The organism is Streptomyces sp. NPDC048415 (assembly GCF_040651675.1).
GTDB lineage: Bacteria > Actinomycetota > Actinomycetes > Streptomycetales > Streptomycetaceae > Streptomyces.
The window spans coordinates 1-56,618 of the sequence record NZ_JBEZKJ010000050.1; the positions used below are offsets into that span (position 1 = coordinate 1).

Annotated in this window: 48 protein-coding genes and 6 pseudogenes (1 of these 54 running past the window's edge); 26 read left to right on the forward strand and 28 right to left on the reverse strand. The window is 70.5% G+C overall.

What is annotated here, in order from left to right:
- Nucleotides 1-60 precede the first annotated feature (60 nt).
- The 5 genes from AB0D27_RS27835 to AB0D27_RS27855 form a co-directional block, all read right to left on the reverse strand.
- Nucleotides 61-1,356: an RNA polymerase sigma factor gene (locus AB0D27_RS27835; protein ID WP_362514203.1), complete on the reverse strand. Its 1,296-nt coding sequence runs from the start codon at nt 1,354-1,356 to the stop codon at nt 61-63.
- A 237-nt stretch (nt 1,357-1,593) separates the two neighbouring features.
- Nucleotides 1,594-3,495, reverse strand: a complete 1,902-nt coding sequence (gene dnaG, locus AB0D27_RS27840; RefSeq protein WP_362514205.1) for a DNA primase — start codon at nt 3,493-3,495, stop codon at nt 1,594-1,596.
- 46 nt (nt 3,496-3,541) lie between these two features.
- Complete coding sequence (locus AB0D27_RS27845) at nt 3,542-4,807, reverse strand: FAD-dependent oxidoreductase (protein WP_362514208.1); 1,266 nt, start codon at nt 4,805-4,807, stop codon at nt 3,542-3,544.
- Between the two features lie 93 nt (nt 4,808-4,900).
- On the reverse strand, nt 4,901-6,265 hold the full coding sequence (locus tag AB0D27_RS27850; protein ID WP_362514210.1) for a deoxyguanosinetriphosphate triphosphohydrolase: 1,365 nt from the start codon (nt 6,263-6,265) through the stop codon (nt 4,901-4,903).
- 82 nt (nt 6,266-6,347) lie between these two features.
- Complete coding sequence (locus tag AB0D27_RS27855) at nt 6,348-7,253, reverse strand: sirohydrochlorin chelatase (protein WP_362514213.1); 906 nt, start codon at nt 7,251-7,253, stop codon at nt 6,348-6,350.
- 211 nt (nt 7,254-7,464) lie between these two features.
- Here AB0D27_RS27855 and AB0D27_RS27860 point away from each other — a divergent pair, with 211 nt between their 5' ends.
- Entirely contained in the window at nt 7,465-8,178 is a 714-nt protein-coding gene (locus AB0D27_RS27860) for an ElyC/SanA/YdcF family protein (RefSeq protein WP_362514216.1), read from the forward strand.
- Between the two features lie 174 nt (nt 8,179-8,352).
- Complete coding sequence (locus tag AB0D27_RS27865) at nt 8,353-10,770, forward strand: molybdopterin-dependent oxidoreductase (protein WP_362514219.1); 2,418 nt, start codon at nt 8,353-8,355, stop codon at nt 10,768-10,770.
- Between the two features lie 303 nt (nt 10,771-11,073).
- Here the strand turns inward: AB0D27_RS27865 and AB0D27_RS27870 are convergent, their stop codons facing one another.
- The gene (locus tag AB0D27_RS27870; protein ID WP_362514222.1) at nt 11,074-11,487 is read right to left on the reverse strand and encodes a gamma-glutamylcyclotransferase family protein; all 414 of its coding nucleotides are present in this window, start codon (nt 11,485-11,487) and stop codon (nt 11,074-11,076) included.
- Nucleotides 11,488-11,678: 191 nt separating this feature from the next.
- Between AB0D27_RS27870 and AB0D27_RS27875 the strand changes: the two genes are divergently transcribed.
- Nucleotides 11,679-13,322 carry a M4 family metallopeptidase gene (locus AB0D27_RS27875; RefSeq protein ID WP_362514224.1) on the forward strand — a complete coding sequence of 548 codons (1,644 nt, stop codon included), beginning with the start codon at nt 11,679-11,681 and terminating at the stop codon, nt 13,320-13,322.
- Between the two features lie 196 nt (nt 13,323-13,518).
- On the opposite strand, the gene AB0D27_RS27880 is transcribed toward AB0D27_RS27875, so the two are convergent.
- A complete protein-coding gene (locus tag AB0D27_RS27880) occupies nt 13,519-14,115 on the reverse strand; it encodes a dihydrofolate reductase family protein (RefSeq protein ID WP_362514226.1) in 597 nt (198 codons plus the stop codon).
- 428 nt (nt 14,116-14,543) lie between these two features.
- On the opposite strand from AB0D27_RS27880, the gene AB0D27_RS27885 reads away from it, so the two are divergent.
- The 3 genes from AB0D27_RS27885 to AB0D27_RS27895 all read left to right on the forward strand — a co-directional run bounded on the left by AB0D27_RS27885 (nt 14,544) and on the right by AB0D27_RS27895 (nt 17,013).
- A complete protein-coding gene (locus tag AB0D27_RS27885) occupies nt 14,544-15,062 on the forward strand; it encodes a hypothetical protein (protein ID WP_362514228.1) in 519 nt (172 codons plus the stop codon).
- Nucleotides 15,063-15,204: 142 nt separating this feature from the next.
- Nucleotides 15,205-15,831: a class F sortase gene (locus AB0D27_RS27890; RefSeq protein WP_362514231.1), complete on the forward strand. Its 627-nt coding sequence runs from the start codon at nt 15,205-15,207 to the stop codon at nt 15,829-15,831.
- Nucleotides 15,832-15,960: 129 nt separating this feature from the next.
- A complete protein-coding gene (locus AB0D27_RS27895) occupies nt 15,961-17,013 on the forward strand; it encodes a S1C family serine protease (protein WP_362514234.1) in 1,053 nt (350 codons plus the stop codon).
- Nucleotides 17,014-17,031: 18 nt separating this feature from the next.
- On the opposite strand, the gene AB0D27_RS27900 is transcribed toward AB0D27_RS27895, so the two are convergent.
- From AB0D27_RS27900 to AB0D27_RS27910, 3 genes and pseudogenes are all read right to left on the reverse strand, one after another.
- Entirely contained in the window at nt 17,032-17,814 is a 783-nt protein-coding gene (locus AB0D27_RS27900) for a TSUP family transporter (RefSeq protein ID WP_362514237.1), read from the reverse strand.
- Between the two features lie 71 nt (nt 17,815-17,885).
- Nucleotides 17,886-18,140: pseudogene (locus tag AB0D27_RS27905) on the reverse strand (helix-turn-helix transcriptional regulator); the annotation flags it as partial.
- Nucleotides 18,053-18,466: a hypothetical protein gene (locus AB0D27_RS27910; RefSeq protein ID WP_362514343.1), complete on the reverse strand. Its 414-nt coding sequence runs from the start codon at nt 18,464-18,466 to the stop codon at nt 18,053-18,055. The gene AB0D27_RS27910 and the pseudogene AB0D27_RS27905, both read right to left, overlap by 88 nt.
- A 246-nt stretch (nt 18,467-18,712) precedes the next feature.
- Here AB0D27_RS27910 and AB0D27_RS27915 point away from each other — a divergent pair, with 246 nt between their 5' ends.
- From AB0D27_RS27915 to AB0D27_RS27930, 4 genes and pseudogenes are all read left to right on the forward strand, one after another.
- Nucleotides 18,713-19,957: an FAD-dependent oxidoreductase gene (locus AB0D27_RS27915; RefSeq protein ID WP_362514240.1), complete on the forward strand. Its 1,245-nt coding sequence runs from the start codon at nt 18,713-18,715 to the stop codon at nt 19,955-19,957.
- Complete coding sequence (nirB, locus tag AB0D27_RS27920; RefSeq protein ID WP_362514243.1) at nt 19,957-22,551, forward strand: nitrite reductase large subunit NirB; 2,595 nt, start codon at nt 19,957-19,959, stop codon at nt 22,549-22,551. The genes AB0D27_RS27915 and nirB overlap by 1 nt, the downstream gene beginning before the upstream one ends.
- Nucleotides 22,548-22,898 (forward strand): nitrite reductase small subunit NirD, encoded by a 351-nt coding sequence (gene nirD, locus AB0D27_RS27925; protein ID WP_362514246.1) that lies wholly within the window; start codon nt 22,548-22,550, stop codon nt 22,896-22,898. The genes nirB and nirD overlap by 4 nt, the downstream gene beginning before the upstream one ends.
- Nucleotides 22,895-23,165 (forward strand): annotated as a pseudogene (locus AB0D27_RS27930) (SDR family oxidoreductase); the annotation flags it as partial. The gene nirD and the pseudogene AB0D27_RS27930, both read left to right, overlap by 4 nt.
- A 22-nt stretch (nt 23,166-23,187) precedes the next feature.
- Here AB0D27_RS27930 and AB0D27_RS27935 read toward each other — a convergent pair.
- The 3 genes and pseudogenes from AB0D27_RS27935 to AB0D27_RS27945 all read right to left on the reverse strand — a co-directional run.
- Nucleotides 23,188-23,791, reverse strand: a pseudogene (locus AB0D27_RS27935) (carbohydrate ABC transporter permease); the annotation flags it as partial.
- Nucleotide 23,792: 1 nt separating this feature from the next.
- Nucleotides 23,793-24,281, reverse strand: a pseudogene (locus tag AB0D27_RS27940) (extracellular solute-binding protein); the annotation flags it as partial.
- Between the two features lie 113 nt (nt 24,282-24,394).
- Complete coding sequence (locus tag AB0D27_RS27945; RefSeq protein WP_362514249.1) at nt 24,395-25,324, reverse strand: oxidoreductase; 930 nt, start codon at nt 25,322-25,324, stop codon at nt 24,395-24,397.
- A gap of 127 nt (nt 25,325-25,451) precedes the next feature.
- Here AB0D27_RS27945 and AB0D27_RS27950 point away from each other — a divergent pair, with 127 nt between their 5' ends.
- On the forward strand, nt 25,452-25,577 hold the full coding sequence (locus tag AB0D27_RS27950; protein WP_362514252.1) for a hypothetical protein: 126 nt from the start codon (nt 25,452-25,454) through the stop codon (nt 25,575-25,577).
- Nucleotides 25,578-25,734: 157 nt separating this feature from the next.
- Here AB0D27_RS27950 and ppdK read toward each other — a convergent pair whose 3' ends face one another.
- Together ppdK and AB0D27_RS27960 are read right to left on the reverse strand one after the other, a co-directional pair.
- A complete protein-coding gene (gene ppdK / locus AB0D27_RS27955) occupies nt 25,735-28,428 on the reverse strand; it encodes a pyruvate, phosphate dikinase (RefSeq protein WP_362514329.1) in 2,694 nt (897 codons plus the stop codon).
- 570 nt (nt 28,429-28,998) lie between these two features.
- A complete protein-coding gene (locus AB0D27_RS27960) occupies nt 28,999-30,222 on the reverse strand; it encodes an ROK family protein (protein ID WP_362514255.1) in 1,224 nt (407 codons plus the stop codon).
- 284 nt (nt 30,223-30,506) lie between these two features.
- Between AB0D27_RS27960 and AB0D27_RS27965 the strand changes: the two genes are divergently transcribed.
- Nucleotides 30,507-32,114 (forward strand): hypothetical protein, encoded by a 1,608-nt coding sequence (locus tag AB0D27_RS27965; protein WP_362514332.1) that lies wholly within the window; start codon nt 30,507-30,509, stop codon nt 32,112-32,114.
- Nucleotides 32,111-34,048: a glycogen debranching N-terminal domain-containing protein gene (locus AB0D27_RS27970; RefSeq protein ID WP_362514258.1), complete on the forward strand. Its 1,938-nt coding sequence runs from the start codon at nt 32,111-32,113 to the stop codon at nt 34,046-34,048. The genes AB0D27_RS27965 and AB0D27_RS27970 overlap by 4 nt, the downstream gene beginning before the upstream one ends.
- A gap of 63 nt (nt 34,049-34,111) precedes the next feature.
- Here AB0D27_RS27970 and dusB read toward each other — a convergent pair whose 3' ends face one another.
- Nucleotides 34,112-35,266, reverse strand: a complete 1,155-nt coding sequence (gene dusB, locus AB0D27_RS27975; RefSeq protein ID WP_362514261.1) for a tRNA dihydrouridine synthase DusB — start codon at nt 35,264-35,266, stop codon at nt 34,112-34,114.
- 165 nt (nt 35,267-35,431) lie between these two features.
- On the opposite strand from dusB, the gene AB0D27_RS27980 reads away from it, so the two are divergent.
- Nucleotides 35,432-36,877 carry an MFS transporter gene (locus AB0D27_RS27980; protein WP_362514263.1) on the forward strand — a complete coding sequence of 482 codons (1,446 nt, stop codon included), beginning with the start codon at nt 35,432-35,434 and terminating at the stop codon, nt 36,875-36,877.
- A 67-nt stretch (nt 36,878-36,944) separates the two neighbouring features.
- Here the strand turns inward: AB0D27_RS27980 and AB0D27_RS27985 are convergent, their stop codons facing one another.
- The gene (locus AB0D27_RS27985; RefSeq protein ID WP_362514334.1) at nt 36,945-37,385 is read right to left on the reverse strand and encodes an aldo/keto reductase; all 441 of its coding nucleotides are present in this window, start codon (nt 37,383-37,385) and stop codon (nt 36,945-36,947) included.
- Here AB0D27_RS27985 and AB0D27_RS27990 point away from each other — a divergent pair.
- Entirely contained in the window at nt 37,348-37,611 is a 264-nt protein-coding gene (locus tag AB0D27_RS27990; RefSeq protein ID WP_362514346.1) for a hypothetical protein, read from the forward strand. The genes AB0D27_RS27985 and AB0D27_RS27990 overlap by 38 nt on opposite strands.
- 11 nt (nt 37,612-37,622) lie before the next feature.
- Here the strand turns inward: AB0D27_RS27990 and AB0D27_RS27995 are convergent.
- Nucleotides 37,623-37,760, reverse strand: a pseudogene (locus AB0D27_RS27995) (aldo/keto reductase); the annotation flags it as partial.
- Between the two features lie 21 nt (nt 37,761-37,781).
- Complete coding sequence (locus tag AB0D27_RS28000; protein ID WP_362514337.1) at nt 37,782-38,696, reverse strand: helix-turn-helix transcriptional regulator; 915 nt, start codon at nt 38,694-38,696, stop codon at nt 37,782-37,784.
- Nucleotides 38,697-38,806: 110 nt separating this feature from the next.
- Between AB0D27_RS28000 and AB0D27_RS28005 the strand changes: the two genes are divergently transcribed.
- Nucleotides 38,807-40,237: an MFS transporter gene (locus AB0D27_RS28005; protein ID WP_362514266.1), complete on the forward strand. Its 1,431-nt coding sequence runs from the start codon at nt 38,807-38,809 to the stop codon at nt 40,235-40,237.
- A gap of 28 nt (nt 40,238-40,265) precedes the next feature.
- Here AB0D27_RS28005 and AB0D27_RS28010 read toward each other — a convergent pair whose 3' ends face one another.
- Entirely contained in the window at nt 40,266-40,724 is a 459-nt protein-coding gene (locus AB0D27_RS28010) for a hypothetical protein (RefSeq protein WP_362514269.1), read from the reverse strand.
- Nucleotides 40,725-40,789: 65 nt separating this feature from the next.
- On the opposite strand from AB0D27_RS28010, the gene AB0D27_RS28015 reads away from it, so the two are divergent.
- A complete protein-coding gene (locus AB0D27_RS28015) occupies nt 40,790-40,996 on the forward strand; it encodes a hypothetical protein (protein WP_362514272.1) in 207 nt (68 codons plus the stop codon).
- A gap of 154 nt (nt 40,997-41,150) precedes the next feature.
- Nucleotides 41,151-42,203: pseudogene (locus AB0D27_RS28020) on the forward strand (chitinase).
- 214 nt (nt 42,204-42,417) lie between these two features.
- Here the strand turns inward: AB0D27_RS28020 and AB0D27_RS28025 are convergent.
- A complete protein-coding gene (locus AB0D27_RS28025; RefSeq protein ID WP_362514275.1) occupies nt 42,418-43,800 on the reverse strand; it encodes a glycine--tRNA ligase in 1,383 nt (460 codons plus the stop codon).
- A gap of 132 nt (nt 43,801-43,932) precedes the next feature.
- On the opposite strand from AB0D27_RS28025, the gene AB0D27_RS28030 reads away from it, so the two are divergent.
- From AB0D27_RS28030 to AB0D27_RS28050, 5 genes are all read left to right on the forward strand, one after another.
- Nucleotides 43,933-44,895, forward strand: coding sequence for a metal ABC transporter substrate-binding protein (locus AB0D27_RS28030; RefSeq protein WP_362514278.1), 963 nt, complete (start codon nt 43,933-43,935; stop codon nt 44,893-44,895).
- Nucleotides 44,896-44,912: 17 nt separating this feature from the next.
- Nucleotides 44,913-45,680 (forward strand): metal ABC transporter ATP-binding protein, encoded by a 768-nt coding sequence (locus AB0D27_RS28035; RefSeq protein ID WP_362514281.1) that lies wholly within the window; start codon nt 44,913-44,915, stop codon nt 45,678-45,680.
- Nucleotides 45,680-46,576 (forward strand): metal ABC transporter permease, encoded by an 897-nt coding sequence (locus tag AB0D27_RS28040; protein WP_362514284.1) that lies wholly within the window; start codon nt 45,680-45,682, stop codon nt 46,574-46,576. The genes AB0D27_RS28035 and AB0D27_RS28040 overlap by 1 nt, the downstream gene beginning before the upstream one ends.
- 58 nt (nt 46,577-46,634) lie before the next feature.
- Nucleotides 46,635-47,051, forward strand: coding sequence for a transcriptional repressor (locus AB0D27_RS28045; RefSeq protein WP_362514287.1), 417 nt, complete (start codon nt 46,635-46,637; stop codon nt 47,049-47,051).
- A gap of 174 nt (nt 47,052-47,225) precedes the next feature.
- Nucleotides 47,226-49,244: an FAD-dependent oxidoreductase gene (locus tag AB0D27_RS28050; protein ID WP_362514290.1), complete on the forward strand. Its 2,019-nt coding sequence runs from the start codon at nt 47,226-47,228 to the stop codon at nt 49,242-49,244.
- A 198-nt stretch (nt 49,245-49,442) separates the two neighbouring features.
- Here the strand turns inward: AB0D27_RS28050 and AB0D27_RS28055 are convergent, their stop codons facing one another.
- From AB0D27_RS28055 to AB0D27_RS28075, 5 genes are all read right to left on the reverse strand, one after another.
- On the reverse strand, nt 49,443-49,991 hold the full coding sequence (locus tag AB0D27_RS28055; RefSeq protein ID WP_362514293.1) for a YcxB family protein: 549 nt from the start codon (nt 49,989-49,991) through the stop codon (nt 49,443-49,445).
- A 70-nt stretch (nt 49,992-50,061) separates the two neighbouring features.
- Complete coding sequence (locus AB0D27_RS28060; protein ID WP_362514296.1) at nt 50,062-50,907, reverse strand: isoprenyl transferase; 846 nt, start codon at nt 50,905-50,907, stop codon at nt 50,062-50,064.
- A gap of 26 nt (nt 50,908-50,933) precedes the next feature.
- Entirely contained in the window at nt 50,934-51,680 is a 747-nt protein-coding gene (recO, locus tag AB0D27_RS28065) for a DNA repair protein RecO (protein WP_362514299.1), read from the reverse strand.
- Nucleotides 51,681-51,746: 66 nt separating this feature from the next.
- A complete protein-coding gene (locus AB0D27_RS28070) occupies nt 51,747-51,962 on the reverse strand; it encodes a hypothetical protein (RefSeq protein ID WP_362514302.1) in 216 nt (71 codons plus the stop codon).
- Nucleotides 51,959-52,186 carry a hypothetical protein gene (locus AB0D27_RS28075; protein WP_362514305.1) on the reverse strand — a complete coding sequence of 76 codons (228 nt, stop codon included), beginning with the start codon at nt 52,184-52,186 and terminating at the stop codon, nt 51,959-51,961. The genes AB0D27_RS28070 and AB0D27_RS28075 overlap by 4 nt, the downstream gene beginning before the upstream one ends.
- Before the next feature lie 116 nt (nt 52,187-52,302).
- On the opposite strand from AB0D27_RS28075, the gene AB0D27_RS28080 reads away from it, so the two are divergent.
- Nucleotides 52,303-53,136 (forward strand): helix-turn-helix transcriptional regulator, encoded by an 834-nt coding sequence (locus tag AB0D27_RS28080; protein WP_362514307.1) that lies wholly within the window; start codon nt 52,303-52,305, stop codon nt 53,134-53,136.
- On the forward strand, nt 53,118-53,390 hold the full coding sequence (locus AB0D27_RS28085) for a DUF397 domain-containing protein (protein WP_362514310.1): 273 nt from the start codon (nt 53,118-53,120) through the stop codon (nt 53,388-53,390). The genes AB0D27_RS28080 and AB0D27_RS28085 overlap by 19 nt, the downstream gene beginning before the upstream one ends.
- A 175-nt stretch (nt 53,391-53,565) precedes the next feature.
- Here the strand turns inward: AB0D27_RS28085 and AB0D27_RS28090 are convergent, their stop codons facing one another.
- Complete coding sequence (locus AB0D27_RS28090) at nt 53,566-54,009, reverse strand: protein phosphatase (protein WP_362514312.1); 444 nt, start codon at nt 54,007-54,009, stop codon at nt 53,566-53,568.
- A 231-nt stretch (nt 54,010-54,240) separates the two neighbouring features.
- Nucleotides 54,241-54,981, reverse strand: coding sequence for a FadR/GntR family transcriptional regulator (locus tag AB0D27_RS28095; RefSeq protein ID WP_362514340.1), 741 nt, complete (start codon nt 54,979-54,981; stop codon nt 54,241-54,243).
- A gap of 201 nt (nt 54,982-55,182) precedes the next feature.
- On the opposite strand from AB0D27_RS28095, the gene AB0D27_RS28100 reads away from it, so the two are divergent.
- Nucleotides 55,183-56,618, forward strand: the 5' portion of a protein-coding gene (locus AB0D27_RS28100) for an ABC transporter substrate-binding protein (protein WP_362514315.1). Its footprint extends 193 nt past the window's final position; the window shows 1,436 of its 1,629 coding nt (coding positions 1-1,436); it begins with the start codon at nt 55,183-55,185; its stop codon lies off the right edge, out of view.

The window sequence follows — 56,618 nt, forward strand, 5'->3', positions numbered from 1 at the left end:
GGCTGGATCCCGGCGTTTGAGGAACGGGGTCTGGGGGGCGGAGCCCCCAAGGGACGGGGCTCAGTCCAGATAGCCCCGCAGCTGGTCCGCGAAGGCGTGGTCCCTGAGCTTGTTCAGGGTCTTGGACTCGATCTGGCGGATGCGTTCGCGGGTCACGCCGAAGATGCGGCCTATCTCCTCCAGCGTGCGGGGGCGGCCGTCCGCGAGGCCGTAGCGGAGTTGGACGACCTTGCGCTCGCGCTCGCCGAGCGTGGACAGGACCGCCTCCAGGTGCTCGCGGAGGAGAAGGAACGCGGCGGATTCGACAGGACTCGTCGCGTCGCCGTCCTCGATCAGGTCCCCCAGGGCCACGTCGTCCTCCTCCCCCACCGGGGCATGGAGCGACACCGGCTCCTGGGCCAGCCGCAGCACCTCGCTGACCCGCTCACTGGGCAGCTCCAGATGCGCGGCGACCTCCTCGGGCGTCGGCTCGTAGCCCCGCTCCTGGAGCATCCGCCGCTGAACACGGACGACCCGGTTGATCAACTCGACGACGTGCACCGGGACTCGAATGGTGCGGGCCTGGTCGGCGAGGGCGCGGGACATGGCCTGCCGGATCCACCAGGTGGCGTACGTCGAGAACTTGTAGCCCCGGGCGTAGTCGAACTTCTCCACGGCCCTGATGAGGCCGAGGTTTCCCTCCTGGACGAGGTCGAGCATGGTCAGCCCGCGGCCGACGTACCGCTTGGCGACGGAGACGACCAGGCGGAGGTTCGCCTCGATGAGGCGGCGCTTGGCCATGCGGCCCATGACGACCAGCTTGTCGAGGTCGAGGGCGAGCTGACTGTCCAGATCGGGGGCGAGCCGGAGCTTCTCCTCGGCGAAGAGACCGGCCTCCACCCGGCGGGCGAGCTCGACTTCCTCCGCCGCGGTGAGCAGCGGGATCCGACCGATCTCGCGCAGGTACTGGCGGAACAGGTCGGAGGAGGGTCCACCGGTGTCCGCGGTGCGGCCCCGGGGCTCGGGGGCCTCGGTCTCGGGTTCGGCTTCCGCCTCGACCTCGACGGCGCCGGCCTGCGGCGCGTCCGGTTCCGGCGGGCCCTCCGGCTCGGCCTCGGGGTGGTGCGTGGCACGGCTCTGCGGGGGGACCGCCGCGACGACGTCGGTTTCCGTGTCCGTGGCGTTGTCGGTCTGGGCGAGGGTCTGGGTCTGCACGGGGGCGACCTCCAGGAATGTCGCTGCTGAGGTGTGCGGCAGCGGTACGTCGGGGATGGAGTCGACGGCCTCGCCGCTGTCCATCCCGTAGTCGTTTAGCGGAACCGCGGGGATCGGGAACCCGTCGCGTGCGGGTCGGCCGCGCTCCGAGGACTCAGGCACCGGAACCAGTGTGGAGTACGACACATCGCCGCCACGAGGGGCGTGCGGTGACTTTTTGCGTCCGGTCCGTGACCGCGTGGTTATCCTCGTGGACGAGTGCGCGTCCCTGAACGGCCGAAACAGGTTGAAAGGCGCACGTGAGCGGTGCGGGCGCCCGGGCATGAAAACCTCGAGGCCGCCTCGGGGGCCTTGCAGTCCTCGAGGGCCCGGGTCCTGCAGAGTTGCCGGACCCCGCTCTTACAGCGCTCCCGGCCCCTGCTCCTGCAGGGCTCTGTCGTAGCGCTGAAGGGTCATCAGCTCGTTCTGCACGGCGGCCGCCTGGGCCGGGTCGCCGTTCATGCCCAGGCGGGAGAAGGCGCCCTGGAGGTCGGTGATGCGGCGGGCGACGGCGCGGCGGCGGACGGTGACCAGCTGTTCGCCCGCGTAGTTCTCGTCGACCGTCTTGCGCAGGATCGCCTCGACGGCCAGCTCCGTGACCATCGCGCGGACGGCGTTGTCCGGGGCGGCCTCGCGGACCTTGACCAGATACTCCTGGGGGTCCTGGACGCCGTACTCGGCGCCGCCCGCTTCCATGATCGCCTGGCGTACGGCGGCGTACGGCGCGGCGGTGAACTCGTCCATTCCGTACGCGTCGAACGCCGGGGAGACCAACTCGGGCCGCTGGAGGGCGAGTTTGAGCAGCTCACGCTCCGTGGCAAAGACGGGGTTGCGCAGGGTGAGCGCCGGGCCGCCAGTGGCCGTGTGTGCGGCGGCGTACGTCTGCTGGGGACGGGGGCCGACCGGCGCCGGGCCCCTGCCGCCGCGGTCGCGGGCCCAACGGGCCAGCTGGGCCACCCGCTTGACGACGAACTGGGTGTCGAGGATGCCGAGCATGCCCGCGAGCTGCACGGCGACCTCGTGCTGCGCGCCGCTGTTCTTGATGCGGGCGACGATGGGTGCCGCCTCGTCCAGGGCGGCGGCGCGCCCCGCCGGGGTCTCCAGGTCGTAGCGCAGGACGATCTGGCGCAGGGCAAACTCGAAGAGCGGGGTGCGCGGTTCGACCAGGTCGGCGACCGCCTCGTCGCCCTTGGCCAGGCGCAGCTCGCAGGGGTCCATGCCGTCGGGGGCGATGGCGATGTACGTCTCGGCGGCGAACTTCTGGTCGTCCTCGAAGGCGCGGAGGGCCGCCTTCTGGCCGGCCGCGTCGCCGTCGAAGGTGAAGATCACGCGCGCCGAGCCGTTGTCCATCAGCAGCCGGCGGAGGATCTTGATGTGGTCGCCGCCGAAGGCCGTACCGCAGGTGGCGATGGCGGTTGTGATTCCGGCCAGGTGGCAGGCCATGACGTCGGTGTAGCCCTCGACGACGACCGCGCGACTGGCCTTGGCGATGTCCTTCTTGGCGAGGTCGATGCCGTACAGGACCTGGGACTTCTTGTAGATCGCGGTGTCGGGCGTGTTCAGGTATTTGGGGCCGTTGTCCGACTCGTACAGCTTGCGGGCGCCGAAGCCGACGACCTCGCCGCCGACGTCGCGGATCGGCCACATCAGGCGGCCGCGGAAGCGGTCGATGGGGCCGCGGCGGCCCTCCTGGGAGAGGCCGGAGAGGAGCAGTTCCTTGTCGGTGAAGCCCTTGCCGCGCAGGTAGCGGGTGAGGTGGTCCCAGCCCTGGGGGCTGTAGCCGACGCCGAAGTGCGCGGCGGCCGACTGATCGAAGCCGCGCTCGGCGAGGAACTTGCGGCCCGTGTCGGCCTCGGAGCTGGTGTCGAGCTGCTCGATGTAGAACTGCGCGGCCGCCTTGTGCGCCTCGACCAGGCGGATGCGCTCGCCGCGCTGGTGGGAGGGGTTGTACCCGCCCTCCTCGTAGCGCAGGGTGATGCCTGCCTGGGCGGCGAGGCGCTCGACCGACTCGGAGAAGGTGAGGTGGTCGACCTTCATCACGAACGTGATGGTGTCGCCGCCCTCCTGGCAGCCGAAGCAGTGGAAGAGTCCCTTGCTCGGGCTGACCTGGAAGGACGGGGACTTCTCGTCATGGAAGGGGCACAGGCCCTTGAGGTTGCCGCCGCCCGCGCCTCGCAGCTGGAGGTACTCGGACACCACGGCGTCGATCGGGACCGCGTCCCGAACAGCCTTCACGTCCTCGTCGTTGATCCTTCCAGCCACGCATGGATTCTACGGTGAGGGTGTGACAGTCGAGTGCCGCCGTCGGTCATGGGACCAGGCTGTCCAGCGGAACGTGCGGGTCCGCGAGTGCCTCGGTGTCCACCTGGGCCCGGGATCGGATCAGCTGCTGGATGGGCTCCGTGACGTCCCACACATTCACGTTCATCCCGGCCAGCACCCGCCCCTCCTTCATCCAGAACGCGATGAACTGCCGCTTGCCCGCGTCTCCGCGGATCACCACTTCGTCGTACGTCCCCGGAGGCGCCCAGCCCGAGTACTCGAGCCCGATGTCGTACTGGTCGGAGAAGAAATAGGGCACGCGGTCGTACGTCAGCTCGCGGCCCAGCATCGAGCGGGCGGCGGCCGGTCCGCCGTTGAGGGCGTTGGCCCAGTGCTCGACGCGTAGCCGAGTGTCGAAGAGGGGGTGGTGGAAGGCGGCGACGTCACCGGCGGCGTAGATGTCGGGGTCGGAGGTGCGCAGCCGCTCGTCGACCGCGATGCCGCCGCCGTGCGCGCGGTCGGAGAGGGTCAGGCCCGCGGCCTCGGCGAGACCGGTGCGCGGGGCGGCGCCGATCGCGGCGAGCACGTCGTGCGCGGGGTGTTCCTCACCGTCGTCGGTGCGGGCGGCGAGGACCATGCCGTCCTGGCCGATGATCTCGGTGAGCCGGACGCCGAAGTGGAAGCGGACGCCGTGCTCGCGGTGCAGCTCGGCGAAGACATTGCCCAGTTCCGGGCCGAGGACGGCGTGCAGCGGGGTCGGCTCCGGCTCCACGACGGTGACCTCGGCGCCGTACTCGCGGGCTGCCGCCGCGACCTCCAGGCCGATCCAGCCGGCGCCCGCGATGACGATGTGTCCGTTGTCGCGGCCGAGGGCGGCGAGGACGCCCTTGAGGCGCTCGGCGTGGGCGAGCCGGCGCAGGTGGTGGACGCCGGCGAGGTCGGTGCCCGGGATGTCGAGCCGACGCGGCTCCGCACCCGTGGCGATGAGCAGCTTGTCGTAGTGGACGAGGGTGCCGTCGTCACCGAAGCGGACGGTCTTGGCCGTGCGGTCGATGGCGTCGACGGTCTGGCCGAGGTGCAGCTCGATGTCGTTGCGCGCGTACCAGGCGGGTTCGTGGACGAAGACGCTGTCGCGCTCCTCCTTCCCGAGGAGATAGCCCTTGGACAGCGGCGGGCGCTCGTAGGGGTGGTCGCGTTCGTCGCAGATCAGTATCACGCGGCCGGTGAATCCCTCCGTTCGGAGCGTCTCGGCCGCCTTCGCGCCGGCGAGCCCTCCTCCGACGATGACGAATGTCTGATCCGCGTCGACCACTTGATGCCTCCTCGTAAGGATGTCGCCACATGCGAGCGTCCCGCACGGAGCGTGATGCGGGAAGAGGGTGTGGCCCGATCAGGCCACGCAGGGTCACCCTCTTCCGCTTCCATGGGAACGTGTGGTGAGCCTGAGGTGCAGGGAACGCGCCGAGGCGTCGGTGAGGGATGCGATCTGGTCGACGATCACCCGCTTTCGGGCGCGGTCGTCGGGCGCGTGGTCGAACAGCGCACGGAACTGCGGATCCAGACCGTCGGGCGCGCGGGTCGTGAGCGCCTCGGCCAGCTCGGCGACGACGATCCGCTGGTCGGCGCGGAGCCGCTCCTGTTCGGCGCGCTGCATGACGTACCGGTCGGCGACCGCCTTGAGGACCGCGCACTCGTGGCGGGCGGCACGCGGCACGACCAGTTCCGCCGCGTACCGGGTGAGGCGTCCGCTGCCGTAGGTCGCGCGCGTGGCACCCTCCGCGGCCAGGCAGAAACGGCCGATGAGCTGGCTGGTGGCGTCCTTGAGGCGGGCCTGCGCGACGGCCGATCCGTCGTACCCGTGCGGCCACCAGTCCTGGTCGAGGAGCCGGTCGAGGGCCTCGGACAGCTCGGCGGGATCGGTGTCCGCGGGCACATACCGCCCGATGGCCACCGCGAAGATCTCCCGCCGTTCCGGTTCGGCGTGCAGGCAGTTGGGGTCGATGTGGCCCGCGTGCAGACCGTCCTCGACGTCGTGCACCGAGTACGCCACGTCGTCGGCCCAGTCCATGACCTGGGCCTCGAAGCAGGTCCGGGTGCCGGGGGCGCCCTTGCGCACCCAGTCGAAGACGGGCCGGTCGTCCTCGTAGACCCCGAACTTCGGCGACTTGGGGTCGGTGGGGTGGGCGCCTCTCGGCCAGGGGTACTTGGTGGCGGCGTCGAGCGCGGCGCGGGTGAGGTTGAGGCCGACGCTGACGAGTTCGCCGGACTCTTCGCTGGTGACGAAGCGCTTGGGTTCGGTCCTCGCCAGCAGGCGCAGGGACTGGGCGTTGCCCTCGAAGCCGCCGCAGTCCTCCGCGAACTCGTTCAACGCCTGTTCGCCGTTGTGCCCGAAGGGCGGGTGGCCGAGGTCGTGCGAGAGGCAGGCCGCCTCGACGAGGTCGGGGTCGCAGCCGAGGGCGGCGCCCAGCTCGCGGCCGACCTGGGCGCACTCCAGGGAGTGGGTCAGGCGCGTACGCGGACTCGCGTCCCAGACCTGGCTTCGGGTGCCCGGGGTGACGACCTGGGTCTTGCCCGCGAGGCGGCGCAGGGCGGAGGAGTGCAGCACGCGCGCGCGGTCGCGCTGGAAGGCGGTGCGCCCGGGCCGTTTGTCGGGCTCGACGGCCCAGCGCTCGACAGCAGACTCGTCGTATCCGCTGTCCGTCGCGTGGTTCTCGTATGCTCCGCTGTCCGTCGCGTGGTTCTCGTATGCCTTCGGTGCAGTGCCTTCCATGCCCCGACAGTAAACGCAGGCAGTGACAATCGAGAGGTCATGGCTGGCGTCGTCGGCGACGAGCGGTGCGGAGCCGTCAGGTTCAGGCCGAGGCCAGGGCGCGCTCGGGGGTGGGCTCGGGGGTCGCGACGGCCTGGTCGTAGCGGTGCAGCACGAGGCGGGCCATCGCCGGGTGGGCGCCCAGCGGGTCGGCGGTGATCCAGGGGGCGGCCTTGGCGCACTCGGTGGCGAAGCGGCCGGGGGCGGTGAAGTACGAGGCGACGGCGACGCGGTGGCGGCCCCGGGCGGCGAGTGTGCGCAGGGCGGCGGGGACGGTGGGTGCGGCGGCGGACGCGTACGCCGGGACGACAGGAACGCCGAGCCGCTCGGCGAGCAGCTGCGCGGTGCGGCGGGTGTCGACGGCGGCGTCGGGGTCGCGGGAGCCGGCGGCGGCCAGGACGACTCCGCTCGCGCGGCGGGCGGAGTCGCTCATTCTCGTCCGCCAGCCGGCCTCGACGAGCCGCCCGTACAAGGTCTCCACGAGCAGCGGATGCGGGCCGAGCGGCGCGGCGACGCGGGTGCGCAGATGGGACGCGGCGGCCGCGGCTTGCGGGATGTCCTGCTTGACGTGGTAGCCGCGGCTGAGCAGCAGCGGTACGAGGACGGCGTCGCCCGCCGGCAGCGCGGCGAGCGTGTCGGACAGCAGGGGCTCGTTCAGCTCGATGTGGCCCAGTCGCACGGACAGGTGGGGGCGCAGCTCGCGGATCCGCTCGAGCAGGGTGCGTACGGTGCTCAGCGCGCGCGGGTCGCGGCTGCCGTGCGCCACGAGGACGAGGGCGGGCGGCGCCGGGCGGCGGGTGCCGTTGAGCGAGACGAGGCTGAGCTGGCTGCCGAGCTGGCTGGTGATCGCGTTCATGAGTTGCGCCGTACTGTCGAGGTGGGCGCCGCGCAGCGGCTGGCCGCCGGGGCGGAACTGGGACTCGTCGCGAGGAGGGTTCGACGCCGTCATGGGCCGATCCTGACGGCAGCAGGTTGCCGGACGGTTGCGCGGGCATGACGGGTGTTTTCCGGCGCTTCACGGTGGGCTGTAGGGGCACTGTGAGCCTTCGTGACCTGCGGGGACGGTTCCGTGAGTGAAACTGGTCACTCCATGGGCGCGAACCGGATGGCCGTACGCCGCGTCCTCCATGGGCGAGGCCACCTGGGGAGGGGACCGTCCGATGCGCCGTCCGAAGCGCCGTCCGAAGCTGCCCGCGTCACTGAGACCGCGCCTGCCGCGCACCCGTACCGGGCAGCGTCGGGCGGTGCAGGCGCTGATGTTGCTGTGCGTCCTGGTGCTGCTGCCCGCGACGTGGATGTACGCGGTGACGGGCGACCGGCTGCGGACCACCGCCGACGCCCCCCGCACGCAGGTCGCGGTGGTCTTCGGCGCCGGCCTGTGGGACGGCGAGCCGTCGCCGTACCTCGCCCACCGCCTCGACGCCGCCGCGAAGCTGTACCGGGCCGGGCGGATCGAGGTCGTCCTCGTCACCGGTGACAACAGCCGCAAGGACTACGACGAGCCGGACGCGATGCGCGCGTATCTCACCAAGCGGGGGGTGCCGGACCGGCGGATCGTCAGCGACTACGCCGGTTTCGACACCTGGGACTCCTGCGTCCGCGCCCGGAAGATCTTCGGCGTCCACGAGGCCGTACTGATCAGTCAGGGCTTCCACATCCGGCGGGCCGTCGCCCTGTGCCAGGCGGCGGGGGTGAAGTCGTACGGCATCGGCGTCGACGCCAAGCACGACGCCACCTGGTATTACGGCGGCGCCCGCGAGGTCTTCGCGGCGGGGAAGGCCGCGCTGGACGCGCTGTTCAAGCCGGACCCGCAGTTCCTGGGACCGAAGGAGCCGGGGGTCGCGCGGGCCATTCTCAGCCCGTCCGGCGTTTGAGGACGAGCGCTAAGCGCGATAGTGGGATCTGAGGGCGGAGCCCCAGGTACGGGAAGGGCGGGGGCGGCGGGGGCGAACCCTCACGGCGCCCTCGGCCCCGCCGGGAGGTCACCGTCCCGGCCGCGTAACGCCCCCCGCCCCGGGGCGTAACACGCCCGACGCACGCTGAGCGGTATGAATGCCTCAGTGACGCCCACCCACTGCCCGTACTGCGCCCTGCAGTGCGGGATGAATCTGACGCCCACGGCCGACGGGGGCGTCGAGGTGACCGAGCGCGCGGACTTCCCGGTGAACCGGGGCGCGCTGTGCGGCAAGGGCCGTACCGCGCCCGAGGTGCTGTCGTCCCGCGTACGGCTGACCTCCCCGCTGGTCCGCAACGCGGGCGTACTGGAGCCCGCCGGCTGGGACGAGGCGCTCGACCGGATCGCCGGGGGACTGTCCCGCACGCGCACGGAGCATGGCCCGGACGCGTGCGGGGTCTTCGGCGGGGGCGGACTGACGAACGAGAAGGCGTACGCCCTCGGAAAGTTCGCCCGCGTCGTGCTCGGCACCTCGCAGATCGACTACAACGGCCGCTTCTGCATGTCGTCCGCGGCGGCGGCCGGGATCAATGCCTTCGGCCTGGACCGGGGGCTGCCCTTCCCCCTGGAGGACATCCCGAGGACCGGCTGTGTGATCCTCGTCGGCTCCAACCTCGCCGAGACGATGCCGCCCGCCCTGCGCTACCTCACCGAGCTGAAGGAGAACGGCGGCACGCTGATCGTCATCGACCCGCGCCGCACCCGTACGGCCGAGCAGGCGGACCTGCATCTGGCGCCGCGCCCGGGGACGGACCTGGCGCTGGCGCTGGGGATGCTCCATCTGATCGTGGCCGAGGGGCGGACGGACGAGGAGTACATCCAGGCCCGTACCACCGGCTGGGAGGAGGCGCGGGCGGCGGCGATGGCGCACTGGCCGGAGTACGTGGAACGGATCACAGGGGTGTCCGTTCCTCAACTCCGCGAAGCCGTACGGCTGTTCTGTGAGCCGGAGGCCGCGATGGTGCTCACGGCGCGCGGGCCCGAGCAGCAGTCCAAGGGTACGGACACCGTGGGTGCGTGGATCAACCTGTGCCTGGCGACCGGCCGTTCGGGGCGCCCGCTGTCCGGGTACGGCTGCCTCACCGGGCAGGGCAACGGGCAGGGCGGGCGTGAACACGGCCAGAAGGCCGACCAGTTGCCCGGCTACCGCAAGCTGACGGACCCGGCGGCGCGGCGCCATGTGGCCGAGGTGTGGGGCGTGCACCCGGACTCGCTGCCGGGGCCCGGCCGCAGCGCGTACGAACTCCTCGACGCCATGGGGACGGACATCCACTCGCTGCTGCTGATGGGCTCCAACCCGGTGGTGTCCGCGCCCCGCGCCGCGCACATCGAGGAGCGCCTGAAGTCGCTGGACTTCCTGGCGGTCGCCGACGTCGTCCTCTCCGAGACGGCCGCCCTCGCCGACGTCGTCCTGCCGGTCACCCAGTGGGCCGAGGAGACGGGCACCACCACGAACCTGGAGGGCCGCGTCCTGCTGCGCCGCCAGGCGATCACCCCACCGGACGGCGTACGCAGCGACCTGCACGTCCTGCACGAACTCGCCGCCCGCCTGGACGTGGAGAAGGGCTTCCCCACCGACCCGGAGGAGGTCTTCGAGGAGCTGCGCAGGGCGAGCGCGGGCGGCGCGGCGGACTACTCGGGGATCACCTACCGGCGACTGGCGGAGGAGAACGGGGTGTTCTGGCCGTGCCCGGCGCGGGAGGCCACGGACGACGGCGCGGATGGCTCCGCGGGCCGCGGCGCGGACGGCTCCGCGGGCCGCGGCGCGGACGATTCCGCTCGCCACGGCGCGGACGATTCCGCTCGCCACGGCGCAGACGGCTCCGCAAGCCACAGTGCAGACGATTCCGCGAGCCGCGGCGCAGACGGCTCCGCGAGCCTTGGCGCAGACGTAGGCGCCGACGACTGCGAGGACGCCTCACTCGACGTACTTCAGGACGACCCGGCGCGCGAAAGCACCGCCTACCTGCCCCAGGACGACCCGGCGCGCGAGAGCACGGCCGACCTGCTCCAGGACGACCCCGCGCGGGAGAGCACCGGCGACCTGCCCCATCCCGGCACTCCCCGCCTCTTCCTCGACCGTTTCGCCACCGAGGACGGGCGGGCCCGGTTCGTGCCCGTGACTCATCGCGCGATGGCCGAGGAGCCGGACGACGAGTACCCGGTCCTGCTGACCACCGGACGCGTCGTCGCGCAGTACCAGTCGGGCGCGCAGACACGGCGCGTCGACGAGCTGAACGCCGCCGCGCCGGGGCCGTTCGTGGAGATGCATCCCCGGCTGGCCAAGCGGCTCGGGGCGGCGGACGGGGACGCCGTGGCGGTGGTGTCACGGCGCGGACGGGCCGTCGCACCGGTCCGGGTCACGACCACCATCCGGCCCGACACCGTGTTCATGCCCTTCCACTGGCCGGGCGAGGGCCGCGCCAACACCCTGACCAACCCGGCCCTCGACCCGACGTCCCGGATGCCCGAGTTCAAGGCGTGCGCTGTGCGTGTGGAGGCAGTGAAGTAGGGGATCGGGTATCGGGCATCGGTGGGGGGCGGCATCCCGGCGACATGGCTTCGCCGTGCGGGCGGGGCGCGCTCGATGGGCGCTCCTGGTGTGGCGGAGGGGCGGGGGCGGCTCCGAACGGGTGCTGCCCGTACCGCACTTGGCGGGGCCGGAAGACGTACGGGTGGAGGTTCTGCATCCCGGGACGGCGGGGAGCGGGACGGCGGAGTGGGAGGGGGCGGGGGTGCAAGTGCGGTTGGGGGAGGTTCCGGGGGTGGCGCTGGTGCGTCTTGCCGAGGTGCCCTCGGGCCTGCCCGGCGTGTCTCAGCCGGCCTCGCGCCAGTCCCCGCCCACGATCAGTGAGCCCGCCGCCCGAAGCCGGGCTGCGACGGCGGGGGCGGCGACGTACACCCAGGCCCGGACGGCCGACGTCCCGTCGGCGCGCGTGACGTCGCGTGCGACCCGCTCGTAGAGGTTGCGCGGGTCTCCCGGGACGTACTCCTCCAACCGGTCGAGCGCCGTGAGCAGTTCCTCGTACGCCTGGGGCAGCGCGGTCACGAGTTCGCCGCTGACCACTCCGCCGGGGTCTTCGACGGCGTACGGATAGCCGGGCCCCTCGTACAGCACGAGTCCGCGCATCCGTCCCGGCTCCTCGGAGCGCGTACGTCCCCGCAGGAACCGGTCGTGGTTGTGCTCGCCCGCCCGCAGGGTGCCGTAGACGAAGAAGGGCAGTCTCACTCGGCGGTCTCCTCCTCCAGCCACCGCTGCGGCGGGGCTTGCGCGGGCCTTTGCAGAAACGATTCTCACCCCTCACACACCCTCACACATCCGCCAGTACACGCTATGGACATGCCATGTCATGGACCTTTAAATCTCAGTCAACATCAGCGCCTCCCCACGCGCCCCAAGGCGCCTTCCCTAGGAGACCGATGAGTCGGATACGGCACATCCGAGGTTCCCGTCTGGCCACCGCGGGCATAGCCGCGACCACCGCCACACTGCTGGCCGCCGCGCTCGCCCCGACCGCGAGCGCGGACGTCAGACCGAGCCGCGCCACCGCGATAGAGAACGCGGCGTCGGCGCTCGTGGACCATGCCGCGAGCCTCGGGCTCACCTCGGCGCAGGACACCTCCGTCCGGGACGTCGTCGTCGACAAGGACGGCACCCAGCATGTGCGTTACGACCGCACGTACCATCAACTCCCCGTACTGGGCGGCGACTTCGTGGTCCATCTGGCCCCGAACGGTGCGTACCGCAGCGCCAACCGTGCGACGAAGAGCTCCATATCGCTGGCGAGCGTCAGCCCCGGCCTCACCGCCCCGAAGGCCGCCGACCTGGCGGTGAACGCGCTGCGCGCCGCGAACCTGGGCGAGGCGCTGAGGAAGGTGACGGCCAAGCCCCAGCTGGTCGTCGACGCCCTGCACGGGGCACCGAAGCTCGCCTGGCGCACCGAAGCGGTGGCCCAGGACTCGGTCGGCAACCCGCTCGCCCGCACGGTCCTCACCGACGCCCGCACCGGCACGCAGATCGACGCCTGGGACAGCATCGAGACGGCGACGGGCGACGGGAAGTCGCTCTACAGCGGCACGGTCCCGCTGGAGACGACGCTGTCCGGCTCGACGTACCAGCTCAAGGACCCCACCCGCGGCAACACGTACACCGGCGACGCGGCGAACAAGACGGACCTGTGCATACTCGGGATCTGCGTCAGCCGGGCCTCCGCGACGCTCTTCACCGACGCGGACAACCACTGGGGTACGGGCACGACGGCGGACCGCTCGTCCGCGGCGGTGGACGCCCAGTACGGCACCAACGAGACCTGGGACTACTACAAGAACGTCCACGGCCGCAACGGCATCGCGGGCGACGGCAAGGGCTCGTACAACCGCGTGCACTACGGCAGCAACTACAACAACGCCTTCTGGGACGACAACTGCTTCTGCATGACGTACGGCGACGGTGACGGGACGACGTTCGGGCCGCTGGTGGCGCTGGACGTGGCGGGCCACGAGATGTCCCACGGCGTGACGGCCAAGACCGCGGCGCTGACGTACTCGGGCGAGTCCGGCGGTCTGAACGAGGCGACGTCGGACATCTTCGGCACGATGGTGGAGTGGTACGCGAACAACGCCTCCGACCCGGGCGACTACCTGATCGGCGAGAAGATCGTCCGCTCGGGCTTCGGCAAGCCGGCCCTGCGCTACATGGACAAGCCGTCCAAGGACGGCAACTCGGCTGACTGCTGGAGCAGTTCGGTCGGCAACCTCGACGTGCACTACTCGTCGGGCGTCGCCAACCACTTCGCCTACCTCCTCTCGGAAGGCAGCGGCGCGAAGACCATCAACGGAGTCAGCTACGACTCCCCGACCTGCAACGGCTCCACGGTCACCGGCATCGGCCGCGACAAGGTCGGCAAGATCTGGTACCGCGCCCTCACCGTCTACATGACGTCCTCCACGAACTACGCGGGCGCCCGCACAGCGACCCTGAACGCGGCGAAGGACCTGTACGGGGCGGGCAGCACGGAGTACAACGCGGTGGCGTCGGCGTGGAGCGCCGTGTCGGTGGGCTGAGCCCGGGGTGTGCGGCGGCCTCGGCCTGTCCGACCGGGGCGGCCGCCCCTCACGGCGATCCATCCGCTCCCCCCGCCCTCTAGGGCCCTGTCGGCGGATCCTGCCGCAGACGCGGGGATGGCACGCCCTCCCCCACGCTCAGCTGCGCCGACCAGGAACCCTCGCTTCTCTGCGACCTGATCCCGCCGGACAGGCCCTAGTCCTGGCCCGCCGGCCGATACACGCACACCTCCACCCCCGTCTTACCGGTGACCGTGGATACCAGTTCCAGTGGGCGCTGGACGCCGTCCTCCGGGAAGATCGTCTTGCCGCCGCCGAGGATGACCGGCATGCGGATGAGCTGGAGTTCGTCGACCAGGCCCTCGTGCAGGAGGGTGCGGACGAGGGTGGGGCTGCCCATCATGGAGAGGTCGCCGCCGGTACTCTCGCGCAGCTCCCGGATGCGGGCGACGGCCTCGTCACCGGGGATGAGCGTGGTGTTGTCCCAGGTCAGGTCGGACTCGCCGAGTGTGCTGGAGACGACGTACTTGGGGAGGGAGTTCATCCGGTCGGCGAACGGGTCGCCGGCCCGCTCGGGCCATGCCGCCGCCATCGTCTGCCACGTACGGCGGCCGAACAGCAGCGCCTCGGACCGGGCGAGCCCGTCGGCGAAGGCGCCGCCCACGACCTCCGGGTCGAAGTAGGGGTGCGACCAGCCACCGTGGGCGAAGCCGCCGTCGGTGTCCTCCTGGGGGCCGCCGGGCGCCTGCACCACGCCGTCCAGGCTGATGAACTCGCTGATCACGATGCGCATGGACTCGCTCCTCTTTCTCTTGCGGTCGGTTGTGCCGATTTCTCGCCAGGGGGGCGGGCTGGCGGGGTCTCCCCTCCGCCCGCCAGGGGGCGGCCTAGCGGAATCGCCCCCTCCGCCCCCACCCCTCCCGTCCCTGGGGGGCTCCGCCCCCGCCCCCCGTATCGCGCTTCGCGCTCGTCCTCAAACGCCGGACGGGCTAAAAGCAGCCTCCGTCACCCGTTCACACCCACCCTACGTCGGTGACCTGCTGGAATGGCGGCGAGTCGGGCGTGGACGCACCCCTTCTGACACCCGTTCACATCATTTCTGACGGGCCATCAGGGAGCGGGCGCGGGCATGTGCCACTTACCTCGGTAGGGCAGGGGCTCGACCGACGCAGCGACACTTGGGGGTGTCGCGGGCCGGGCCCCCTCGGAGGAGCAAGCACGATGCGACGTACCGCCCGGATGCTGACCGGTACCGCGCTCGCCGTAGCCACCGCGGGCCTCGCCACCGCGCCCGCGTACGGCGGAAGCACCTCGAGCCTGGAGGTGTTCCCGTCCACCGTCGTCCCGGGCGCCGGTGTCACCGTCAACACGGCGGCATGCGGTGCCGAAGGCTCGGCGTTGGGTGACGCCAGCGCGGTCGGCGCGGGCACCTTCACGCTGGCGCCCAGCGCGCACGAGCACGACGCGATCGGTCAGTTCCGGGTGCCGCCGAGCGCGCAGCCGGGCACGTACGAGATCGTCGCGAAGTGCTCGGGCGGCCGGCAGGTCACCGGCGATCTGATCGTGAACCTGACGTCCACGCGCGAACAGGTCCAGCCGCGTGGGCGTGTGAACACCGGGGTCGGCGGCGCACTCGGCCCCGATCCCGTGCGGACCGCGGCGGGAGTGGCGGCTCTGGCCGTCGCCGCCGCGGGCGGTACCTGGCTCCTGCATCGCCGGGCGAGAGGCGACGGGATCTGACGGACACCCTCCGCTGTCCGTCCCGGTACCGCCGTCCCCTCCCCCTCCTCGGCCCGATGCCCCTCGCGGCCCGGAGGGGGACGGGGACCCATCCGATCCGACACCACCAGCGCCCCGGAAAGGACCCAGAGAGGAGGCTCGTGTGCACCGGGTCAGCAACGTCGCCATAGCGTCCATCACCGTGGTCGCCCTCTGCTCCGGTGCCTGGCTGCTGCACAGCGGCTCCGAGACGCACGCACCGCCCCAGCCGTCCGCCGCCCAGGCCGCGTCACCCGGCACGCGCGACCGGCAGTCCGCCCCCTCGCTGCCGCACTCCCCGCCCGATCGCATCCGCATCCCGTCGATCCGTGTGGACGCCCCCCTGATGGGCCTCGGCCTCACCCCGCAGGGCAGCCTGGACGTGCCGCCCGCCGCGAAGAAGAACCTCGCCGGCTGGTACGAGGCCGGCACCACCCCCGGTGAGCGGGGCACCGCCGTCGTCGCCGGGCACGTCGACAACGCCGACGGCCCCGCCGTCTTCTACGACCTGGGCGCCCTCAAGAAGGGCAGCACCATCGAGGTCGCGCGCCGCGACGGCAGCACCGCGGTCTTCACCGTCGACGCCGTCGAGGTGTACGAGGCCCGCGACTTCCCCGACGACAAGGTGTACGGCGCCGCCCACCGGCCGGAGCTGCGCGTCATCACCTGCGGCGGCGGTTACTCGAGGACGACGGGATACCAGGGCAACGTGGTCGTCTTCGCCCATCTGACGGGGAGCCGTACCGCGTGACCAGCGGGCCTCCCTCGACGCGACAGGCCTTTGCCGCGGCATTAGCCTGGAAAGGGCAGATCTTTTACTCGGCTTGAGTGTTGACCCTGCGCCGGGAGCTGGGAGGCCCTGATGCGGCCGATAGCGAGAATGGTCGTCACCGCCACGTCAGCCATCGCCTTGGCCGGCGGACTCACGACGACTTCGGCACGAGCGGACGATTCGCCGGACAAGATCTTCGAAAATGTGGCGCCCGCGACCGTGCAAGTACTGGCTGCCAATGAGGCCAACGGTACGGGAGTCATCTTCGACGCCGACCAAGGCCTGATTCTGACCAACGACCATGTGGTCGCCGGTCAGACTTCTCTCCAAGTCCGCATGGGGGACGGGGCCGCCGTTCCTGTGCGACTGGTGGCCAGTGATCCGTGCGAGGATCTGGCGGTCATGAAACTGGCGACGCCGCAAAAGGACCTGAAGCAGGTGACGTTCGGCGACAGTCGCGACCTCAAACAGGGGGACCAAGTGACGACGATCGGCTACCCGTTGGCCGCCGGCGACATCAGTCATGAGAAGGCCGTCCTCACCAGCGGTGTGGTCCAGTCACCCGACGTCGCTCTGACGAACCAGGTCAGTATGCCCAACCTGCCGTCCGCCGTTCAGCATTCGGCAACGCTCAACGGGGGCAATTCCGGGGGCCCGCTGCTCAACGGCAAGTCGGAGCTCGTGGGAATCAACACTTACAGCCTCACGGGCACCGAGGGCCAGTACTACTCCATCACCAGCGACCACGCCCAACCCCTTCTCCAGGGGCTGGCCGCCGGAAAGAGCAGGAACAACCCCGGATGGCAGGGACTGATCGCGCTCAGCGACCCCGATTTCTCCTCCTACTTCCCTGAGGAACAAAAGGCCGATGCCGAGGCACTTCAGAAACGCCTCGCCGCCAAGGACATCGACGGTCTCTTCGTGTCGAGCGTGGACAGCAACTCACCGGCCAGTGCGGGAAACTTTGAGGCCGGTGACATCATCACCCAGCTCAAGAACACTCCGGTGACAACCGTCCCGCAGGTGTGCGACATCCTCGAGTCGTCCGCACCGGGTGAGAAGCTCCACGTCAACGGAGCATTTACGAGCAGTGGGAAGGACCAGAACGGGACGTCCTACAAGTTCGGCGACATCTGGGAAGCCGACGTCACGCTGAAGTAGTGACCCCGCGCCACCGCACTACGCGACCCACTGCTGATACGCCAGGTTGGCCACCAGGGCGAACACCACCGTCAGCAGCACGACCCGCACGAACCCACTGCCCTTCTTGAGCGCGGTGTGCGCCCCGGCCATCCCGCCGACCAGGTTGAAGGCGGCCATCAGGGCGGCCAGTTGCCAGTGGACCGTGCCCTTCCAGGCGAAGGTCGCGAGGGCGCCCGCGTTGGTGCAGCAGTTGACGATCTTGGCAGTGGCGGAGGCGGTCACCAGGTCGAGGTGGAGGAGCGCGCTGAGGGCGAGGACGAGGAACGTACCCGTGCCGGGGCCGATGAGTCCGTCGTAGAAGCCGATGCCGAGGCCCGCGAGCCCGATCGCGGCGAGGACGCGGCGCGGGGAGACGGGGGCGGTGGACGGCGCCGTACCGAAGGCCGGTCTGAGGATCACGAAGGTTCCGACCGCGAGCAGCACCACCATGACAACCGGCTTCAGCACCTCGGTGCTCAGCCCGGCGGCGACGAACGCCCCGGCGGTCGAACCGGCCAGCGCCGCGAGCCCGATCCGTGCGGCCAGGCGCACGTCGACGGGCGCCTTGCGCGCGTACGTGACCGCGGCGCCCGTCGTGCCGACGATCGCCACCGCCTTGTTCGTGCCGAGCGCGTACGCGGCCGGAGTGCCGCTCGGCAGTCCGAGCAGCAGTGCGGGGAGCAGGAGGAGGCCGCCGCCGCCCACCACGGCGTCGATCCAGCCGGCCGCCAGGGAGGCGAGGCAGAGGACGACGACCATGGTCAGCGATATGTCGGGCATGATCGCGACCCTATGGAGGGGGTAGATGTGCCGTCCATGGATCTCGGTGAACCTTGAGGGACTTCTGAGGTTCAGCTCACCGAGTCCAGGTAGCGCAGGACCGCCAGTACCCGCCGGTGACCGGTGTCCGAGGGGGGCAGGTCGAGCTTCATGAAGATGTTGGCGATGTGTTTCTCGACGGCCCGTTCGGAGACGGTGAAGGCGTCGGCGATCGCCTGGTTGGTGCGGCCCTCGGCCATCAGCGCGAGCACCTCGCGCTCGCGGGGCGTGAGCGAGTCGAGGGCGCCGGCGCGGCGGCTCGCGCCGAAGAGCTGCGCGACGACCTCGGCGATGACGCCAGCACCAGGAGGTTGAGGGGGGTCGCGAGGAGCGCGTGGGCCAGGCTCCGGAGGTACCCCGCGTGCTCCGGCCCCCGGCAGGACCCGGACGGCTCCGCGCCGAGGAAGCGGCGTACGAGCGTCCGCTGCCAACGCCCCGTCGGAGCGTCCACCAGGGCCAGTGGGACACACATCATCCCCACCGGGAAGGCCAGCAGCGCGTACCCGACCCGGCGCCAGGTGTCCGCCCTGAACGGTTCACGGACGAACCGCCACACGCGTACGGCGGTGTCGTCGCGGACGGGTGGCGGCGGGAGTTTCTGGACGGTGGCCACGATGTTTCCCCCTGGCGTGCAGTGGTGGAACCGGTGGAACCCGGCACCTCAAGGCTTCCGTGCCGACGGGCCGCGATCGATCGTGCCCGCACGGAGAGCGGGGGTTCGGTCAGCCCCACCTCACACCCGCCCACCAGCGCGTGTGCCGAACCCTCACAACTGGACCGCGCTCCCGCTGAGGGCAGCGTTCCTCCCGGGAAACAGCCGTGATGCGACCGGGTAACACCGGCAACGCACGGTGTGGTCATGACCTCGAATACGCGTGTGGTGGTGATCGGCGCCGGGCTCGCGGGCGCCCGGCTCGCCCGGCGGCTCGAAGAGCTCGGTGCGACCGGCGACTCCGCCGGCCCCGCCGTGTCCGTCACGCTCGTCGGCGAGGAGGACCACGCCCCGTACAACCGCGTCCTGCTCGCCGAGGTCCTGGCCGGGCGGTACGCCCCCGAGGTGATCGCCCTCCCGGCGCCGGGCCGGCTGACCCGCGCCCGGGTCACCGGCATCGACCGCGCCACGCGCACCCTGCGCTGCGCGGACGGCTCGGTGATCGCATACGACACGCTGGTCCTCGCGACGGGCTCGAACCCCGTACTGCCGCCCTTGCGCGGCCTGTTCACCCCCGACCACGAACTCCCGGAAGGCGTCCACGCGTTCCGCACGATGGACGACTGCCTGGGCCTGTCGAAGGCCCTACGGCCCGGCGCCCGTGCCGTCGTGATCGGCGGCGGCCTCCTCGGCGTCTCGGCCGCCCGGGCGCTCGCCGTGCGAGGCGCCCAGGTGGTGCTGGCCCAGCAGTCCGAGCGGCTCATGGAGCGCCAGCTCGACCCTGCCGCCTCCCGTCTGGTCCACCGGCACCTCACGGACCTGGGGGTCGAGGTGCACACCGAGTGCCGGGTACGTGACGTGCGCTGCGTCGGCGGCGCGGTCCGCTCGGTGGAGATGGCCGACGGGTACGCCCTCGACGCCGACCTCGTCGTCCTCGCCTGCGGCGTCCACCCCCGGGTGGGTCTCGCACAGGAGGCGGGACTCGCCGTCCACAAGGGCGTCCTCGTCGACGACGAACTGCGTACGTCCGACCCGCACATCCGGGCGATCGGCGACTGCGCCCAACACGAGGGCACGCTCTACGGCTTGGCCACACCGGCACTGGAACAGGCGGAGGTGCTAGCCGAGTTGATCGCGGGCGACGTGAACGCCCGCTACACCGGCACCCGTTCCCTGACCCGCCTCACCCTCTCCGGCGGCCTGGCCCCCTTCGACCTCGCCGCGTTCGGCGAACCCGACCCGCGCCCCGGCGACGACGTCATCCAGCTCGCCGACGCCACCCGCGGCACCTACCGCAGGGTCGTCGTCCGTGACGACCGCCTGGTCGGTGGCGTACTCGTCGGCGAACTCGGCACGGTCGGCGCCCTCGCCCGCGCCTGGGAGGGAGCAGAGCCGCTCCCCGCCGACGGCGCCCCCCTGCTCCACCTGCTCACCAACGACGGAGGCTCCTGATGACCGCCACCCTGGGGGGCACCCCCACGATCGTGCTCGTCGGCCATGGCATGGTCGGCCAGCGCTTCCTCGAAGCGCTCGCCGAGCGCGGCCTGACCGCCACGCACCGCGTGGTCGTGCTGTGCGAGGAGCCCCGCCCGGCATACGACCGGGTCCAGCTCACCTCGTACTTCTCGGGCCGCACTCCGGAGGAACTCTCGCTCAGCGATGAGGAGTTCATCAAGGAGCACGGGATCGAGCTGCACCTCGGCGACCCGGCCGAGACCATCGACCGGGACGCCCGCACGGTGACGGCCCGCTCGGGCCTGCTGGTCGCGTACGACACCCTCGTCCTCGCCACCGGTTCCTACCCCTTCGTCCCGCCGGTCCCCGGCAAGGACGCCGAGGGCTGCTTCGTCTACCGCACGATCGAGGACCTGCTCGCCATCGAGACGTACGCGAAGTCGCGGGCGACGACCGGCGCGGTGGTCGGCGGCGGTCTGCTCGGGCTGGAAGCCGCGGGCGCGCTGAAGGGGCTCGGACTGACCACGCACATCGTGGAGTTCGCGCCGCGACTGATGCCCGTGCAGGTCGACGAGGGCGGTGGCGCCGCGCTGCTGCGCACCATCGAGGACATGGGCCTGAGCGTGCACACCGGCACGGGCACGCAGGAGATCGTCACCGGCGACGACGGTGCCGTGAGCGGCATGAAGCTGTCCGACGGCTCCGAACTCGCCACGGATCTGGTGGTGTTCTCGGCAGGCGTGCGCCCCCGCGACCAGCTCGCCCGGGACACCGGGCTCGGCGTCGGCGAGCGCGGCGGCATCACGGTCGACGAGCAGTGCCGCACCTCCGATCCGCATGTCTTCGCGATCGGCGAGTGCGCGCTCGCCTCGGACGGCCGCGTGTACGGTCTGGTCGCGCCCGGTTACGAGATGGCCGAGACGGCCGCCGCGACGATCGCCGCGGACGAGGCGAGCTTCACGGGCGCGGACCTCTCCACCAAGCTCAAGCTCCTCGGCGTGGACGTCGCGTCCTTCGGGGACGCGCACGGGGTGAGCGCCGACTGCCTCGACGTCGTCTACGCCGACTCGCGCTCGGGCACGTACAAGAAGCTGGTCATCGGCCGCGACGGCGAGCTGCTCGGCGGCATCCTGATCGGTGACGCGGACGCGTACGGCACCCTGCGCGCCCTGACCGGTTCGGTGCCGCCGATCGCCCCCGAGCAGCTGGTGCTCCCGGCCGGTGCGGGCGCCCCGGTCGCCCTCGGGCCCTCCGCGCTCCCCGACTCCGCCGTCATCTGCTCCTGCCACAACGTCACCAAGGGCACGATCCGCGGCGCGGTCACCGAGCACTCCTGCGGCACGGTGCCGGAGGTCAAGAAGTGCACCAAGGCCGGTACCGGCTGCGGCAGTTGCCTCAAGGTGCTCGGCCAGCTCATCAACGACGAGCTCGAGGCGAGCGGCGTCGAGGTCGACCACGGCCTGTGCGGCTGCTTCGGACAGACCCGCGAGGAGCTGTACGAGATCGTCCTCGCCCTGCGGATCACCTCCTACCAGCAGCTCCTGGACCGTTACGGCCGTGAGGGCGCCCGGGGCGGCGACGGCTGCGAGGTCTGCAAGCCGGCCGTCGGCTCCATCATCGCCTCGCTCGCCCCGACGATCGGCGCCGACGGCTATGTCCTGGACGGAGAGCAGGCCGCGCTCCAGGACACCAACGACCACTTCCTCGCCAACCTCCAGAAGAACGGCTCGTACTCGATCGTCCCGCGCATCCCCGGCGGCGAGATCACCCCCGAGAAGCTGATCGTGATCGGCGAGGTGGCACGGGACTTCGGTCTCTACACGAAGATCACCGGCGGCCAGCGCATCGACCTGTTCGGCGCGCGGGTGGAGCAACTCCCGCTGATCTGGGCGCGGTTGGTGGACGCGGGCTTCGAGTCCGGGCACGCGTACGGAAAGGCCCTGCGCACCGTCAAGTCCTGCGTGGGCCAGACCTGGTGCCGCTACGGCGTCCAGGACTCGGTCCGCATGGCCATCGACCTGGAGCTGCGCTACCGCGGGCTCAGGTCCCCGCACAAGCTGAAGTCGGCGGTCTCCGGCTGCGCCCGCGAGTGCGCCGAGGCCCAGTCCAAGGACTTCGGCGTGATCGCCACCGCCGGCGGCTGGAACCTGTACGTCGGCGGCAACGGCGGCGCGACCCCGCGCCACGCCGACCTGCTGGACCAGGACCTGTCCGACGCCGAACTCGTCCGCCTCATCGACCGGTTCCTGATGTTCTACATCCGTACCGCGGACCGCCTGGAGCGCACCTCCACCTGGCTGGAGCGGATCGACGGCGGCCTGGACCACGTACGCGATGTGGTCGTGCACGACTCCCTCGGCATCTGCGAGGAGCTGGAGTCGCTGATGCGGGCGCACGTGGCGAACTACCGCGACGAGTGGGCCGAGACCATCAACGACCCCGAGAAGCTGGCCCGGTTCGTGTCCTTCGTGAACGCCCCGGACACCCCCGACCCGGTCGTCGGCTTCGTCCCCGAGCGCGACCAGATCAAGCCCGACCTGCCGCTGCTGACCATCGGACACCGCCCCCTGGAAGGAAGCGCCCAGCGATGACCCTGGCACCCGAGACGACGGCCCTGAAGCTCCAACTCCGCATGGAAGACGGCTGGTTCACGGTCTGTGACCTCTCCCAGCTCACCCCGGGCCGCGGAGTCGCCGCGCTGCTGCCCGACGGCCACCAGGTCGCGCTGTTCGCCGACCGCGCGGGACGGACGTACGCCATCGACAACCGCGACCCGTTCAGCGGGGCGGCGGTGCTCTCCCGCGGGCTCACCGGCACCCACCAGGGCCGCCCGTTCGTCGCCTCGCCGCTTCTCAAGCAGCGGTTCGACCTGGAGTCGGGGCGGTGTCTGGACGACGAGGCGGTGGGTGTGGCGGTGTACGACGTACGTACCGTCTGAACCCCGTCAGCCGTGGCGCGGCCCTGGATCACATCCGCGACGGTGTCCGCGTCAACGTGGTCAGCCCCGGCGCCACCGACACCCCTATGTCACTGCGCCCCGGCGAGACAGCGGCCGAGCGCACCGACCGCGTGAAGGCCTCCCTCCCGCTCGGCCGGATTTCGGCCACCCGGGAGGTCGCGGCGGCCGTCCTCTACCTGGCCTCCGATGACGCGGGCGTCGCTCGTCGGCACGGACCTGGTGGTCGACAGCGGCGGCTCCCTGTGAGCCGTACCGCCCAGGACAGGTCCTAGTCGATGCCGGACCGCTCCACCCCTGCCACGATCCACCGCTGGAAGCACAGGAACACGATCAGCAACGGCAGGATCGACACGGCCGCGGCGATGAACAGCTCGTGCAGCCTGATGACTTGGGACGTCGTGAACGACGACAGCGCGACCTGCACCGTCCACGCGTCCCGGTCCTGCCCGATCACCAGCGGCCACAGGAAGGAGTTCCACGCGCCGATGAACACGATCGTACCGACGGCCGCGAACACGGGCCGGGAGTTCGGCACGACGATGCGCCAGTACGTCCGCCAGTAGCCGAGCCCGTCGACCTGGGCCGCGTCCTCCAACTCCCGTGGAAATCCGAGGAAGTACTGCCGGAAGACGAAGCAGGCGAAGGCGGAGAAGAGGGTGGGGACGATCAGCCCGCGCAGTGTCGAGATCCAGCCCAGCGACGACACGAGCACGAAGCTCGGTACAGGTGACGGCGGCGGGGACGACCATCAGGGTGCCGAGAATGGCGTAGAAGACCTTGTTGGCGTGTCGGTAGGGGATGCGGGCGAGGCCGTACCCGGCGAGCGAGGCGAGGATCACCGTACCGACGGTCGTGGCGACGGCGATGAGCGCGTGTAGTGGGCGGCTCCACCCCCGCATCGCTCAACAGGCTCTTGCGGTAGTACAGCAACTGCATGTCGATGACCTGCGGGATGCCCCAGATCTTCCCGTCGTACGTCTTCGGGGTGAGCACCGCCGGGTTGAAGTCGTCCTTGACGCCGTCGAGCAGGTCGGTGAGATCGACGACCTGGCCGCCCTGGATCTGGTCGAGGTTGGGGCCGCCCTCGAAGACGTCCGGGCCTGAGTCGGTGAGCAGGGCGGCGGCGGTCTGCTGGTCGTAGTTGCCGGGCCGCCACTGCACGCTGACGTTCGCCTTCTTGTAGGCGGCGGCGTACCGCTTCACGGCCCGCTCGGTGCCCGTCTCGCCGTACTGGTGGTACCACTGCGACAGCCTCGGCCCCGAGCCGCCGCCGTCGTCGTCCCGCCCGGTGTTGGACCCGCAGGCGGTGAGCAGTCCTAGGCCCGCCCCCGTGGCGAGCAGTGCCCTGCGGCTGATGGTCATGAGGTGCCCCCTGACGTTCGTTCGTCGTCGATGCACGGCCCAACGATCAACCATGCAGGTCGATTACGAAGGCGCCGTTGCGGCAACGTGTCGGGGTGAGGGGGGCGCGGGTGTCACGCCTTGAGCGCGTCGTACGTGATGCCGGTCAGCTGCTCCGACGCACTCCAAAGCCGTTCCCCCGCCGCGTCGTTGAGCGTCCACCCCGCCCGCCAGGACGTGGCCGGCGCCCCGCGCCACATCGCGAACGAGGGCCCGGTGAACGAGTCGGGCCGGACGCCGGGCGCGGTGGCGGCGTACAGCGTGGGCAGCGCACCGGACTCAGCGCTCTGCGCGAAGACCCGATTGCCGACCCCCATGAACCACTCGGCGCCCTTGCGCCCCTCCAGCCTGGGCCCGGCGGACTGGAGGTTGGTGGAGGCGTACCCGGGATGAGCGGCGGCCGCGACGACATCGGAGCCGACGGCTCCCAGTCGCCGCGCCAGCTCATGGATGAAAAGAAGGTTGGCAGTCTTGGACCGCGCATAGGCGATCCACTTCTTGTACTCGTGACGCTCGCTGTTGAGGTCGTCGATGTCGAGGTTGGCGAGCGCGTGGACGATGCTCGACACGGTCACGACCCGGGCGCCCGGGGTCGCGGTGATCGTCGGGAGCAGCAGCCCGGTGAGGGCGAAGTGTCCGAGGTGGTTGACGCCGAACTGGGTCTCGAACCCGTCGGCGGTGCGGGCGAGGGGCAGCGCCATGACGCCGGCGTTGTTGACGAGGAGGTCGAGCCGGTCGTACGCATAGGTGTCCGCGAACTCCCGTACGGAGTCCAGCGCCCCGAGGTCGAGCCGCGCGAACTCCACCTCGGCCCCCGGCACTTCGGCCACGAGCCGGTCCCCGGCCTCGGCGCCCCGCGCCTCACTGCGACAGGCCAGCACGACACGGGCGCCCTTGCGGGCCAGCTCCCGTGCGGTCACGTATCCGAGACCGCTGTTGGCGCCGGTGACGACGGCGATACGCCCCCGCTGATCGGGGATGTCGCTCACTTTCCAGCTCACCATGACGGATCCCTCTCCGTTTCCCACACGACCAAGTGACCCGACCAAGGTACGCCGAGCCTCGCGGCGGCCAGGCGAGCGCGCTGCGAGACCCGCGGCCGCGGGCCCGATGAGATGTACCGTCAACCGCATGCTCGACGGCGACGCCCCCGAAGACTGGCTCATCGAAGCCTGGAAGAACTGCCCCGTCACCGAACGCTACGTACGCGACCTCGCATACACCCGCGAGCCCGAGCCCGTCGACGAAGATCTCTGAGAACGACATGGCTCTGCGCCTCGGTGAAAAGCCCAAAGCCATGGGAGAGGGCGGCACCCCCCGCACAGGGGTGCCGCCCTCTCTCGGTGCGCCGAGACCGTTGCCGCGTCGGTGAGGGTCAGGATGACCGGCGACGGTCCCGGGGGCCGGGGAAGGGTCAGCGGTGGTCGCTGCCCTTGGACGTGGAGGCCGCGCGGCCCGCTTCGAGGCGGGCGACCGGAATCCGGAACGGTGAGCAGGAGACGTAGTCGAGGCCGACCTCGTGGAAGAAGTGGACCGACTCGGGGTCGCCGCCGTGCTCGCCGCAGACGCCGAGCTTCAGGTCGGGGCGGGTCTCGCGGCCGGCCTTCACGGCGGACTTCACGAGGGAGCCGACGCCGTCCTTGTCGATCGTCTCGAAGGGGCTGACGCCGAAGATGCCCTTCTCCAGGTAGGCCGTGAAGAAGGAGGCCTCCACGTCGTCACGGCTGAAGCCCCACACGGTCTGCGTGAGGTCGTTCGTGCCGAAGGAGAAGAACTCCGCCGCCTCCGCGATCTGGCCCGCCGTGAGTGCCGCCCGCGGCAGCTCGATCATCGTGCCGATGGCGAGCTTCAGGCGCACGCCCGTGGCCGCCTCGACCTCCGCGATGACCTGGTCGGCCTCGTCGCGGACGATCTCCAGCTCCTGGACGGTGCCGACGAGCGGGATCATGATCTCCGCGCGAGGGTCGCCCTTGGCGTTCTTGCGTTCCGCCGCCGCCTCCGCGATGGCGCGTACCTGCATGGTGAACAGGCCGGGGATGACGAGGCCGAGGCGCACACCGCGCAGGCCCAGCATCGGGTTCTGCTCGTGCAGGCGGTGCACCGCCTGGAGCAGGCGCAGGTCGTTCTCGTTGGAGTCCTTGCGGGACTCCGCCAGCGCCACTCGGACGGACAGCTCGGTGATGTCCGGCAGGAACTCGTGCAGCGGCGGGTCCAGGAGACGGACCGTCACGGGAAGGCCGTCCATCGCCTCGAAGAGCTCGACGAAGTCCTTCTTCTGGAGGGGCAGGAGCTCCTTCAGCGAGTCCTCGCGCTCCGCGTCCGTGTCCGCCAGGATCAGGCGCTCGACGAGCTCACGCCGGTCACCGAGGAACATGTGCTCGGTGCGGCACAGGCCGATGCCCTGGGCGCCGAAGCGGCGGGCCCGGAGGGCGTCTTCCGCGTTGTCGGCGTTGGCGCGGACACGAAGACGGCGCACCCGGTCCGCGTACGCCATGATCCGGTGTACGGCGGCGACCAGCTCGTCGGCGTCGTCGGCGCCCGCGTGCATCCGGCCCTCGAAGTACTCGACGACCGGCGACGGGACGACCGGGACCTCGCCCAGGTAGACCTTGCCCGTCGAGCCGTCGATCGAGACGACGTCGCCTTCCTCGACCACGACACCACCCGGGGCCGTCATGCGGCGGCGCTTGGTGTCGACTTCGAGCTCCTCGGCGCCGCACACACAGGTCTTGCCCATGCCTCGCGCGACCACGGCCGCGTGCGAGGTCTTGCCGCCGCGTGAGGTCAGGATGCCCTCGGCCGCGATCATGCCGTCGAGGTCGTCGGGGTTGGTCTCGCGGCGGATCAGGATGACCTTCTCGCCCGAACGCGACCACTTGATCGCGGTGTACGAGTCGAAGACCGCCTTGCCGACGGCGGCGCCCGGCGAGGCCGCGATGCCCCGGCCGATCTGCTCGACCTTCGCCTGGTCGTCGAAGCGCGGGAACATCAGCTGCGCGAGCTGGGCGCCGGTGACGCGCTGGAGCGCCTCCGCCTCGTCGATCAGGCCCTGGTCCACCAGCTGCGTGGCGATGCGGAAGGCCGCGCCCGCCGTGCGCTTGCCGACACGGGTCTGCAGCATCCACAGCTGACCGCGCTCGATGGTGAACTCGATGTCGCAGAGATCCTTGTAGTGGTTCTCCAGGGTCTCCATGATCTGCATCAGCTGGTCGTACGACTTCTTGTCGATCGTCTCCAGCTCGGCGAGCGGGACGGTGTTGCGGATGCCCGCCACCACGTCCTCGCCCTGCGCGTTCTGCAGGTAGTCGCCGTACACGCCCTGGTGGCCGCTGGCCGGGTCCCGGGTGAAGGCGACGCCCGTGCCGGAGTCGGGGCCCAGGTTGCCGAAGACCATGGAACAGATGTTGACGGCCGTGCCGAGGTCGTGCGGGATGCGCTCCTGGCGGCGGTACAGCTTGGCGCGGTCGCCGTTCCACGAGTCGAAGACCGCCTTGATGGCGAGGTCCATCTGCTCGCGCGGCTCCTGCGGGAAGTCGCGGCCGGCCTCGGTCTTGACGATCTTCTTGAACTTGGTGACCAGCTTCTTGAGGTCCGCGGCTTCAAGGTCCGTGTCCACGGTGACCTTCTTGGCCGTCTTCGCCGCCTCAAGCGCGTCCTCGAACAGCTCGCCGTCGACGCCGAGGACCGTCTTGCCGAACATCTGGATGAGACGGCGGTACGAGTCCCACGCGAAGCGGTCGTCGCCGGCCTGCTGGGCGAGGCCCTGTACCGACTTGTCGGAGAGGCCGATGTTCAGGACGGTGTCCATCATGCCCGGCATGGAGAATTTCGCACCGGAACGGACGGATACGAGCAGCGGGTCATCGGCCTGGCCGAGCTTCTTGCCCATCTTCGCCTCGAGGGCTTCGAGGTGCGCACTCACCTCGTCACGCAGTGCCGCCGGCTCCTCGCCACTGTCGAGGTACGTCTTGCACGCCTCGGTGGTGATCGTGAAACCCGGAGGGACGGGAAGGCCCAGGTTGGTCATCTCGGCGAGGTTCGCACCCTTGCCGCCGAGGAGGTCCTTGAGGTCCTTGTTGCCCTCGGTGAAGTCATAAACGAACTTCATGCCCTCGACGCCGCTCTCAGCTACGTGGGGATCTTTGTTTTCCGACACGAGTCTCGACTCCTCGACGTCGCGGTGGCTGCCCTGACGAGGGGGAACATACCCAGATCGAAGGCGCCTGGGTACGTCCACTTGCGCGTCATGCGCCTGTAACCACTCGTCCGCCAGCAGATCGAAAGTCAAGGCTTGGCAAGCCATTGGGAGGGGATGTTTTCACTTCTTGAACGAATCAACGCCCGTAGATCCGCGTACGCGCTCAGTTGAGCGGGGTACGACACGTCTGAGTTTAATCGATGAACGATCATGGGGTGGCACTCAGTGCCACTCCTTAGGGAAGTGCAGTCGCTCACGATCTGCTCATCTGAGCGCCAACCCTATCAAGGGTGGCGAGAATCACGCCGCTTGAGGCAGCGAAATTTCACCATGCGGACCACGATGCGGACACGACACGCGGATGTCACACCCGAAGGGGGACCTGTCGAACGCGGGCACTCGACAGACCCGGGCGCTCGTCAGCCCGCGCACTCGTCAGCCCCGGCCCGCCCCGCGCGCACTCGTCAGCCCGCGCACTCGTCACACCCCGAGCGCGGCCAGCCGCTCCTCGGCCCGCTCCGGGGCGTACAGGTACTCCACGACCAGCGCCCCGGCCCCCACCAGCCCGGCCCGCTCCCCGAGCCGCGAGGTCACCACGTCCAGATGAGCGGTGGAACGGGGCAGCGCCCGCTGATACAGCAGCTCGCGCACGCCTGTGAGGAAGGGAGTTCCGGCCAAATCCCCGGCGATCATCAGAACACCGGGGTTGAGCAGCGTCACCACGGTCGCCAGTACGTCCCCGACCTGCCGCCCCGCCTCCCGCGCGAGGGCCATCGCCTCCGGGTGCCCGGCGGTCAGCAGATCGCGCACATCTGAGCCGGAGGCGGCCGGAACCCCGGACTCGGCGAGCCGTCGCGCCACGGCGCCGCCGCTCGCGACGGCGGCCAGGCAGCCGTACGAACCGCACCGGCACAGCGCCTCGGCGCCCACCCGGATGTGCCCGATGTCGCCGGCGCCTCCGTCGACGCCCCGGTAGATGGTGCCGCCGACGACCATGCCGGCGCCGATACCGGTGGAGACCTTGACCAGGGCGAACGCCGAGCAGTCCGGGTATCCGGTGCGCTGTTCGCCGTACGCCATGAGGTTGGCGTCGTTGTCCACGAGGACCGGGATGTCCGGCCTGGCGGCGGCGTACTCGGCGAAGGCGCGGCCCAGGCGCCCCCTAATGTCGTAGCCGTCCCAGCCGGGCATGATCGGCGGCTGCACGACGCGGCCGGTGTCGCTGTCGACGGGGCCCGGCACCCCGAGCCCGATGCCGCACACCGCGCCGGCGGACCGGCCGGCCTTCACCAGCAGGTCCGCGAACCAGCGGCCGAGTTCGCCGAGGACCGTCTCCGGGCCCTCGTCGATCACCAGGACGCCGGTGTGCTCGGCCAGGATCTCGCCGGTCAGGGTGAGGAGGGCCGCGCGGCCGTGCCGGGTGTCGAGGTCGGCGGCGAGGACGACCGCGTGTTCGTCGTCGAACTCGAGGGTGATGGAGGGACGGCCGCCGAGGGGTGAGTCGACGGGGCCGCCCGCGCCCTCGCGCAGCCAGCCCGCGCGGAAGAGCCGGTCGAGACGCTGGCCGACCGTCGCCCGCGACAGGCCGGTGGCCTGCTGCAGCGCGCCGCGTGTCGTGGCCCGGCCGCTGCGCACGAGTTCGAGCAGATCTCCGGCGCTTGCCTGGTTCCCGGCCTTCACGGCTCTCCCTGCCCTTCCCGTCATGCGCACCCCCTTGCGTTACTCAACTCTGCATTACATATTGAGTTTTGCGTGTTAAATAGACGTAACCCTACGGTAGCTACTGCCGAACTGGTCGGCCGGACGTCTTCGGGGAGACCTGAGTGGACAGCACAACCCAGCTCACCGCCCTGCGCACGGGCATCACCAACCCCGTGCGCACCTCCGGCACTCCCGTGCACACCCCCGGCCCGCCCCCGACGCCCGGTCCGGGCGAGATCACCCGTTCCGGATCACTTGTATACGATCCCGCCGACCCCACGGTTTCCCTGCGTATCGGTGCAGCCCAGGTGCTGAACGACAACTGGACGGGGACGTCCACGGTGCCCTCGCGCGGTCTGTACCCGCACCAGTGGTCGTGGGACTCCGCGTTCATCGCGATCGGGCTGCGCCATCTGTCGCCCCTGCGGGCACAGACGGAGCTGGAGACGCTGCTCGGCGGACAGTGGGCGGACGGGCGGATCCCGCACATCGTGTTCAACCCCTCCGTACCGCTCGACGCATACTTCCCGAGCCCCGACTTCTGGCGCTCCTCGACCGCCGGGCGCGGCGCGGGCGCACCGCGCACCGTACAGACCTCGGGCATCGTGCAGCCACCGGTGCACGCGCTCGCCGCGTGGCTGGTGCACCAGGCGGACCCGGCCCTGTCGCGCGCCCGCGCCTTCCTCCCCCGGGTCTATCCCCGCCTGGCGGCCTGGCACCGCTATCTCCTGCACCGCCGGGACCTGGGCGGCGGGGACCTCGCGTCCGTGGTCCACCCCTGGGAGCAGGGCATGGACAACAGCCCCTGCTGGGACGCCCCGCTGAGCCGTGTCACCCCCGCCCCGGCCCGCTCCTTCCGCCGCGCCGACCTCGACCACGGCGCCCCCGAGGACCGGCCCACGGACCTCGACTACGGGCGGTACGTGCGCCTCGCCACCGACTACCGGGAGCGCCAGTACGCCGACAGGGGCGGCGAGTTCGCGGTCGAGGACCCCGCGTTCAACGCGCTGCTCATCGCCTCCGAACACGCCCTGGCCCAGATCGCCCGCGAACTGGGGGCCACCGGCACCGCCCGCCAGGCCCGCGCGGAACGCCTCACGGCGGCACTGGTGGACCGGCTCTGGGACCCGGCGGAGGGGATGTTCTTCTGCCGGGACGTGTACGGGGGGAATGTGGGCCGAGGCGGCGAGAGCAGTGCTCTCGAATCGGAGCGGTGCTCGCGGAGCAGTGACCTCGGATCGGAGCGGCGCTCGCGGAGCAGTGCTCTTGGACTGGAGCAGCGCTCGCGGAGCAGTGCTCGCGCGACAGAGCGGCGCTCTCCGAGCGGTGCGCTGATTCCCGAGCGCAGTGTCGCCGGGCTGATCCCGCTCATTCTCCCCGCGCTGCCCCGCGAGATCGCCTCCGCCCTCGTGCGGACCGTGGGCGGCCCGCACTTCGGGCTCGGCGGGGACACCCGGCTCGTGCCGAGCTACGACCTCACCGGGGACGCGTTCGATCCGCACCGGTACTGGCGGGGGCCGGCCTGGTTCAACACCAACTGGCTGCTGGAGCGCGGGCTGCGGCTGCACGGGGAGCACGCCCGCGCGGACGGGCTGCGGGCCTCACTGCTCGACACGGCCGGGGAGTCCCGGTTCGCGGAGTACGTGGACCCGTACACCGGCGAGGCCTGCGGAGCACTCGGCTTCAGCTGGACGGCCGCGCTGACGCTGGATCTGCTGCACGGCCCCTCGGGGGCGGACCAGGCGGACCGGATCGTGTCCCACCCGGGGCACTTCGCGTTCGACAAGGCACACAGCGCAACGGGACACAGCACAACGGGACACCGCACAACGGCACGCAGTGCGGCGGCACACAGCGCATTCGAGACGGGCGCCAAGGGAGGGGACCGGGGATGACGGAGCGGCATCATCTGCTCGTGCACGGTGGGACGTTCGCCGCCGTGGGCGACGGCGGGGACATCAGCGGTGTGCGGGGCGGCAGCTCCCCGGACGGGTTATTCGTACGGGACGCCCGGCACCTCAGCCGCTGGCAGCTGACGGTCGACGGCGCGGTGCCCGAGGCGCTCACGCCGGTCGCGGACGGCGACACGGCGCGCTGTGTGCTGGTGCCGCGCGGCGGCCGCACCGAGCCGCCCGGGTACACGCTCTTCCGCGAACAGGCGGTCGCCGAGGGCGGGTTCGTCGAGGCGCTGCGGGTCACCAGCAACTGTCCCACGCCCACCACGGTCCGCATCGCGGTCACCGCGGACGCCGACTTCACGGATCAGTTCGAGCTGCGCTCCGACTACCGTACGTACGCCAAGACGGGCGTGGTCCGACAGCGTCAAGTCCTCCCCGACGGCGTGGAGTTCACCTACCGGCGCGGCGAGTGGCGGTCCTGTACGACGGTCACCTCCGAGCCCGCACCGGACGCCGTCGAGGAGACGGGCACGGGCGCGCGTCGCCTCGTATGGACCCTCGATCTGGCACCGCACGGTTCGGCGGAGCTGTCGCTGCGGGTCGCGGCGCGTCCGCACGGCGCGGCACACGAGCCCCGCGTACCGCTCTCCCCCGCCGCCGCCAATGAGCAACTCCTCGCTTTGGAGGGAGAGTTCGCGGAGGGCGTGCCCTTCCCGACGGGCTGGCCGGAGCTGGCCGCGGCCTGCGCGCGGGGCCTGTCGGACCTGGCGGTGCTGCAGGTCCCGGCGACGGGCCCGGACGGCGAGGAGCTGCGCGTCCCCGCGGCCGGAGTCCCCTGGTTCCTCACGCTCCTGGGCCGCGACGCGCTGCTGACCTCCCTCTTCGCGCTCCCCTACCGCCCCCGGCTCGCCGCCGCCACGCTGCCGGCGCTCGCCGCGACCCAGGCGACGGAGACGGGCGCCGGGGCGGTGGCCCAGCCCGGCAAGATCGTGCACGAGGTGCGGCACGGCGAGCTGGCGCACTTCGGACAGGTGCCGTACGGGCGTTACTACGGTTCGGTGGACGCGACACCGTTGTTCCTGGTGCTGCTCGGCGCGTACACGGAACAGACCGGTGATGTGACCCTGGCCCGCCGTCTGGAGGCCAACGCCCGCGCGGCGATCGGCTGGATGCTGGACCACGGCGGGCTGACCTCGCGCGGCTATCTCGTCTACCGCGCGGACGGCGGCGGCCTCGCCAACCAGAACTGGAAGGACTCCCCCGGCGCGATCTGCTGCTCCGACGGCAGCCGTCCCAGCGGCCCGGTGATGGCGGCGGGCGCGCAGGGGTACGCGTACGACGCCCTGCGCCGCACGGCGCACCTGGCCCGCACGGTCTGGGACGACGAGGTCTACGCGGCTCTCCTCGAACAGGCCGCCGGTGATCTGCGCGACCGCTTCCAGCGGGACTTCTGGATGGCCGAACACGCCTTCCCCGCGCTGGCGTTGGACGGTGACGGCCGGCATGTCGACGCCCTCGCCTCCGACGCGGGCCACCTGCTGTGGTCGGGTCTGCTCGACAAGGAGTACGGCGAGCTGGTCGGCCGCCGTCTTCTCGAGCCGGACTTCTTCTCCGGCTGGGGCGTGCGGACGCTGGCCGCGGACCAGCCGGCGTATCACCCGCTGTCGTACCACCGCGGTTCGGTGTGGCCGCATGACAACGCGCTGATCACGCTGGGGCTCGCGCGCTACGGGCTGCACGATGAGGCCCGTACGGTCGCGCACGCGCTGGTCGACGCGGCCACGGCCGCCGGGCATCGCCTCCCCGAGGTGCTCGCGGGATACGGGCGCGACACCCATGGCGAGCCGGTTCCTTATCCGCATGCGTGCGTGCGGGAGTCTCGCTCTGCGGCGGCACCGTTGGCTCTGCTCACCGCTGTGGGGGGTGCTTGACCTCGCCGGGGCCGGCGTCGGGGTGGTTCAGCGAGCCCGGCGCCTGCGGGGTCCCGCTGGGCCCTAGCCCCCCGACGTGTCCAGTTCCGCGTCCTCGCTCACGCCCGCGCAGTCGTACGGGTCCTTCAGCCAACCGTCCGGCAGGACGACCCTGTTGTTGCCGGAGGTACGGCCGCGGGGTCCGTCGGCGCCGAGGGGCCACGGCTGGTCGAGGTCCAACTCGGCCAAGCCGTCGGCGAGTTCAGCGAGGGACGACGTGATCGCGAGGCGCTTGCGCATCTCGGAGCCGACCGCGAAGCCCTTCAGGTACCAGGCGACGTGCTTGCGGAAGTCGATGACACCGCGCGCCTCGTCGCCGATCCACTCACCGAGCAGGGTGGCATGGCGGACCATGACGGCCGCGACCTCGCGGAGCGTCGGGCGGGCGTAGGTGTCCGTACGGCCCTCGAAGGCGGCCACCAGGTCGGCGAAGAGCCACGGACGGCCGAGGCAGCCGCGCCCGACCACGACCCCGTCGCACCCGGTCTCCCGAACCATCCGCAGCGCGTCCTCGGCCGACCAGATGTCTCCGTTGCCGAGGACGGGGATCTCCGGCACATGGTCCTTCAGGCGCGCGATGGCGTCCCAGTCCGCCGTGCCGCCGTAGTGCTGGGCGGCGGTACGGCCGTGCAGGGCGATCGCCGTCACGCCCTCCTCGACCGCGATCCGGCCGGCGTCGAGAAAGGTGATGTGGTCGTCGTCGATGCCCTTGCGCATCTTCATGGTGACGGGGAGGTCACCGGCGCCGCTGACGGCCTCGCGGAGGATCGCCCGCAGCAGGTGGCGCTTGTACGGGAGGGCGGAGCCACCGCCCTTGCGGGTCACCTTCGGGACCGGGCAGCCGAAGTTCAGGTCGATGTGGTCGGCGAGGTTCTCCTCCGCGATCATGCGGACGGCCTTGCCGACGGTCGCCGGGTCGACGCCGTACAGCTGGATCGAGCGCGGCTGCTCGCTCGCGTCGAAGTGGATCAGCTGCATGGTCTTCTCGTTGCGCTCGACCAGCGCCCGCGTGGTGATCATCTCGCTGACGAACAGGCCCTTGCCACCGCTGAACTCGCGGCACAGCGTGCGGAACGGCGCGTTCGTGATCCCGGCCATCGGGGCGAGGACGACGGGCGGCTGCACCGTGTGGGGGCCGATCGACAGCGGGGACGCGGGAGCGAGGACGGTCGTGGACATTCCCCCATTGTCGCGTACGCCGGCGTGTGCCCGTACGGCCCCTGTGTCACGTACGGCCCCCGTGTCACCACGGCCATGCCACGGGCCCCTTCCGGAGTGTGAGACAAAAGATCGTGTAACAGTCATTAGTTAGCCGCACTATTGAAGGCGGCGTACATTGGAACAATGCCCGAGCTCAGCCACCGACACCGCATGCTGGTGCTCGCGATCTGCTGTATGAGTCTGCTGATCGTGAGCCTCGACAACACGGTTCTCAACGTCGCCCTGCCCTCGATGCAGAAGGACCTGCACGCGAGTGTGGCGGGCCTGCAGTGGACGATCGACGCGTACACGCTGGTACTGGCCTCGCTGCTGATGCTCGCGGGCTCGACCGCCGACCGCATCGGGCGGCGCAAGGTCTTCATGGCGGGCCTGGTCCTGTTCACGATCGGCTCGGTCCTGTGCTCCCTCGCCCCGAACCTCACCTCGCTCGTCGCCTTCCGCATGGTGCAGGCGGTCGGCGGTTCGATGCTGAACCCGGTGGCGATGTCGATCATCACCAACACGTTCACGCACCCGCGCGAGCGCGCCCGCGCGATCGGCGCGTGGGGTGGTGTGGTCGGCATATCCATGGCCGCCGGGCCGCTGGTCGGGGGGCTTCTCGTGGACTCGGTCGGCTGGCGGTCGATCTTCTGGATCAACCTCCCGGTCGGCGTCGCGGCGCTCCTGCTCACCCTGCGCTACGTCCCCGAGTCCCGCGCACCCAAGGCCCGCCGACCCGACCCGATCGGCCAGTTCCTGGTCATCGCGCTGCTCGGCTCACTGACGTACGCGATCATCGAGGCGCCCAGCTCCAGCGCCCCGAAGACCCTCGCCTTCGGCGGGGTCGCCCTCGCCGCGCTGCTGGGCCTGCTGTGGTACGAGCCCCGGCGCGCCGAACCCCTCATCGACCTGCGCTTCTTCCGCTCGGCTCCGTTCAGCGGGGCCACGGTCATCGCCGTCAGCGCTTTCGCGGCGCTCAGCGGCTTCCTGTTCCTGTCGACGCTGTATCTGCAGAACGTGCGCGGTCTGGACGCGCTGCACGCGGGCCTGTGGATGCTGCCGATGGCGGCGATGTGCTTCGTGTGCGCGCCGGCGTCGGGACGGCTGGTCGGCAACCGGGGGCCGCGGCTGTCCCTGCTGATCGCGGGCGTCGCGACGACCGCGAGCGGGGTGCTGTTCGCCGCCTTCGAGGCCGAGACGTCGAACGTCACGCTCGTCATCGGGTACGTCCTCTTCGGCATCGGATTCGGCTTCGTGAACGCCCCCATCACCAACACCGCCGTATCCGGCATGCCTCGCACCCAGGCCGGTGTCGCCGCCGCCATCGCCTCCACCAGCCGCCAGATCGGCGGCACCCTCGGAGTCGCCGTGGTCGGCGCGGTCCTGGCCTCCGGGGTGCGGGCCTCGGCCTACAAGGACACCTTCGTCTCCGCCTCCCGCCCCGGTTGGTGGATCATCGCCGGATGCGGCTTCGCGGTCCTGATCCTGGGCGCCCTGACCAGCGGACACTGGGCACGCAAGACGGCCGAGCGCACGGCCGAGCGCCTGGAGTCGACGGAGATACGGGAAGCCGCGGGCGTAGGGGCTTGATCCTGCCGACCTCGGCGGCCGTACGGGCCTGACGAGCCGGCCGGCCCAGGCGGGCGTACGCGTCTGATCAGCCGCCGGTCACGGTGAGCTGGTCCAGTGCCGCGACGGCCTGCGGGGGCAGGCGGACGCTTCCCGCCGCGAGGTTCTCGGCCAGATGAGCCGCGCCGGCCGTTCCCGGGATGAGCGGTGTGCCGTCGTACCGCGCCGGCAGCCAGGCGAGTGCGACCTGCACCGCGGTCGCCGCGAGATCGCCGGCGACGGCGAGGACGGTGGGGTCGTCGGTCGCCTTGCGCCGCCCCGGGAACGCCGAACCGAGCGGGAAGAACGGCACCCACGCGATGCCGTGCTCGCGGCACAGGTCGAGCACCGGCTCGGCGGACCGGTCGAGGACGCCGTAGGCGTTCTGGACGCAGGCGACACCTACGGGCACCGCCTGTCGGAGCTGTTCGGCGGAGACGTTGCTGAGCCCGATGCCGCCGACCTTGCCCGTGTCCCGCAGCGCGGTCAGTTCGGCGAGCTGGCTGTCGAGATCGACCCTGGTCGCCCTCGGCGATCAGGCCGGGCGGAGCGTCGAGGCGCCGCAGGTTGACCGCGTCGAGCCGCTCGACTCCGAGGGCCGTGAGGTTGGCCTCGACCTGGGCGCGCAGCTGCTTGGGCCGTTGCGCGGGGACGAGCGCGCCCCGCGTGTCCCGGTCGGCGCCCACCTTGGTGACGAGGACGAGGTCGTCGGGTAGGGGGCGAGGGCCTCGCGGATGAGGCCGTTGCAGGTGCCGGTGCCGTAGAACTGCGCGGTGTCGAGGTGGTTGACGCCGTCCTGGACCGCTTGGCGCAGTACCGCGAGAGCCTCGTCCCGCCGGGCCCCCGCCGCCCGCTCCAACTGCATCACACCGAACCCGCCCCAGGCCTAGGCGGCCTCCGCCTCGGCTTCGGCGGTCAGGGCGAAGGCGTGCAGCTGCTCGAGTCGTTCGCGGGACTCCTCGTCGGCGGGGGCGTACGTCACCATGCGGGCGCCCACGTCGGGGGTCAGCCACAGATCGGTGTGGTCGAGGGTGAGCAGGCCGACGTAGGCGTTGAGGAACTGCTTGGTCTTGCTGCGGGCGCCGACCACCTCGTACCGCTCCCAGGCCTCGCGGAATTCCTCCGATTCCGCCGTCAGCCGCTTGATCAGCATCTTCCAGGCGGGCTCGCCGAGGTGTCCGGCCATCGAGGCGCGCAGCTTGGCGGCCATCAGGCGCATGGTCTCCTCCAGGAGCACGATCGAGCGGCGCCATTCGTCGTTGGTGTAGACGAGGATCATGCAGTTGCGGTCCTGGGGCGGTACGGCGTCGAGGTTGCCCATCAGACGGCCGTAGGTGCGGTTGTACGCGAGGATGTCGTACCGGCTGTTCTGGATGCAGGCCGGGACGGGCTCCAGCTGGGCCAGCATCTGGCGCAGCGCCGGCGTGATGGTGGGGCAGGTCGCGGCGGGCGAGGGGTCGACGGCCCCGGCCAGCTGGAAGAGGTGGGCGCGCTCGCTCGAGTCGAGCAGCAGCGTGCGGGCGAGGGCGTCGAGGACCTGCTCGGAGACCTGGATGTCACGGGCCTGTTCGAGCCAGGTGTACCAGGTGACGCCCACGGCGGAGAGCTGCGCGACCTCCTCGCGGCGCAGTCCCGGGGTGCGCCGGCGGCGGCCACGCGGCAGTCCGACCTGCTCCGGCGGGATCCGTTCGCGGCGGCTGCGCAGGAAGGCGGCGAGTTCGTGCCGCCGGATCTCGCTGCCGCGCGAGGCGGGTAGGTCCTGGGCGTAGGGGGCATGGCCCGTGGTCGTCTCCCGCACCATCGTCGTCATGCCTCCAGCCTGCCGCTCTCCGGAACCTGTTTCCAGGTACTGGTTCTACCAGGATAGTAAGACTCTGGTACCAGCCTGAGGTCAGGAGAAGGCTGGACGACGTGACCGATACCGGAACCATCACGACCCCTGTCCGCTCCTCCGCCGCCCCACCCGTGCTCGGCGGCCTCGGACTCTTCACCGTGCTGCTCGGTGCGGCACTGCCTCTCATCGACTTCTTCATCGTCAACGTAGCCCTGCCGACCATCGGCCATGACCTGAACGCGAGCGAGGCCGTCCTCGAACTGGTCGTCGCCGGCTACGGAGTCGCGTACGCCGTTCTCCTCGTGCTGGGCGGACGCCTCGGCGACCTCTTCGGCCGGCGTCGGTTCTTCCTCGGCGGCATGGCGGCCTTCGGCCTGACCTCGCTGGCGTGCGGGCTCGCCCCCACCGCCTGGACGCTGGTGGCGGCGCGCGTCGCGCAGGGCGCGGCGTCCGCGGCGATGCTGCCGCAGGTCCTCGCCACCATCCAGTCGGCGACCGCCGGGCCGCGCCGCGCCAGGGCCATGGGCCTGTACGGCGCGACGGCCGGCCTGTCCATGGTGGCCGGGCAGATCCTCGGCGGCGTCCTGGTCGCCGCGGACATCGCGGGCACCGGCTGGCGCTCGGTGTTCCTCGTGAACGTGCCCGTCGTCATCCTCGGCCTGATCCTGGCCGCGCGTGCCGTCCCGGAGACGCGCTCCCATCACCCGGAGCCGATCGACGCCCCCGGCACGGTGCTGCTCGCGATCTCCCTGCTGGCCCTGCTGGCCCCGCTCACGGAGGGCAGGGCGGCGGGCTGGCCGCTGTGGACGTGGCTGTCGCTGGCCCTGTTCCCCCTCGCGGCGGCGGCGTTCTACTTCGTCGAACGCAGGGAGGACCGCCGCGGCCGTACGCCCCTGGTCCCGCCGAGCCTCTTCGCACTGACGTCGCTGCGCCGGGGTCTGGTGATGATCGTGCCGTTCTCGATCGGCTTCAGCGGGTTCATGTTCGTGATCGCGGTGGCGTTGCAGCGGGGCGCGGGCCTGGGCCCGGTGCCCGCGGGCATGGCCCTCGCGCCGATGGCGGTCGCCTTCTTCGCCGTCTCTCTCTGCGGTCCCCGGCTGGTCGCCCGGTACGGCACTCGGGTCGTCACGTTCGGCGGGCTGATCCAGGCGGTGGGCGTGGCCCTGCTGGTGGTGATCGCGTGGCGGTCCTGGCCGGACGTGGGCGTGTGGGAACTGCTGCCCGGCGCGGCGGTGGCGGGCGCGGGCCAGGCTCTCCAGCTCCCCGTCATCTTCCGGATCATCCTCTCCGAGGTCCAGCCCGCCCGGGCCGGCGTCGGCAGCGGCGTCATGATCACCACTCAGCAGGCCGCCCTGGCCCTCGGCGTCGCCACCCTGGGCTCCCTGTTCCTGGCCCTGGTCCCGGGCCACGGCATGCGGGACGCGCTCGTGGTGACACTGCTCGTCCAGCTCGCGGGCGTGGCCCTCACAACGGCGCTGAGCCTGCGCCTGCCACGCACGATCAGTTAGCCCGCTCGTGGGACACCAACTCCCATACTCACGCGGGGACTTCATGGGCGAATCGCGCGAGGGTGGACGCGTCGTCGGAGGCGAGCAGACAGGCGCTCGCTCCCTGCGTGAGGGTCGGTTCGGCGAGTTGACCGGCCGGGGCGAGTCCGGTCAGGTTGGAGCGGCGGCGGATCGACCGCGGGTCACGACCCGCGGCGGCCGCCGCCTCGTCCACGATCCGCTGCCCCGACGCGAGTTCGGCCGGGGGCACCCGGGTCGCGCTGGGCAGCCGGCCGTCGGCGACCCGCCCGATCAGCCGCCTCGACACGAGCCGGCCGACGGTGGCACGCCCGACCAGCCGCCTCGACGCGCCGACGGGGACGGAGCGCGAGACGCTGATCGGTCCGATGCGACGGATCGTGAGGGCGGACGACGCGGAGCAGGGCGCCCGACCCTCACATCCGGGAGCCCAACTCGCCGCCGAAGAATCCCCGTTGATCTTCGCCATGCTGCACACTCCTTGCTGCGCAAACTCCTTGCCGCACAAGCGGAGCGGTAACACCTGGAGGTGTCATGCTGCAGATCAACACGAGCAAGGTAAGCCGCTGGGACCAGCACGGCCGCGAACACGTCGTCCATGTACAGCGGGCAGGCGTACAGCGCACGATCAGATGCGACACCTGCGGCTGGCGCAAGGGCGCGCAGTTCCTGCCGTGGCTGAAGGCGGAGGAACACCTGGCGGAGGCGCACCAGGCGACGGTGGACCCGACGGCCGCGTAGGCAGGGCGGCGACCGGCTTCCACCGAGCGCCTGGTCCTCGGCCTCCGCTCGCAGCCCTCACCCTCCCTTTGGTCCAGACCTATTGACGAAAGGTCTGGACCGCGCGACTGTCATGTCTACGACACCTCACCGCACCCCCACCGGGAGGCTTCGCATGATCCGTCGCAAGCTGCGCCTGCTCGCCGTCGCGCTGACGGCAGCCGTCCTCGCCCCACTGGCCATCGCCGGCGCCCCCAGCGCCTCCGCCGCCGACACCTGCGCCGTGAAGTCCCGCCCGTCCGGGAAGGTTCTCCAGGGGTACTGGGAGAACTGGGACGGCTCGTCCAACGGCGTGCATCCGCCCTTCGGGTGGACGCCGATCACCGACTCCCGTATCCCCGCGCACGGCTACAACGTGATCAACGCGGCGTTCCCCGTCATCCGCTCGGACGGCACCGCGCTGTGGCAGGACGGCATGGACACGGGCGTGAAGGTCGCGACCCCCGCCGAGATGTGCGCGGCCTAGGCGTCCGGGCGGACCATCCTGCTGTCCATCGGCGGCGCGGCGGCCGGAATCGACCTCAGTTCGTCCACCGTCGCCGACCGCTTCGTCTCGACGATCGTGCCGATCCTGAAGAAGTACAACTTCGACGGCATCGACATCGACATCGAGACGGGCCTCGTCGGCAGCGGAAATATCGCCCAACTCTCCACTTCGCAGGCCAACTTGGTCCGCATCATCGACGGAGTGCTGGCACAGATGCCGTCCAACTTCGGGCTCACCATGGCACCGGAGACCGCGTACGTCACGGGCGGCAGCATCACGTACGGCTCGATCTGGGGCGCGTATCTGCCGATCATCAAGAAGTACGCGGACAACGGCCGGCTGTGGTGGCTGAACATGCAGTACTACAACGGCAGCATGTACGGCTGCTCCGGCGACTCCTACTCCGCGGGAACCGTCCAGGGCTTCACCGCCCAGACCGACTGTCTCAACAAGGGCCTGGTCGTGCAGGGTACGACGATCAAGGTGCCGTACGACAAGCAGGTGCCAGGCCTCCCGGCACAGTCGGGGGCCGGCGGCGGCTATATGTCACCGAGTCTCGTCTCCCAGGCCTGGCAGCACTACGGCACGAGCCTCAAGGGCCTGATGACCTGGTCGATCAACTGGGACGGCTCGAAGAACTGGACGTTCGGCGACAACGTCAAAGCACTGCAGGGACGTTGAGCAGCACCAACAACCGTTGCCAGGCTCGCGACGCCTCGATCACGTGGGTATGCGGGCCGGCGGCGCCCCGGCGTCGGCCAGGGTCCTGACCCGGATCAGGTCGACCAGGGCCTGGCGTCGTAGCGGCGGTAGCCGGAGACGTCGCGTTCGGGGGATGCGCTGAGCCCCCGGTTCCCATGAGGGGAATCGGGGGCTCAGTGCACGAAAACCGAGGTCAGCAGCCGATGAGACGCGCGGCCAGGTACCCCTCGATCTGGTCCAGCGACACGCGCTCCTGCTTCATCGAGTCGCGCTCGCGCACGGTGACCGCGTTGTCGTCGAGCGTGTCGAAGTCGACCGTCACGCAGAACGGCGTGCCGATCTCGTCCTGGCGGCGGTAGCGGCGGCCGATGGCGCCGGCGTCGTCGAACTCGATGTTCCAGTGCTGGCGCAGGGCGGTGGCCAGTCCCTTGGCCTTGGGCGACAGCTCCGGGTTCCTCGAAAGGGGAAGCACCGCGACCTTGACCGGCGAAAGGCGCGGGTCGAGGCGCAGCACCGTGCGCTTCTCCATCTTGCCCTTGGCGTTGGGGGCCTCGTCCTCGACGTAGGCGTCGAGGAGGAAGGCCAGCATCGCGCGGCCGACACCGGCGGCGGGCTCGATGACGTACGGAGTCCAGCGCTCGCCGGCCTCCTGGTCGAAGTAGGAGAGGTCCTGGCCGGAGGCCTTGGAGTGGGCCGTGAGGTCGTAGTCGGTGCGGTTGGCGACGCCCTCGAGCTCACCCCACTCGTTGCCGCCGAACTGGAAGCGGTACTCGATGTCGGCGGTGCGCTTGGAGTAGTGGGAGAGCTTCTCGGCCGGGTGCTCGTACCAGCGCATGTTCTCCTCGCGCAGGCCCAGGCCGGTGTACCAGTTCCAGCGCTCCTGCATCCAGTACTCCTGCCACTTCTCGTCCTCGCCCGGCTTGACGAAGAACTCCATCTCCATCTGCTCGAACTCGCGGGTGCGGAAGATGAAGTTGCCGGGCGTGATCTCGTTGCGGAAGGACTTGCCCATCTGCCCGATGCCGAACGGCGGCTTGCGGCGCGAGGTGGTCTGCACCTGGGCGAAGTTGGTGAAGATGCCCTGCGCGGTCTCGGGGCGCAGGTAGGCGACGGAGCCGCTGTCCTGCGTGGGGCCGAGGTGCGTGGAGAGCAGGCCCGAGAACTGCTTGGGCTCGGTGAACTGGCCCTTGTTGCCGCAGTTGGGGCAGTTGATGTCCGCGAGGCCGTTCTCCGGGAGGCGGTGGTGCTTCGCCTCGTAGGCCTCCTCCAGGTGGTCGGCGCGGTAGCGCTTGTGGCAGGAGGTGCACTCGGTGAGCGGGTCGGAGAAGGTGGCGACGTGGCCGGAGGCGACCCAGACCTCGGTGGCCAGGATCACCGACGAGTCGAGACCGACGACGTCTTCACGGGAGGTGACCATGTAGCGCCACCACTGGCGCTTGATGTTCTCCTTGAGCTCGACGCCGAGCGGGCCGTAGTCCCAGGCGGCCTTCTGTCCTCCGTAGATCTCACTACAGGGGAAAACGAAGCCACGGCGCTTGCTCAGGCTGACGATGGTGTCGATCTTGTCGGCGGCCACGGTGCTCTCTTCATTACGAACGGACGGCAGCGAATGCTTCAGGTTACCGGCGCGGCCCACCCATGTATCAAATCGGTTGGGCTCCCAAACCTTAGTTGACAACCGTTTCCATTTTTGTTGAAAATGACTGTCATGAACGTACGACGACGCCTCATATCCGGGTCCGCGGTCGCGGCGGCCACCGCCCTCGGTCTCGGCACCCTCTCCGCCTGCTCGGACTCGTCCGCGGCCGACAGCAAGAGCAGCGGGAAGCTCGACGTGGTGGCGTCGTTCTACCCCATGCAGTATCTCGCCGAGCAGATCGGCGGGCCGCATGTGAACGTCACGAATCTGACCCAGCCCGGCCAGGAGCCGCACGACCTGGAGATCAGCGCCAAGCAGACCGCGCAGCTCCAGGAGGCGGACATCGTCGTCTACCTCAAGAACCTGCAGCCGGCCGTCGACGACGCCGTGGCGCAGTCCCAGGTCAAGGCCAAGATCGACGCCGCGTCGCTGACCACGCTGGAGAAGCACGGCAACGAGGTCGGCGGGCACGCGGCGGCGCACGACTCCTCCCAGGGCTCCGAGACCGGCGGCACCGACCCGCACATCTGGCTCGACCCGGTGCGCTACGCCGAGGTCGCGAACGGCGTCGGCAAGGCCCTGGAGAAGGCCGACCCGAAGCACGCGGCCGACTACAAGAAGAACACCGAAACCCTGGTCAAGAAGCTGGACGGCCTCAACACCCAGTACAAGGACGGGCTGGCGCACACCAAAACCAAGGTCTTCATCACCACCCACGCCGCCTTCGGCTACCTCGCCGAGACCTACGGCCTCACCGAGGAGGCCATCAACGGCCTGGACCCGGAGTCGGAGCCCAGCGCGAACCGCGTCAAGGCGCTTGAGAAGATGGCGAAGGCCGACGGTGTCACAACGGTGTTCTACGAGACGCTCGTGAGCGACAAGACGGCCAAGACCATCGCCGCGGACGCCAGCCTGAAGACCGACGTCCTCGACCCGATCGAGGGCATCACCGACAAGTCCAGGGGCAGCGACTACCTGCAGGTCATGGAGTCGAACCTGAAGGCGCTCCAGAAGGCTCTCGGCACCAAGTGATCACCGTGGAGGATCCCGTGAGCGAGCCCGTCATATCCCTGCGCGGCGTGACCGCCGAGCTGGGCTCGCGCCCGGTCCTGCGCGGAATCGACCTCACCGTGCAGCGCGGTGAGGTCGTCGCGCTGCTCGGCGCCAACGGCTCGGGCAAGTCGACCGCCGTGCGCGCGGTCATCGGCCAGGTACCGGTCAGCGGCGGCGAGATCGAGATCTTCGGCACCCCGCGGCGCCGCTTCCGCGACTGGAAGCGGGTGGGGTACGTCCCCCAGCGCACGACCGCGGCCGGCGGCGTGCCCGCGACGGTGAACGAGATCGTGGCGTCGGGCCGGCTCTCCCGCTCCCGCTTCGGGGTCCTCGGCAAGACCGACCGTGCGGCCGTACGGCGTGCCCTGGAGCTCGTCGGGATGGCGGACCGCGCCAAGGACTCCGTGAACGCCCTCTCCGGCGGCCAGCACCAGCGCGTCCTGATAGCCCGCGCCCTCGCCTCGGAACCCGAGCTGCTGATCATGGACGAGCCGATGGCGGGCGTCGACCTCGCCAGCCAGGAGATCCTCGCCGCCACCCTGCGCGAACAGGTCGCCCAGGGCGCCTCCGTCCTGCTCGTCCTGCACGAGCTGGGCCCCCTGGAGCCGCTGATCGACCGCGCGGTCGTCCTGCGCGACGGCTGCGTGCTGCACGACGGTCCGCCCCCGCAGGCGGTCGGCCAGCACGCGCTGCCCGGCCACGACCACGTACACCCGCACGCGGCTCACGACGCCGAACCGATCCGGACGGGACTGCTGAGCTGATGGACATCCTCAATTACGCCTTCATGCAGCGGGCCCTGCTCGCCGCCGTGCTCGTGGGCATCACCGCGCCCGCCGTCGGGATCTACCTCGTGCAGCGCCGCCAGGCCCTCATGGGCGACGGAATCGGCCATGTGGCGATGACGGGGGTCGGCCTCGGCTTCCTGCTGTCCACCTCGCCGGTGTGGATGGCGACCGCCGTGTCCGTCCTCGGCGCCGTCCTCATGGAGCTGATCCGCTGGTACGGCAAGACGCGCGGCGACATCGCCCTGGCGATGCTCTTCTACGGCGGTATGGCGGGCGGCGTGATGCTGATCAACCTCGCGCCCGGCGGAAGCAACGCCAACCTGATGTCGTACCTCTTCGGCTCGCTCTCCACGGTCTCGCAGGAGGACGTGACGGCGATCTGTCTGCTGGCGGCCTTCGTCGTCCTCGTCACCCTCGGCCTGCGGCGGCAGCTGTTCGCGGTGAGCCAGGACGAGGAGTTCGCGCGAGTGACCGGGCTGCCGGTACGCGCCCTGAACCTGCTCACCGCCGTCACCGCGGCGGTCACGGTGACCGTGGCCATGCGGGTCGTCGGACTGCTGCTGGTGTCTGCCCTGATGGTGGTCCCGGTCGCGGCCGCGCAGCAGCTCAGCCGGAGCTTCGCCGCCACCTTCGCCATCGCGGTGGCGATCGGGGTGAGCGTGACCATCAGCGGCACGGTGACCTCGTACTACCAGGACGTGCCGCCCGGCGCGACCATCGTGCTGCTGGCCATCGGCGTGTTCATCCTGCTCACGGCGCTGGCGACGCCACTGGCGCGGCGCAGGACCCGGGCCGCCGCGCAGGAGGCCGGGGATCCCGTCGAGTGCGCGATTCCGGCCACGCGCGGCCCCGGGACAAAGGTCGGCGCCTGACCGCGCACAGCCCGGACTGGCACAATGGCCGGGCAAGGTCAGACGCGAGGAGGCAACGGTGACAACCGCTGGATCGACCGTACGGGGCCGTTCCACCCGGCAGCGGGCCGCCGTGGCGGCGGCGCTCGACGAGGTGGACGAGTTCCGCAGTGCGCAGGAGCTCCACGACATGCTCAAGCACAAAGGCGACTCGGTCGGGCTCACCACGGTCTACCGCACGCTGCAGTCCCTCGCCGACGCGGGCGAGGTCGACGTCCTGCGCACCACCGAGGGCGAGTCCGTCTACCGCCGCTGCTCCACCGGCGAGCACCACCACCACCTCGTCTGCCGCGTCTGCGGCAAGGCCGTCGAGGTCGAGGGCCCGGCCGTCGAGACGTGGGCGGAGGCGATCGCGGCGGAGCACGGCTTCGTCAACGTGGCGCACACGGTGGAGATCTTCGGTACGTGCGCGGAGTGCGCGGCGGCGAAGAGCTGAGTCCCTAAACCTCCGGTAGGGGGTCGTGTGGTGGTGCGCCGCGGAGGTGCCGGAGCGCCGCGCCCGCTCAGGCGCTGATCACCACCACGACCGCGCCCCGTCACGCTTACACGATCAGGTGGTCGGCGTTGATCGGCCTATCGGGGAAGGGCCGGAGCGCCTTATCCAGGACGTATGGATGATCTCCGTACGTCCTCGTCCCCAACGCATCATCGGTCCTTCTCCCGGCGGCAGTTCACGACCGCCGCGGGTACGACCGCGACCGCCGCCGCACTCGGTCTGACCGCGACCGATGCCGCCGCCGCGCCCGCCGCTCCCCCTCTCGCGCCCTGCCCGCCCAGATCCACCGCCGACTGGAAGACGTGCCTCGCGGTCGCCCGTGCCCTCCTGGTGGTCGACAACGCCGACCACCCGCTGGTGCCCGGGTACAAGAAGATCCTCGACTCCGGCTTACCGCGAGTCCGCAACAAGACCGGCAAGAAGGTCCTCGTGGTCGGCGCGGGGCCGGCCGGTCTCGTGGCCGCCTGGCTGCTGAAGCGGGCCGGACACCACGTGACGCTGCTGGAGGCCAACGGCAACCGGGTCGGCGGCCGCATCAAGACGTTCCGCACCGGCGGCCACGAGCAGGCGGCGCAGCCGTTCGCCGATCCCCGGCAGTACGCGGAGGCCGGGGCCATGCGGATCCCCGGCAGCCATCCCCTGGTGATGAGCCTGATCGACGGTCTCGGCGTCAAGCGACGGCCCTTCTACCTCGTCGACGTCGACGGCGAGGGTAAACCGGTCAACCACGCCTGGTTGCACGTCAACGGCATCCGCGTACGCCGCTCCGACTACGCGAGGTCTCCGCGCAGGATCAACCGGTCCTTCGGCGTGCCCCGCAAGCACTGGGACACGCCCTCTTCGACGATCCTGCGCCGGGCCCTGGACCCCGTACGCGACGAGTTCAGCACGGCGGGCGCCGACGGCAAGCGGGTCGACAAACCGATGCCCGAGCGGGTTCGGGGCTGGGCCCGGGTGATCCAGAAGTACGGCGACTGGTCGATGTACCGGTTCCTGACCGAGGAGGCCGGCTTCGACGAGCGCACCCTCGACCTCGTCGGCACCCTGGAGAACCTCACCTCACGACTGCCCCTGTCCTTTGTGCACAGCTTCATCAGCCAGTCGCTGATCAGCCCGGACACCGCGTTCTGGGAGCTGGTGGGCGGCACCGCGACGCTCCCGGACGCGCTGCTGGGCAAGGTGCGCGACGTACTGCGCCCGGACCGGCGCGCGACCCACATCGAGTACTGGGACCCGGCCCGGCACGGCACCGACGACACCTCACACGTCCACGCCGGCGGCCCGCACGTGTGGATCGACACGGTCTCCGAGGGGCGCGACGGCAAGGTGGTGCGCGAGCAGTTCACCGGCGACCTCGCGATCGTCACCGTGCCGTTCTCCGGGCTGCGGCAGGTTCAGGTCAGCCCGCTCATGTCGTACGGCAAGCGCCGGGCCGTCGCCGAGCTGCACTACGACAGCGCGACCAAGGTGCTGCTCGAATTCAGCCGCCGCTGGTGGGAATTCACCGAGGCCGACTGGAAACGGGAGCTCGACGCGGTACGCCCCGGCCTGTACGAGGAGTACCGCGCGGGCAAGGCACCCGACGACGGAAGCCTGCTGGGCGTGCACCCCTCGGTCCCACCGGGCCACATCACCCCCGGCCAGCGCGTCCACTACGCGGCCAACCGCTGGGCCACCCGGAATCAGCCCGAGGCGGCGCACATCGTCGGCGGAGGCTCCGTCTCCGACAACTCCAACCGCTTCATGATCAACCCGTCCCACCCGGTTGCCGGCAGCAAGGGCGGAGTCGTCCTCGCCTCCTACAGCTGGGCCGACGACGCCTCACGCTGGGACTCCCTCGACGAGGACGCCCGCTATCCGCACGCCCTGCGGGGCCTCCAACAGGTCTACGGGCAACGCATCGAGGTCTTCTACACAGGCGCCGGGCGCACCCAGAGCTGGCTGCGTGACCCGTACGCGTACGGCGAGGCGTCCGTGCTGCTCCCCGGCCAGCACACGGAACTCCTCGCCGCGATCCGGGCGCCGGAAGGGCCTCTCCGGTTCGCCGGGGACCATACGTCGGTGAAGCCGTCGTGGATCGAGGGGGCGGTGGAGTCGGGGGTCCGGGCGGCGCTGGAGGTGCACCAGATGTGAGCGCGGAGGCACCGGTCTCACTCCGTGCGGCCGGTGCCCCGCCGTGGGCCGGTCGCCACTCCGTGCGGCCGGTGCCCCGCCGTCGGCCGGTCGGCACTCCGTACGGCCGGTGCCCCGCCGTCGGCCGGTCGGCACCCCGTGCGGCCGGTGCGCCGCAGTGGGCCGGTCGGCCGGGCCGTGATCATGACGCCCGGCGGGTCACACCCGGGAGATGTTGCGGTCGAGGATCGTCCGCAGCCTTTCCACGTCCGCCGGGGCGGCCACGGCGCGCTTGGGCAGCACGGTGAAGGCGATGGCGTTCTTGTCGGGGCTGAACATGACGAAGACATCCGCCGTCTCCCGGTAGCGGGACTGGGCGGCCCAGTTGACCGACGCCGTGGTGTTGTCGCTGGTCACCGTCACCCCGCTCTCCGTCACGGTCACGCGGAAGGTGCCCATGCGCTCCGCGAAACGGTGGAACTGGCGGGCCTGGAGCCAGGGCGTGAGCAGGATCAGGAGGCCGTAGACGAACATCCCGACGAACAGGGGGAACGGCGCCGCCTCACCTCCGGCCAGATGGGCCGCCATCTGCAGGGCGAACAGGACGGCGAAGCAGCCAAGTATCCAGAACTGTCTTCGGCTCGCCTGGCTGACGCCTCTGCGCGCTCTGAACGCCGACGCGAAGTCCCCGACGGTCGGCCGGTACTCCAGCCCGACCGTGTCCGCTCCCTGCAACTCCTGCTGCCCCGCACCCTGGTCCTCGACCACGGCCCCTCCCCAGTTCAGTGGTGATGAGCCGTGATCGTAGCGGCAGGGGGTGACAGCGCCGCGGCCGCGGTTACGACCCGTCGCCCCTCATGGCCTGCTCCATCGCGAGGAGCTCCTCGTTGGGAACCGCCCCGCCGAAGCGGCGGTCGCGGGAGGCGTACTCGACACAGGCGCGCCACAGATCACGCCGGTCGAAGTCGGGCCACAGCACGTCCTGGAAGACCATCTCGGCGTAACTCGACTGCCAGAGCAGGTAGTTGGAAGTGCGCTGCTCGCCGCTGGGCCGGAGGAAAAGGTCGACGTCCGGCATGTCCGGGTAGTACAGGTACTTCTGGATGGTCTTCTCGGAGACCTTGTCGGGGTCGAGCTTGCCGGCGGCGACGTCGGCGGCCATGGCCTTCGCCGCGTCCGCGAGCTCGGCCCGCCCGCCGTAGTTGACGCAGAAGTACAAGGTCATCGCGTCGTTCTTCGTGGTCTGCTCCTGGGCGACCTGGAGCTCCTGGACGACGGACTTCCACAGCTTGGGCATGCGGCCGACCCAGCGGATCCGGATCCCCAGCTCGTCCATCTCATCGCGCCGGCGCCGGATGACGTCCCGGTTGAAGTTCATCAGGAAGCGGACCTCTTCCGGGGACCGCTTCCAGTTCTCCGTCGAGAAGGCGTACAGGGAGAGGTTCTTCACGCCCATCTCGATGCAGCCCTTGAGGACGTCCATGACGACGCCCTCGCCGACCCGGTGCCCCTCGGTGCGCGGCAGCCCGCGCTCCTTGGCCCACCGGCCGTTCCCGTCCATGACGACCGCCACATGGTTGGGGATCAGCTCGCCGGGGAGTTTGGGCGCGCGGGCACCGGACGGGTGCGGTTCCGGCGTCTTGTACTCGCGGCGCTGGCGGCCCAGGATCCCGCGTACGACCATGTGCTTCTCGTCTCCCTCTTACTTGCTTACTTCTCTACGTAACGAAGGGAACGCAGTCCGCGTTCCAGATGCCAGTGCAGATAGGCGGACACCAGCCCGCTGCCCTCCCGGACGTGCCGCGGCTCGCACGCGTCCGCGGTCTCCCAGTCTCCCGTGAGCAGCGCGCCGAGGAGTTCGAGGGCCTGAGGCGAGGGTACGACGCTGCCGGGCACCCGGCAGTCGACGCAGACGGAACCTCCCGCGGCGACCGAGAAGAACCGATTCGGTCCCGGCATCCCGCACTTCGCGCAGGCGCTGAAGCTGGGCGCGTAGCCGTTCACGGCGAGGGAGCGCAGCAGGAAGGCGTCGAGCACGAGATGCGGCTCGTGCTCACCGCGGGCGAGGGTGCGGAGCCCGCCGACCAGCAGCAGATACTGCTGTACGGCGGGCTCCCCCTCGTGATCGGTGAACCGCTCGGCGGTCTCCAGCATGGCCGTCCCGGCGGTGTACCGGGCGTAGTCGGTGACGATTCCGCCACCGTACGGAGAGATCGTCTCGCTCTGCGTGCACAGCGGCAGTCCGCGCCCGATCAGCTCGCTCCCGCGCGCGAAGAACTGCACGTCCACATGCGAGAAGGGCTCCAGCCGCGCCCCGAACTTGGACTTGGTCCGCCGGACACCGCGCGCTACGGCCCGTACCCGCCCGTGACTGCGCGTGAGCAAGGTGATGATCCGGTCCGCCTCACCCAGCTTCTGGGTGCGCAGCACGATGCCGTCGTCGCGGAACAGACTCATGGGGTCCATTCTCGCCTACGACGGCCGCGCCCCGGCCCGGATGGGCTCCTTTGGGCCGGGCCCCCTTCAAGGGACCTCGCCGCGGCTGCGTGCGTTGGCGTACGCCGTCGCCGCGCTGAGCCGCTCCGCCGCGGTCGCTCGCCGGACGGCGTCCGGGTCGCAGTCCCACTCCTTGCCGCCGCCGAGCGCCCTGAGCTGTACGTAGGGCCCCTCGTGCCCCATGACCATGCCGACCTTTCCCGTGCGGGTGTCCACGGCGTACGAGCCGATCGGCGGCTTCATCGCAGGGCCGCCGCGAGCCGGGCGGCGACCTCGACGGAACAGCCGCCCAATTGCACCAGCGGACAGGGTGCCTCGCGCGCCAAAGTCGCCGGGTCGATCCGCAGTGACGGCAACGTAATTCCGGCGTGGGCGAGCGCCGTCCGCAAATCCTTCACGGTTTCCTCCGCCTCTTCGACGCAGTGCGCCGAGTGTCGTCCCCCGAGTGGTGCGTGTTCTTCCTTCACCCTGCTCCCCTGTCCTTTTGAGTTTCACGCTTTGCGTCTCCAGCGTGACGCTCCGCACCTACACTCGGCAGGAGTCTGTCCTCTACAAGTGCGGCGCAGCGAAAGGGGGTTGGCCTGTGGCCAACGGTTCGCGGCAGGCGGCGTGGGAGTTCTTCGGGGCTGAGCTGAAACGCCGCCGGGAGGAGGCGGGTTTCACTCAGGTGGAGTTAGGGGCACGCGTTTTCGTCTCCGGGGGTTACATCGGCCAGTTCGAACAGGCCATTCGGAAACCGCAGTTGGATGTGGCGCAACGGATCGACTCGCTCTTACAAAGCGGAGGCTTTTTCGAGCGGATGTGGCGCAAGCTGATCGATGACACACGGTACGCGGATTATTTCGCGGAGGTGGTGGAGCTTGAGCGGACGGCAACGAAGATTGCCGAGTTCGCGCCTACGCTTGTGCCGGGGCTTCTGCAGACGGCCGCGTACACGCGGGCAGTGACGCTGGCGAGCAACCCGTTTGCCACCGACGCCCACATCGACGAGAAGGTAGCGGCTCGCATGGAGCGGGCTCAGATCCTGGACGGCGCTACACGGCCCGTGTATTGGGTGATCCTGCACGAGCAGGTGCTGCGGATTCCGGTCGGTAGCGAAGCCTTGATGACTTACCAGCTGGACCACATCGCGGAGCTGGTGCGACAGAAGAAGATGCTGGTACAGGTGCTGCCGACGTCGGCAGGGGCGTACCCCCTCATGGGCCGTATGGTCCGGCTCTTCGAGTTCGAGGACGCTCCTCCAACTGCCTATACAGAGGCTGTGTATTCGGGGAACCTGCTCGACGATCCGGCCCTAGTGAAGCGCGTACACGGGGCATACGATCTGCTCAGGGCCGCCGCGCTGTCGCCGGAGGCGTCCCTGGCCCTGATCGAATCGGCGGCGGAGGACCACAGACGATGCGCGAGTACGACCTGAGCACGGCTCAGTGGCGCAAGAGCACCTACAGCGACGACAACGGCGGCGACTGCGTTGAGGTCGCGTACGACTTCGTAGGCGCCGCCCGCTGGCGCAAGAGCACCTACAGCAACGGCGAGGGCGGCGACTGCGTCGAGGTAGCCCAAGGGATCCCCGGCGTCGTCCCCGTCCGCGACAGCAAGGTCCCGGACGGCCCCGTTCTGCTGGTCAACCCCCTCGCCTGGACGGCGTTCGTCGGCGCCGTGACGGAGTAACCGCGCCGCCCGCAACACAGGCGAACTCCGGGAAGCCGTGGCCACCCTCCTGAAGGTCCTGGCCGCGACCAGTACCGATCCCCGGATCCAGGCCTACCGGCGCGCGATCGAGCACTACGCGGAGGATCTCGACGCGTAGGCGGTTGCGCGTCGCTCACGCCCGCGCCGCCCGTCCCTAGGTCCGGCAGAAGCGGCGTACATACCCGCGCTGCCACGGCGTCTCCACCGCGTGGCGGTCGTAGTGGCGGCGTACATACGCCACCGCCTCCTCCGGCGGAACTCCGTCGAGGACGGCGAGGCAGGCCAGGGCCGTGCCGGTGCGGCCCCGGCCGCCGCCGCAGGCGATCTCGACGCGGTCGGCGGCCGCTCGTTTCCAGGCCTCGGTGAGTACCGTGCGGGCCTGGTCGCGGTCGGCGGGGAGGCGGAAGTCCGGCCAGCGCAACCAGTAGGCCCCCCAGGGGACTTCGGGGGGCTTGCTGCCGAGGAGATACACGGCGTACGTCGGTGCCGGGGCGTCGGGCGGGAGCGGTCGGCGCAGGGCGCGGCCCCGTACCAGCCGGCCGGAGGGCAGGCGCAGCACCCCCGCGCCGGTCGGGTTCCAGGTCTCGGTGTCGGCCATGGGGCCAGGGTAGGGCGGGCTCGGGGTCCTCCCGCGGGTGTGCCGGTGTGCGGGCCCCGGGGGCACGCGGCGAAGTCGCTGATGAATACAGCGCCCCCTCCGCCCCTACCCTCCCCACTCTCGGCTTCGCTCGAGCGGGGGGGGGACCTCCGCCGTACCTGGGGGCTCCGCCCCCAGACCCCCCTGTCGCGCTTCGCGCTCGTCCTCAAACGCCGGACAGGCTAGGAGCGCTCAGCTCACCCCTCGCGCCCCCTGAGCCGCCCGTGCCTCGATCCCGCGGAAGTGGTCGGCCATCGCCCGTTGCGCGCCCTCGACGTCTCGTGCCCGCAGTGCGGTGAGGATGTCGCGGTGGCGGCGGGCCGTCACCTCGGGGGTGGTGTCCTCGGTCCAGCCGCGGACGGCGGCGACGCGGCGGAAGACGGTCCAGAAGGCGCCGAGGAGCTGGGGCACGAGCGGGTTGCCGAGGGAGGCGTACAGCAACTCGTGGAACTCGCTGTCGAGTTCGGGGAAGGAGCGGCTGTCGCGGCCCGCCGCCTCCATCTCCGTGACGACGGATTCGAGGCGGTCGAGTTCCGTCTCGGAGAGCGTGGCCGCGACCCGGCTGATCAGCCCTTCCTCCAGGACCTCGCGGACCTGGAGGATCTCCGCCAGCGCGCCGGTCGGGTCGTCCGGGCGGGCGAGCGTGCGGAAGGTGAGGCCGTCGACCAGCGGCGTCATCGAGACCTCGCCGACGTAGGTGCCGTAACCGTGTCTGATCTCGACTATGTCGAGCGCCTGCAGGGCCTTGAGGGCCTCGCGGACGGAGTTGCGGCTCACGCCGAGGTCGGTCATCAGCTCGGTCTCGGTGGGCAGCGGCGCACCGGCCGGGAGTTTGCGGTCGAGGATCAGCTGCATGACCTCGCGCTGGATCTGGCTGCTCACCCGGCGCTCGGGCCTACGCCGGTTCCCGGTCTCCTCAGACATGCGCCGCATCGTACGCTCGCTGGACATCCGACGTCCCACCTCCGGGCTGATTAAACGCCAACCGCCGCCAACTACCCTTGTTTCACACCGTCATTGGTCGCACCTGTGGAAGATACGCCATTCGTGTCGGAGCCCTTGACCGCCCCGACGGCCCCTCCTATGGTCACGCTGCTCCCCATGACGTAGGACGTCGTATCTCCTGGAGGAACCGTGCGCGACGTGACCCACACTCCGGCGCTGCACCGCCGGTCGTTCCTGAAGTACACCGGCGCCCTCGGTGCGGCCGCCGCCCTCTCCTCGTCGCTGGCCGCCTGCTCGTCCGGGCCGGAGTCCACGAACGACACGGGCGGCGGAGGCGGCGGCAAGAACGCCACCCTGACGGCGGTCATCGGCTACGGGAACGACGGCAGCTGGGATCCGACGCAGACGGCGTCCGCCTTCTGCATGGCCGCCAACAACCACATCTACGAGGGCCTGCTCGACACCGACCCGATCTCCCGCGAGCCGTACGCCGCGCTCGCCACCGAGGTGCCCTCCGACCTCAGCGGCACGTCCTGGAAGTTCACGCTGCGGGCCGGGGCCACCTTCCACGACGGAAAGCCGGTCACCGCCGACGACGTGGTCTTCGTCTTCGACCGGATCCTCGACCCGAAGACCCAGACCCTCGCCAAGGGCTTCTTCGCGAGCTGGCTGAAGGAGGTCCGCAAGATCGACGCGCAGAACGTGGAGCTGGTCCTGAAGTTCCCTTTCCCGGAGGGGATTTCGCGGCTCACTCTCGCGAAGATCATGCCGAAGCACATCTTCTCCCAGCCGGGCGCCTGGGACGACGCGATCAAGGGCAAGGCGATCGGCTCGGGGCCGTACCGGCAGACCGCGCACCACCCGAAGTCGAACACCACCTTCGAGGCGTTCGCCGCCTACAACGGGCCGCGCAAGCCCGCGTTCAAGAAGATGAACTGGCTGACCATAGTGGACGCCGCGCCCCGCGTCGCGAAGATCTCGGGGTCCTCCGCCGGCGCGCAGATCGCCGACAACATCCCGTACGCCAACATCGAGCAGCTCAAGAAGGGCGGCATGACCGTCCAGGGCGGCGCGGGCATGAACAACCTCTTCCTCATGTTCAACACCCAGCACAAACCCTTCGACGACGTACGGGTCCGCCAGGCCCTGCACTACGCCATCGACACCGGCAAGATGGTCGAGGTCGCCCTCAAGGGCCATGGAAAGGCGTCGACTTCGTTCCTCAACGAGGGCAACCCCAGCTACCGGCCGGCGAAGACCGTCTACGCGTATGACCCGGAGAAGGCGAAGCGGCTTCTGAAGGAGGCCGGGGTCAAGGGGCTGAAGATCGAGATCCTGTCGGTGAACGTCAGCTGGATCGTGGACTGTCTGCCGACCATCAAGGCGTCCTGGGACGCGATCGGCGTGCAGACCACGCTCTCGCCGCAGGAGACCACGGCCGTCTTCACCAAGATGGACCAGAAGCAGGACTACCAGGTCGTCGCCGCCGCCTCGAATCCCAATCAGTTCGGGCTGGACGCCGACCTGATCATGCACTACAACTACGGCCCCCAGAACCTGTGGATGGGCTACGCCCGCTGGTCCGGCGACTCCGTGGCCAAGAAGCTCTTCAAGGACATGGACCA

What these genes read in the sequence shown, in the direction of transcription:
- AB0D27_RS27850 (WP_362514210.1), bottom strand. Translation starts at nt 6,265, where the DNA reads ATGGAAGGCACTGCACCGAAGGCATACGAGAACCACGCGACGGACAGC.
- AB0D27_RS27855 (WP_362514213.1), bottom strand. Translation starts at nt 7,253, where the DNA reads ATGACGGCGTCGAACCCTCCTCGCGACGAGTCCCAGTTCCGCCCCGGC.
- AB0D27_RS27860 (WP_362514216.1), top strand. Translation starts at nt 7,465, where the DNA reads ATGCGCCGTCCGAAGCGCCGTCCGAAGCTGCCCGCGTCACTGAGACCG.
- AB0D27_RS27865 (WP_362514219.1), top strand. Translation starts at nt 8,353, where the DNA reads ATGAATGCCTCAGTGACGCCCACCCACTGCCCGTACTGCGCCCTGCAG.
- AB0D27_RS27875 (WP_362514224.1), top strand. Translation starts at nt 11,679, where the DNA reads ATGAGTCGGATACGGCACATCCGAGGTTCCCGTCTGGCCACCGCGGGC.
- AB0D27_RS27880 (WP_362514226.1), bottom strand. Translation starts at nt 14,115, where the DNA reads ATGCGCATCGTGATCAGCGAGTTCATCAGCCTGGACGGCGTGGTGCAG.
- AB0D27_RS27885 (WP_362514228.1), top strand. Translation starts at nt 14,544, where the DNA reads ATGCGACGTACCGCCCGGATGCTGACCGGTACCGCGCTCGCCGTAGCC.
- AB0D27_RS27895 (WP_362514234.1), top strand. Translation starts at nt 15,961, where the DNA reads ATGGTCGTCACCGCCACGTCAGCCATCGCCTTGGCCGGCGGACTCACG.
- AB0D27_RS27900 (WP_362514237.1), bottom strand. Translation starts at nt 17,814, where the DNA reads ATGCCCGACATATCGCTGACCATGGTCGTCGTCCTCTGCCTCGCCTCC.
- AB0D27_RS27915 (WP_362514240.1), top strand. Translation starts at nt 18,713, where the DNA reads ATGACCTCGAATACGCGTGTGGTGGTGATCGGCGCCGGGCTCGCGGGC.
- nirB (WP_362514243.1), top strand. Translation starts at nt 19,957, where the DNA reads ATGACCGCCACCCTGGGGGGCACCCCCACGATCGTGCTCGTCGGCCAT.
- nirD (WP_362514246.1), top strand. Translation starts at nt 22,548, where the DNA reads ATGACCCTGGCACCCGAGACGACGGCCCTGAAGCTCCAACTCCGCATG.
- AB0D27_RS27945 (WP_362514249.1), bottom strand. Translation starts at nt 25,324, where the DNA reads ATGGTGAGCTGGAAAGTGAGCGACATCCCCGATCAGCGGGGGCGTATC.
- AB0D27_RS27950 (WP_362514252.1), top strand. Translation starts at nt 25,452, where the DNA reads ATGCTCGACGGCGACGCCCCCGAAGACTGGCTCATCGAAGCCTGGAAG.
- ppdK (WP_362514329.1), bottom strand. Translation starts at nt 28,428, where the DNA reads ATGAAGTTCGTTTATGACTTCACCGAGGGCAACAAGGACCTCAAGGAC.
- AB0D27_RS27960 (WP_362514255.1), bottom strand. Translation starts at nt 30,222, where the DNA reads ATGACGGGAAGGGCAGGGAGAGCCGTGAAGGCCGGGAACCAGGCAAGC.
- AB0D27_RS27970 (WP_362514258.1), top strand. Translation starts at nt 32,111, where the DNA reads ATGACGGAGCGGCATCATCTGCTCGTGCACGGTGGGACGTTCGCCGCC.
- dusB (WP_362514261.1), bottom strand. Translation starts at nt 35,266, where the DNA reads ATGTCCACGACCGTCCTCGCTCCCGCGTCCCCGCTGTCGATCGGCCCC.
- AB0D27_RS27980 (WP_362514263.1), top strand. Translation starts at nt 35,432, where the DNA reads ATGCCCGAGCTCAGCCACCGACACCGCATGCTGGTGCTCGCGATCTGC.
- AB0D27_RS27990 (WP_362514346.1), top strand. Translation starts at nt 37,348, where the DNA reads ATGCCGCCGACCTTGCCCGTGTCCCGCAGCGCGGTCAGTTCGGCGAGC.
- AB0D27_RS28000 (WP_362514337.1), bottom strand. Translation starts at nt 38,696, where the DNA reads ATGGTGCGGGAGACGACCACGGGCCATGCCCCCTACGCCCAGGACCTA.
- AB0D27_RS28010 (WP_362514269.1), bottom strand. Translation starts at nt 40,724, where the DNA reads ATGGCGAAGATCAACGGGGATTCTTCGGCGGCGAGTTGGGCTCCCGGA.
- AB0D27_RS28015 (WP_362514272.1), top strand. Translation starts at nt 40,790, where the DNA reads ATGCTGCAGATCAACACGAGCAAGGTAAGCCGCTGGGACCAGCACGGC.
- AB0D27_RS28030 (WP_362514278.1), top strand. Translation starts at nt 43,933, where the DNA reads ATGAACGTACGACGACGCCTCATATCCGGGTCCGCGGTCGCGGCGGCC.
- AB0D27_RS28040 (WP_362514284.1), top strand. Translation starts at nt 45,680, where the DNA reads ATGGACATCCTCAATTACGCCTTCATGCAGCGGGCCCTGCTCGCCGCC.
- AB0D27_RS28050 (WP_362514290.1), top strand. Translation starts at nt 47,226, where the DNA reads ATGGATGATCTCCGTACGTCCTCGTCCCCAACGCATCATCGGTCCTTC.
- AB0D27_RS28060 (WP_362514296.1), bottom strand. Translation starts at nt 50,907, where the DNA reads ATGGTCGTACGCGGGATCCTGGGCCGCCAGCGCCGCGAGTACAAGACG.
- recO (WP_362514299.1), bottom strand. Translation starts at nt 51,680, where the DNA reads ATGAGTCTGTTCCGCGACGACGGCATCGTGCTGCGCACCCAGAAGCTG.
- AB0D27_RS28070 (WP_362514302.1), bottom strand. Translation starts at nt 51,962, where the DNA reads ATGAAGCCGCCGATCGGCTCGTACGCCGTGGACACCCGCACGGGAAAG.
- AB0D27_RS28085 (WP_362514310.1), top strand. Translation starts at nt 53,118, where the DNA reads ATGCGCGAGTACGACCTGAGCACGGCTCAGTGGCGCAAGAGCACCTAC.
- AB0D27_RS28090 (WP_362514312.1), bottom strand. Translation starts at nt 54,009, where the DNA reads ATGGCCGACACCGAGACCTGGAACCCGACCGGCGCGGGGGTGCTGCGC.
- AB0D27_RS28095 (WP_362514340.1), bottom strand. Translation starts at nt 54,981, where the DNA reads ATGCGGCGCATGTCTGAGGAGACCGGGAACCGGCGTAGGCCCGAGCGC.